Here is a 57,671-nt window from a genome sequence, read left to right as displayed (position 1 = left end):
GCAATCGGCACCCCATCATCTACTAAATTAGCTTCTAATCCGTAAATGATTTTCACGCCATGTTTCTGCCCGGCAGCATGAGCTTCAGGATATGCTTGAGCTACTGCGTGATCGGTAATAGCGATCGCTTCGTGCCCCCAATCGGAAGCCTGAGCTACCAATCGGGACACAGAGACAGGCGCATCCATCTGACTCATTGTAGTATGGGCATGAAGCTCAATTCTTTTTTCTCCCTCTGGCGCCTCATCTTTTCGGACTACCGGGGTGATTTCATTGATGTCGTTAGCCATCATCGTCAGTTCACTGGTGAAGTTATCCGTTTGAATACTACCTCTCGCTTTGACCCACATGCCTTTTTGTACATGCTTGAACATCTCGGCATGATCATCACCGCGCGAGAACATTTTAATAGAGAAAGAATCTGTATAATCTGTAGCTTTCAGTAATAATAAATGGCGTCCTGAACGAAGTTCTTTTACTTCTACATCAAATACATAACCTTGCACGGTCTTTCTCCGCTCTTCTTCAAGAATCGAATCCATCGGTTCGGGTTCATCTTGTATTTTATACCCTACTTCTAACGGTCCTTTAGGTTTAGTATCCTCTTTCACTTTTGCACGTTCTTCCTGGTCTTTCACTGCTTGCTGGACTACGAGTTTATCTTCCTTTTGACGTTCTTCTTTGAATTTCTTGATTTCTTCCTGTTCCTCTTTGACACGGGTTTGAAGCATGTAAGGAGGAATTCCTGATCTTGTGCAGAACATTTGCAATGGAGCTTCCAAGTTCTTCTTCACTGCGTGGCTTTCTGCCAGATTTCTGCAAGTTAACATAATCTTATTCCCGTTAACTTCAGGGAGTTGTTCAAGAAGCAAATCTTTATATCCAGGTGTAATATTCGTAATCGTTTGAATGAAGCCTTGCCAGTATTCTATAACATCCTCTTCAGACAGGTTTTTTTCTTTCGCTTCCACGGTCCAATCTATAGCAGCCAGAGAGCGGAATGCGGCCTGCAATTTACTTGTGAACAATTGATAGACCGAAGGCGGCAATGGTTTTTCCAAAATGAAATGGAAATGCCACTTTTTATCAGCTTTGAATACTGTCAGCTTTTCAAGTGAGCTGTTATCAAAATGAGGTTGTATTAGTTCTTGAGGAAATTGGATTTGTTCCAATAGATAGTGCATCTTCTCCCGGTTGCTCACACTCAATGTGATTCCTCCCTATGCGGGTATTTCTAAAATTAATAATCAGTTCACTGGCGATATAAATATACCCTTGCTGAATATCATAAGCAAGGGTATATTATATTTTCTATTTTGAATTATACCATGTTTGAACATGGTCGATGACTTCATTTTGATTCAGGTCAGCTTGTTCTCCGCTGGTACGCTCTTTTACCTCAACTACCCCTTCAGAAGCGCGTTTACCAACTGTTATTCTGATTGGAATACCGAATAAATCACTGTCTGCAAATTTAACACCCGCACGCTCTTTTCGATCGTCATACAGAACTTCAATGCCTGCCGCTTGTAATTGCTCGTATAGTTGATCGGCCAATTCTTTTTGTTCCTCTTTTTTCGGGTTAAGAGACAAAAGATGAACCTGGTAGGGAGCAATATTAGCCGGCCAGGTAATCCCGCGTTCATCATTGTATTGCTCAACAATTGCTGCCAGAGTTCTAGACACTCCAATGCCATAAGAACCCATGACCATCGTTTGCGATTTACCTTGATCGTCTAAAAACGTTGCATTCATGTTTTCTGCATAGAACCTGCCCAACTTAAATACGTGTCCTACTTCTATTCCACGAGCGAACTTTATTTGACCATTACCATCTGGAGATGGGTCGCCTTCCTTTATGAAACGTAAATCAGCATACTCTTTCACATGAAAATCTCTGTCTGGGTTGACATTTGTGTAATGAAAGCCTGCTTCATTTGCCCCGCAGGTCACATTTACGAGCGGTTCGACTGCAAAATCCGCGATGACGTCGACACTATCCGGCGCGTTGACTGGTCCTAAGGAGCCGAAACCAGCTCCCATTAATGAATGAGTATCCTCTTCTGTTGCTAAATCTACGATATCAGCGTCATAAAGGTTCTTGAGTTTAATATCATTCACTTCATGGTCTCCGCGGGTCACCACTAATACAAACTGATCGTCTACCTTGAACATGATAGACTTCAAACCTTCAGCCAGGCTATGACCTAGAAAATCAGCTACCTCCTGCATCGTTTTTTGATCGGGAGTCGCGACTTTTTCCAGCTCTTCAGGTTCTTCATCAGAAGGCGGAGACTGAGTGATAACAGGTGCCATTTCTACATTTGCTGCATAATCAGAAGTATCAGAGTAAGCAATGACGTCTTCGCCGACTTCTGATAACACCATAAATTCATGCGTATCTTTACCGCCCATTTGTCCTGAATCGGCGATCACAGCACGGAAATCAAGACCACAGCGGGTAAAGACATTCGAATAAGCGGTAAACATTTTCTCATAGCTTTCATTCAGGCTTTCAAATGATTCATTAAATGAATAAGCATCCTTCATTAAAAATTCGCGTCCTCTGAGCAGGCCGAAACGAGGACGCTTCTCATCACGAAATTTATTTTGAATTTGATACACCATGAGAGGAAGTCGTTTGTAGCTTTTGATAGAGTCACGGACAAGACTTGTAATTACTTCCTCATGGGTGGCACCCAGGGCAAACTCGCGTTCATGACGGTCATGCAATCGCATCAACTCTGCTCCATATGTATTCCACCGGCCGCTTTCCTGCCAAAGTTCAGCAGGCTGCAGCGCAGACATCAGCATTTCATGTGCTCCTGCTTTATCCATTTCTTCTCGGACGATTTCTTCAACTTTACGTAACACTCTTTTTCCTAAAGGTAAAAAGCTGTACACTCCTGAAGCAATCTGTCTAATATATCCAGCTCTTACGAGGAGCTGATGACTTTTGATTTCTGCATCTGCAGGGTTTTCTTTTAACGTATGGACAAGCATTTGGCTTTGTTTCATTATTTCCACCTCTAATTTCTATTGAATTAGCTATTCTATCCATCAAGATTAGAAACGCACGGGGGGCCGCCTCCATTGGAGATCCAGCAAATCAATTGCTTTTTTGGGGTCTGAAAAGCGAGTAGTTTCCCAGTCACTATTGACTCTCATTGCGGCAACGAGACCACATTATCTTGAAGTTAAGTCTTCAACCACCATGACATATCGACAAATCACTTTTTATGAAAAGTCAATTTACATAGTTTTTAAATTAAAAAGGAGCCAGAAGCAAGTGTGAGAGCTACCGTCCCACACTGCTCCCCGCTCAAAGTTTATAGGAATAACCTTTGAATATCATTCCAAGTAACGACTAACATGAGTAGCATCAGCAAAGCGAAGCCGATAAAATGAACAATTCCTTCTTTTTGCGGATCTATTGGTTTTCCACGTAATCCTTCTAAGCCTACAAACAATAGACGTCCACCATCCAAAGCAGGAAGCGGAAGCAGGTTGACGATCCCTAAGTTTACACTTAAAATCGCTGTCCACATCATAAAGTTGGTGAAGCCTGTTTGTACAACCTGGTCGGTAGCATCATAAATACCGACTGGACCAGAAAGCATATCCAGTGAGAATTGACCGGTAACAAGCATGCTTAAGTTCGTTAAAATCAGTGTACCCCACTCATACGTCTGAGTAAAACCGAATGTCAACTTTTTAACGAATGAATCCTCGAACGCACGAGCTACCCCGACCTGTCCAATCTCCATGTCGCCTTCTTGTAATAATTTTGGAGTGACATTCAATTCCTCGGTCTGACCATCACGCTGCACAGTAAGACTTACTTCTTCTTCAGGGTATTCTCTAACAATCGTTGTAAACTCTTCCCACGTATCAACTGGTTCCCCGTTTACTGCGGATACCCGATCCCCGTTTTGAAGTCCTGCTTCCTCAGCAGGGGAATCCTGCTGAACCTCACCGATCAAGGCTTCATCAGCGGGAACACCTTGTATGAAACCGAGAATCATGAACAAGATGACTGCCAACACAAAATTCATCAACGGTCCCGCAAATAATTGCATAGCACGTTGAGGAACGGATTTCGATGCGAACTGACGATCATAAGGAGCAATCTGCGTTTCCTTCTCATCTAACACGAACATTGCTTTTGGATCGACTTCAAAATATAACTTCTCATCTTCATCGATTTCGTAACCTTCGATAATCAAACGGTGGTCCAAGTCAGCTCTTTCGACTTCAATCACGCGTGCATGAGGGTGTTTAGACTTATTATTCACAATGATGCGATTCACTTTACCAGACTCATTGAATTCAAGTCCAATATGATGACCTGCTTTCAATTCAATGATTTCAGGGTCCTCTCCAGCTACTCTCACATAGCCGCCAATAGGCAATAACCTAATGGTATAGAGGGTTTCGTTTCTAGTAAAAGCGAATATTTTCGGACCGAAACCAATCGCGAATTCTCGAGCGAGCATGCCGGCTCTTTTAGCAAAAATGAGATGCCCCCACTCATGCACAAACACTAATAATCCGAACATGAGTATAAATGCAATCACTGTAGTCAAATGAAGCACCTTCCTTTATTTTAAATGGCTGCGGACTTGTTCTCTTGTCCTCTTATCTATAGATAATATGGTTGATAAGTCAGGGCTATGAATAACTTGATGCTTAGAGAGCTCTTTTTCAATCAAGTACTCGATATCCAAGAAATCAATGCAGCCTTCTAGAAACAGCTGAACCGCTTCTTCGTTCGCTGCGTTCAAGACAGTCGTCATTGATCCCCCCTCCCGTCCGGCTTCATAAGCCATCCGAAGACAAGGGAACCTTTCAAAATCCATTTTTTCAAAATGTAGAGCAGCTATGTGTTCCAGGTTGAGCTGTTCAGTAATTGGAAGCTCCATCCGATCCGGATATGTGAGCGCATACTGGATAGGGACTTTCATGTCTGGGGTCCCAAGCTGAGCCATGACACTGCGGTCTACAAATTCAACCATGGAGTGAATGACGCTTTCCCTATGAAGAATAACATGTATTTGGTCATATGGTATACCAAAGAGCCAGTGGGCTTCTATGACTTCCAGACCTTTATTCATCATGGAAGCTGAATCTATGGTGATTTTCGCTCCCATACTCCAGTTTGGGTGGTTCAAGGCGTCTTCGACCGTAACTCCTTTTAATTGATCTCTCGTTTTATCACGAAAGCTGCCTCCAGAGGCCGTAATCAACAGCTTACTAATATCTTTGCTGCTTTCCCCATTTAAAGATTGGTAGATGGCAGAATGCTCACTGTCCACCGGTAATAGTTCAACATCATGCTTACGCGCGGCATCCATGACTAGATGCCCGGCTGTTACTAATGTCTCCTTATTCGCGATCGCGATGGATTTCTTAGCCTCGATTGCTTTTAAAGTAGCTGGAAGCCCTATACTTCCCATCACAGCATTTACAACTACATCTACAGAATCGGCAACACTTGCTTCAATTAAACCTCCACTTCCAGAGAAAATTCTAGAGTGGTTCACTTCTTTTTCAAGTTTATCTTTCGTCATTTCATCCTGTACGACAATAATGGCAGGGTTGAACTCTTCTATCAAAGGCAGAGCCTTGTCAATATTTTTTCCGAAAGCCATAGCATATAGTGAAAATTCATCTTTATGCAGGCGTAACACTTCTATTGTCTGCAACCCGATAGAGCCGGTAGCTCCTAACAATGAAACTTGTTTCATACTCCATCCCCCTTGACTACACCTGTATAAACCCGATCAAATGTAAAATCGGCAGCATAAAAATTAAACTATCAAAACGGTCCAGTACACCGCCGTGACCAGGTAAAATCTTTCCGGAATCTTTCACTGCGTAATGGCGTTTGAACGCGGACTCCACTAAATCACCGATTTGACCAGCCATGGAAATGAGGATCGTAACTAGCAGGACGACGATCATGGAAGGGTGTACCGGCTCAACCAGTTGAAAGACGAATGCAACGACACAAGCTAGTAATATGCCTCCAACTGATCCCTCTATTGTTTTCTTAGGACTTATCTGCGGCCAAAGTTTATGCTTGCCAAATGCTCTTCCAAATATATAAGCACCTGTATCTGTAGCCCACACTACGAACAAAGCATAAAATATATACTCTAAATCGTGGGCTCTCGTTTCAATCAAATAATAGAAACCCATCCCTACATAAATTGCCGAAATGATAAGAAAACCTGCATCATCAAATGTAAAGCGGTTTTTAACTAGTACCGTATAGCTCAACAATAATAACACGGCTAAAAGCGTTATTTCAGATTTTGTGATGGGTAATTCATAACCTCCGAACATATCCTGTTTGTACATTAAAGACCACATCAGTAACATCGTGATCCCTGATGCGATAGAATATCTGGCTATTTTTTTCATTCGCATAAGTTCAAAAATACCTATACTCGCAATTAAATATACAAAAAGTTGAAAGGGTAAGCCACCCAGCATCACAATCGGCAGAAAAATTAATGCTGCGACTATTGCTGTAATTGTTCTTTGTTTCATTATACATCCACACCTTATATCCCGCCGTATCGACGCTTCCTATTTTGATAATCGTAGAGAGCCTTTTCAAACAAAGCTTCATCAAAATCCGGCCAATATACTTCTGTGAACCAAAATTCTGAATAAGCGAGCTGCCATAACAAAAAGTTGCTCAGCCTTTGTTCACCACTCGTACGAATAAGCAGATCTGGCTCTAACAAATCCGAAGTATAAAGATGGGAAGAAAACATCTCTTCCGTAACTTCTGAAGCTGAGATTTCTCCAGTTTCGACTTTTGCGGCAATCTCTTTGACCGCATTCACCATTTCATAACGACTTCCATAATTCAATGCAAAATTTAGTATGAGCCCATCATTCTCAGACGTTCGTTCGATCGCTTCTTCTATAGCATTTCTTGTATGAGGAGGAAGCAGACTTACATCCCCTATCGTTTGAACCTGGACATTTCTTTCGATTAGCTCTGGAAGATATGTACCTAGGAAATCTACAGGAAGCTTCATAAGAAACTCTACTTCGTTTTTTGGCCGTTTCCAATTTTCAGTAGAGAACGCATAAAGAGTAAGTGCCTGCACCCCTAAATCTGAGGCATGCCTCACAATTTTTTTCACGACACCCATACCTTCTTTATGACCGGCTATCCTGGGCATCCCTCTATTTTTAGCCCAACGGCCATTTCCATCCATAATGATGGCTACATGCTTTGGAATATGGTCGTAATCTAACCCCGGGGGTCTATTTATAGTTTGTACTTTACTTTTAGTAAATGGAATCTTGATTTGCATCGTAAATCCTCCAGTTATATGGCTCCACTATATTATTATATACTATTATCCTACAACATGCCGCCATTCACTTAAAGAGGATAACGTGAGAAAAGCAGAAAGGGGGCTTGATGTACGAGAGAAGACTTTAATACAACAGAAGTCAAAGATACATTCAAGCTTATTACATTACGAGCGGCAAAACAAAAGCCGCACTGCCATACAGCAACAGTGCGGCTTAATCCTCATAAGGAATATTAAATAAAAGGCTGTTTTAATAAACGATTTTAAACTTCCATCATTTCCGCTTCTTTGGCTTTGGCGAGCTTGTCCACTTCAGCGATGTTTTGGTCCGTCACTTTTTGTACATCTTCTTGTGAAGAACGAAGATCATCCTCTGTAAGTTCTCCGTCTTTTTGAAGTTTTTTCAGTTGATCGTTAGATTCTCTGCGAATGTTACGAACTTGAACTTTAGCTTCTTCTGCATATTTCCCGACAACTTTCACAAGATCCTTGCGTCGTTCTTCTGTAAGTGAAGGAATATTGATTCTGACAATATTTCCATCACTTGATGGAGACAAACCAAGGTCAGCCTTTTGGATAGCTTTTTCAATTTCAGAAATAGCTGATTTATCATACGGTGTAATAACAAGCATGCGCGGCTCCGGAGCAGACACCTGAGCCAGCTGGTTCAACGGAGTTGCTGCACCGTAATAATCGACGTACACACTATCTAGTAGTGATGGGTTTGCTCTACCTGCTCTAACTGTTGCTAATTGACGTGAAAAAGCTTGAACGGCTTGTTCCATTTGCTGCTTTGTTTCGTTGATAATTGAATCTGACATGTTTATTTCCCCCTTACGATTGTTCCGATGTTTTCGCCCATAACAGCCTTCTTAATATTACCTTCTTCTGTAATAGAGAATACCAGTAAATCAATATCGTTGTCCATACATAATGATGAGGCAGTTGAATCCATGACTCCAAGACCCTCGTTAAGAACTTCCATGTAGGAAACTTTATCATACTTTTTAGCATCTTCATTCAATTTAGGATCATCACTGTAAACACCATCTACATTGTTCTTCGCCATCAGTATGACATCAGCTTCTATCTCAGCAGCTCTTAATGCTGCAGTAGTATCCGTTGAGAAGTAAGGATTCCCTGTACCTGCTGCGAAAATAACGACGCGCTTCTTCTCAAGATGGCGGATGGCTTTTCTTCTAATATAAGGTTCCGCTACCTGCCTCATTTCAATTGAAGTCTGGACGCGTGTCGGAATGCCGATATTTTCAAGGCTGTCCTGAAGAGCTAATGAATTCATGACAGTGGCAAGCATGCCCATATAGTCAGCATTGGCTCGGTCCATTCCCATTTCACTGCCTACTTTTCCACGCCAAATGTTTCCACCGCCTACAACTACGGCGATTTCCACTCCAAGCTCTGCAACTTCCTTCACCTGTTTAGTGATCGATTGAATGACACGAGGTTCGATTCCATATCCATTGGTCCCGCTGAGAGCTTCCCCGCTTAGTTTTAAAACAATACGTCGATAGTGTGCTGTAGTCATAGAAACCTCCATTTATTCCCTGTTTTAATACGAAAGCTACCCATTTTATGAATTATCTATGTAGCTTATCTTTGCAATATCATTGTTTTAAAATAGGGAACACTACGTGTCCCCTACGTTATTCTCTATTATTTTTTAACCTGGCTCATGACTTCATCAGCAAAGTTTTCTTCGCGTTTTTGCATACCTTCGCCTACTTCAAAGCGAACGAAACCATTCACTTCACCGCCAGCGGAAGCTACATATTGTTTTACTTTTTGATCCGGGTCTTTAACAAAGCTTTGTTCAAGCAGGCAAATTTCTTCAAAGAATTTGTTAAGACGGCCTTCTACCATTTTCTCAACGATATTCTCAGGCTTACCTTCATTCAATGCTTGTGTTTTAAGCGTTTCACGCTCAGTATTCACTTCTTCTTCAGGAATTTCATTGCGGGATACATAACGTGGATTGACTGCAGCTACGTGCATAGCTACATCTTTAGCAGCAGCTTCATCTGTAGAACCTTCAAGTACAGTCAATACGCCGATGCGTCCGCCCATGTGAGTATATGCACCGAATGCATCCTTATCCGTTTTCTCTTTAATGACAAAACGGCGAAGTGAGATCTTCTCTCCAATTTTTGCTACAACGTCTGTGATATATTCATTTAGAGTATTTCCTTCTCCGTGAAGCTTTTGCTCAAGTGCTTCTTCAACAGTAGCAGGTTTTTGACTCACTAAGTGCTTACCAAGTTCCTGAAGCAAGTTCTTGAACTGATCGTTTTTTGTTACGAAGTCAGTTTCACAGTTCACTTCAAACAGCACAGCGGCATTTCCTTCCACTACGATGTGAGCAGAACCTTCCGCTGCAATACGGTCAGCTTTTTTCTGAGCCTTGGAAATACCTTTTTCACGTAGCCATTCAAGAGCTTTTTCCATATCTCCATCAGTTTCTGTAAGTGCTTTTTTACAATCCATCATACCAGCACCGGTCTTTTCACGAAGTTCTTTTACCATCTTTGCATTAATAGCCATTGTATTGCCTCCTTATTAATCAAACATTCATATCATAGCTTTAAAAAAGGTGATAAAAGGTATACCCCCTTATCACCTCTTGACACGATAATTACTCTTCGACAGCTTCTGCTTCTGCTTCTTCTGCCACTTCTGTTTCTTCACCTTGTTTTGATTCTAAAACAGCGTCAGCCATTTTAGCAGTCAACAATTTAACGGCACGAATAGCGTCATCGTTTGCTGGGATGACATAATCGATTTCATCCGGGTCACAGTTTGTATCAACAATACCGACAACCGGGATATTTAATTTATGAGCTTCTGCAATAGCAATGCGCTCTTTACGAGGGTCAATGACAAACATTGCGTCAGGAATTGAAGTCATTTCTTTGATTCCGCCCAGGAATTTAACTAGACGATCTTTTTCTTTAAGCAGGTCAACTACTTCTTTTTTAGGAAGTACGTCGAACGTTCCGTCTTCTTCCATGCGCTCGATGTCTTTTAGACGGTTAACACGCTTACGGATTGTTTGGAAGTTAGTCAACGTTCCACCTAACCAGCGTTGGTTGATATAGTACATTCCACAGCGGACTGCTTCATCACGTACAGTATCTTGTGCTTGTTTTTTCGTACCTACGAAAAGAATGTTTCCGCCGTCAGCAGCTACCTCTTTCACATAGTTATACGCTTCATCCACCTTTTTAACGGTTTTCTGAAGGTCGATGATATAGATCCCGTTACGCTCTGTGAAGATGTATTTCTTCATCTTCGGGTTCCAGCGACGAGTTTGGTGTCCGAAATGAACACCAGCTTCTAAAAGCTGTTTCATAGAAATTACAGACATTTAAATTTCCTCCTGTTGTGGTTTTATTAGTATCCTCCACCTTCATCATCTTTCCATCTCAACTCTATTTAACTAGAGCAACCTGAGTGGAAATTAAAAGGTGTGTGTATTGACACCGTCAGTAAATATACCACAATCCCTCTCCTCAATCAAGTAGTGACCCTAATTTTTTTCCTGGAACTTAAGGATTAATTGAGCTTCTGTTTTTCCTATATTTAATTCTTTTGCGATAAGCTCGATAGGAACACCCCTATTGTACCTTGAGATCACTTGAGAGGAACGGGAAGGCCTATATAATTCTTCTGTTTCCATCGGTTCTGGCGGATGATAGTCTTCCCTTTCATAAGCAGTTTCATGTTCACGAAATACAGTCTCTGTTTTCACAGGTTGGACCAGCTTTCCTTCCAGCCTTTTATTTTCTTCTTTTAACTCTAGTAAATAGGAGGAAAACAAGTCTTCGATCTCTGCAGCAACTTCTTTCTGCCTTAACTCCAGTTCTTCCGTCTTTTTCATTTTAGTGAAAAGAGTCATCAGCCCGAGGACGATAACGCCATCAATGATAAACCCAATAATCAATAGAAAATAGATCATTTGTCACCCCACATGGTCTAATTCATTCTTTTGTAACAATAGCTCTTCATTCAGCTGACCGTCTCCATTAACGAATTACGCAGTTTAAAGATAGCTTTCGCATGTATTTGTGAAATCCGGGAAGTTGTAAGTTCCATGATTTCCCCAATTTCAGTAAGTGTCAGTTCTTCTGTATAAAACAAACTTACTACTAACTGTTCTTTTTCATTCAATTGTTTGATTTGATCGGTTAACTCCTGGTAATTCTCTTGATTCACTATATTATCAGCGGGGGAAATCGTCTCCTGGTCAGGTATGGAATAACCGATCCCCTCTTTATGATCGCTTTTACCTTCTTTCGGTTTTTCTTCCATAGATAAGACATTAGCGAATAGGGAGTCTTTCATAACTTCTTCGACCTCGGATGGACTCATCCTTAATTCTTTTGCAATCTCTTCGGAAGTAGGTGGACGCTGAAGCTGCTGCTCCAGAATTTCAGCTGCACCATCGATTTTTTTTGATTTATCTCGTACTGATCTCGGCAGCCAATCCTCTTTCCTTAACCCATCAATTATAGATCCTCTTATTCTAAAAGAAGCATATGTATCAAACTTCAAGTCCCGTGACATGTCAAATTTCCGCAAAGCATCATACAATCCGAGCAATCCTAAACTCCTGACGTCCTCTTTGCTTACACTTTTAGGTAAATGAGCAGAAATTCTTTGCACGTGGAAGCTCACTAAGTAATCGTACATCCGCACTAATTCATTAGCTGCCTCGCTGTCTTTCTCATTTGCCCATTTGTTCCATAGCTCTAGTTGTTCTGAAGATAGAGAGCCACTCATCGAATTCCTCCTCTTCTTGTAATCAACCAATTTATTCCTGTTCATTTAACAGCGTACGGACTTTTTCTGTCGTCTCTTTTATTGAATCCTTTTTTACCTGTTGCTTAACCTGATCAGCTCGGTTTATTTCATTTTTTCCAATGTTCTGCTTTTTCGGTTTCTTAACGATGAAATAACCGATCAGCCTAAATGCGTAAGCGATAAGGAAAAAAATGATGAAGTAGATCCCGCCCCTGAATAGAGACGTATCCCATGGATTAGCCGTTGTAGATAGTAGAAAAGTCAAAATAAAAGCTAGAGTTCCGCTGCTTACGTTCCACTTATGAGAGCCGATCATATCTTCTTTTCACCTTTATGTACGGTTCGTATATGCAAAAAATCGGTAAGTGGATCGAATTCAACCGTTCTGCCGTTATTACCACCTGTATCTTCAGCAGCAAGAGGAATCCCCATACTTTGTAATTTCTCTTTGACAGCTGTGACATTACGATCGCCTATACTCATCGTTCTGATAGCATTGTTAAACTGAAACATCTGCGCTCCTCCTGCAATTTTGGCTTTTAGACGAGCTAATTGGCTTCCTTTATCCAGCATTACTCTTACTAAGAGCTCAATAGCAGTATCTGCATATTTCGCCGGAAGGTTTTCGCCGCTTTTAGCAAATCTGGAGTTCGGAAGCATAATGTGGGCCATGGCTGCAATTGATTGCGAAGAGTCAATAAGTACGACCGCTACACAAGATCCTAAACCGGAAGTTCTCAATACACAGGGACCTTCCACAATCTTCAACTCAGCTATACCTACTTTTACGATGCCTGCTGTCTTACTCATAAAATACAACTGCAGAGGAAGCTATGAATAAACGAGATGCAGATGGTTTCTTGAAAAAGTCGAAATACATCCACTGAAGATGTTCAGGAAACAACTTTAACATGACCGTTCCTCCTCCATATGTGCCATATGATTACTGCGGCTATCATCCTTCCATGTCGTAAAGTTCTCTTACCTCACTAGAAGAAAGCACCCTGGATAAATTCAATAGAATTAATAGACGCTTATCAAGCTTTGCAACTCCGCTCACATATTCATCTTCCACAGCTCCTATAACTTGAGGTGGAGGTTCTATTGATTCCTCTTCAATATCAAGTACGTCATTAGCTGAATCTACTATTAGTCCGACATCCATTTCGTCAATGATTGTAATGATTATGCGAGTACTTTCTTCCATTTCATAGTTTTTCTGGGAGAATCTTTTTCTAAGGTCAAGAATCGGCGTAACTACACCTCGTAGATTAATGACCCCTTCCACAAATTCAGCAGTTCCGGGGACTCTCGTAATTGGCATGATCCGTTCTATGGATCCCACTTGATGCACAGGAATGGCATACTCTTCATTTTCCAACTGGAAAACGATCACCTTTATCGTCTTATCAGGTTCTTGAGTCATTACTTTACCTCCTTCTATAAATATAGAACGCGATTACTTGATCAAAGCATTAGAATCTAAAATTAAAGCAACTTGTCCATCTCCTAAAATTGTCGCCCCTGAAATAGCGAAAACGCCCGACAGATAACCTCCAAGGGACTTTAGAACGACTTCTTGCTGGCCTATGAACGAATCTACGACAAAACCCGCCATTTTATCGCCTTTCCTCGCAATTACAAGTGAATAGTAATCTCGATCTTCTAACTCAAGAGGAACGTTGAAGATGTCTTTCAAAAAAACAAGCGGAACTAATTTCCCTCGAAAATCTATGACTTCTTTATTATGTGCTCTAAGGATCTCCTCTTTTTTTACGATCGCTGTCTCTATAATTGATGATAAAGGAATGGCATACTTCTCTTTTTGAATTTCCACCAACATGACTGAGATGATGGATAAAGTCAGCGGGAGCTGAATTGAGAACATACTGCCTTTCCCTAATTCAGAGTCTATCGCTATATTTCCTCCTAAAGATTCAATTGTGTTCTTCACGACATCTAAACCAACCCCTCGACCAGAAACGTCAGAAATAATGTCTGCTGTTGAAAAACCACTAGCCATTATTAATTCGTACACTTCTTTGTCGGTCAGTTTTTCAGCCTGTTCCCTAGTAACTACCTGGTTCGATAAAGCTTTTCCCAAAACTTTTTCGCGGTCAATCCCCGCTCCGTCGTCTACTATTTCTATAAACACGTGATTTCCATTATGGTACGCTCTTAATTCGATATTCCCCTTAGCTTCTTTTCCTCGTGCTAACCTTTCTTCCGGGCGTTCTATACCATGATCGATGGCATTTCGTATTAAGTGGACGAGCGGGTCACCTATTTCATCAATGACGGTCCTATCAAGCTCCGTTTCTTCACCTATGATTCTTAAATCTATATTTTTGTTTAAATCCTTTGAAAGCTGTCGTACCATCCTCGGGAATCTATTGAACACTTGTTCGATTGGTACCATGCGCATATTCAGGATAATATTCTGCAAATCCCCCGAGACCCTGGTCATTCTTTCCACGGTATCATTCAATTCTAAATGATTAATCTCAGCAGCAATTTGCTCCAACCGCCCACGATCAATCACGAGTTCCTCAAATAGATTCATGAGAACATCTAGTCTGTCTATATTGACTCTGATCGTTTTATTGGCAGTCTGCTTTCCTTTATATCCTTTGTCTGCAATCTCTTGTTTTTCGTCTTCATTTATATTTTGTTTTTGTTCAATTTCAGGTTCTGAGTGAGATTCGTCTTTATCTATAGAATAGGTCGATACCTTCACCTGTTTGATTTCAGAAATTTTATTTATTCTTCCCGCAATTTCTTCCTCATCTTCTTCGGTAACAAAAAGTACTTTGAAGCTATGATCGAACTCTTCGTTTTCGAGTGTTTCTGCTGAAGGCTGGGATTTGACTACTTCTCCTATTTGTTCCAAAACGTCAAAAACCATATAGACACGTGCAGCTTTTAGAAGACAATCTTCATTTAAATAGACTTCCACTTGAAAATTGTTTAATCCCTGCTCTGCGGATTGCTCTAATACCGCTCTTGTAAATTCATCCAGCTGAATGTCATCAGAATTCCCACTATGATCTTCTTGCTCTTCACGGTCTTTAAGGACGTGACCAAGCTCAACTGCTTGCAGAAGATCGACTACACGACTAACATCACGAGCCCCGTTTCCTCCTTTGGAGATATCCAGTACCATGGCTTCTAGATCATCGACTGAGTCAAAAACAATGTCGAGCATATCAGAATCCACTTGAATCTGATCATTTCGAACGCCATCGAGTACGTTTTCCATCTTATGAGTAAGATTGGAAAGATCTTGATAACCCATCGTCGCGGACATGCCTTTCAACGTATGTGCTGACCTGAAAATCTCACCAACTATAGCAAGATCGTTCGGATTTTTTTCTAATTCCAACAGCTGATCATTTATGGATTGTAAATGTTCATTACTTTCATCAATGAAAATCTCTAAATATTGATTCGTGTCCATGATGCACCCTCCTGCCTGGAAATAGCTTGCATAATACTTTCACTTATTTTATTTACGGGCGCTACTTCATTAGCAAGTTTAGATTTGATTACAGCCTTAGGCATGCCAAATACAATAGAAGTTTCTTCTGATTCTGCAATGACATAGCATGAAGAATTTCGTTTTTTCATTTTAATTAAACCCTCTGTCCCATCCGCTCCCATTCCGGTCATCACTGCGGCAACGGTATGAAGATCTAAATGAGAGAGGGATTCAAAAAGGTGATTCACAGAAGGCCGATGCCCTATAATAGGGTCACTATTTTCAAGATGGACTTTATAAGTGCCTGCTTCATAGATGACTCCCATATGAAAATCGCCTGGAGCGATATATACAACACCATTCTCTAAGACTTCTGCATGAACTGCTTCTTTTACAATAGCCGATGAAATCCCGTTCAGCCTTTTTGCCAGAGAGCTTGTGAAGCGTGCCGGCATATGCTGGACAACCAATACCGGTACATTCAAATCTGCGGGTAATCCACCTATAACCTTTTGTAACGCACGCGGACCGCCAGTCGATGTTCCTATAGCTATAATCGAATCCTTATTATTCTTAATTTTAGTTGTTAACAAGGGGGGACAAGCTGGTGTGACAGTCGCAGTCATTTTTGATTTACTGACGGCAATCACTTTTCTTACAATCGAATGTTCAACTTTATGTATATCCAGTGAAATCGAACCAGACGGTTTAAGTACAAAATCGACGGCACCAAGTTCCATAGCTTTTATTGTGCTGTCTGCTCCCTTCGCCGTTAAACTGGAAACCATCACAACTGGAAGAGGGTTTTCTCTCATCAATATTTTCAAAGCTTCTAAGCCGTCCATTTTAGGCATCTCAATATCTAACGTCATAACATCCGGTTTTAGAGCTTCAGCTTTTGAAATCCCATCAGAACCATCCCTCGCTGTCCCTACTACTTCAATACGTATATCTGCGTTCAGAATCTCTGACAGCATTTTTCGCATGAAAGCTGAATCGTCTACAACCAAAACTTTAATTTTATGCATGAGTTCATTCACCTCTCTTGAACCAAACGCCTAAGCTTCTCCAAGAAGGATTCATTTTTTCTGGAGGGGATTTTCAAATATTGATTGACCAACTCATCCATAGACTTACTAGCCTTGCATTTAGGACTTTCAAGGGTAAAAGGAACTTGTTTCAGTACACTATCGAATACGTGCCGATCCTCTGGAATAGCTCCCAGAAGGTTTATTTTTTTGCCTAAAAATTTATTTGCTGCATTTTCCAGCCGTTCATATGTATGAATAGCTGACTGTTCATTCATAGCTCTGTTGGTGAGTACCTGCACTTCAACATCTGGATCTTCGCGCACTAAATGCTTAAGCAAGGAATAGGCATCCGTCAACGAAGTAGGTTCAGGAGTGGTCACAAGAATAACTTCCTCAGCAGCTATCATATGTTTGAGACTGTCAGGGGTCACACCGGCTCCCATATCAAAAAGAATGTAGTCAAAAGCTTTGGCTAATTGCTGGTACTCACTTTGAAAATAAGAAAATTTCTCATCGCCCATACTAAAAATACTGGCTAAACCTGACCCTCCGGCTATATAGGACACCGACAGTGGCCCTCTTTCAATAATGTCAAAGATTGTCATATGACTTTCGAACAAGTCTGTAAACGAGTATTTGGGCGTAACACCAAGCAGGATATCTATATTTCCCATTCCGATGTCTAAATCTATAATTAATACATTGTTTCCTTGCTTGATCAGTTTTAATGCGAAATTAATTGTGAGAGTCGACTTACCTACGCCTCCCTTACCGCTGGCGACGGCAATAGTTTTAGCTTCAGCCTTAACGGTTTGATGTTTTAAACGTCTCCTGAGACTGGCAGCTTGATCATTCATGAGGCAGACCTTCTGTTACCGATGCAATCAGCTGGCTGACATCCGCCTGAGAAATATCATCAGGTACGTCCTGACCGTAGGTTACATACGCAATTCCTATCTGGTTGTTAATCGACAGGCTGAGGGCTGCACCCACTTTAGCTGTTTCATCTTTTTTCGTAAAAATAAACTGGTGAATTGGTATTTTGTTGAACTGAAGGAATATTTCTTTCATGTCCTCATATTTTGACGCAAGAGAGAGAACTAAGTAGGTTTCCGTATCTTCATTGAACTGTAAAACCCTTTCAAGTTCTTGGATATAATGGGCCTCTCTAAAGTTTCTGCCTGCTGTATCGATCAATACGAGATCATACCTTGCGAATTTCTCCCGTGCACTCATATAATCCTCAAAATTATATGCGACCTCTAAAGGAATATTTAATAGTTTAGCGTACGTTCTCAATTGATCGATAGCAGCGATCCGGTAAGTATCAGTCGTTATGAATGCTACTTTTTGATTTCTATTCAATACAGCGTCTGCAGCTAGTTTAGCCAAAGTAGTGGTTTTCCCTACGCCTGTGGGGCCGACTAAGTGGACATACTTTTTAACAAAAGCCGGGCTTCCGACCGGTAGATGTGCAACTTTATTCTCAAAGTACTCCTTAATATTTAACTCAAGACTAGAAGCATCCAATCCTTCAGTCTCTTGTAAGCCTTCACCTTTTAAAGTACTTACGAGATCATCTACTATCTGACTGTCTATCTCTTGACTAATCAAATGAGCAGCCAGCTTATCCAGTATCGTTAAATCGTTCACTGACTGTTGCTGTATCATCGTTTTCAACTGTTTAAGCTCTCGCATAACTTCACTATCATTATGTGAAGGAACTTCTTTCTTTTTTATATCGATGGCTGGTTTTCGCTCGGAATCTGAAGTTACCGGCTGAACGGAGTCAATAGCAGCAATGACCTCAATATTCCGCTTTTTAAACATCCCAAGAAAGCCGCCCACTTTAATTTCTTTACTATTTAATATCACGGCATCCTGCCCTAGACTTTTCTTCACTTTTTTCACAGCCTCCGGCATCGTTGAAGCCTGGAATTTTTTAACCTTCATTAACCGTTCACCACCCCTACACTTTCTACTTCGACGTTTGGATCGAGCTCGTTATATGATAAAACAATGACCTGTGGAAAAAATCTTTCCACCAGTTGTTTTAGATACATTCTCACGGCTGGTGAGCAAAGCAGAATGGCATGTTCTTCTTGAAGAGATACTTGATCTACTTGTTCAGAAACGGCCTTTAAGATGGTTTGTTGTGAATCGGGATCCAAAGATAAGTAATTGCCATGTTCTGTTTGCTGAATATGATCTGCAATTAACTTTTCAACTTTACCTGATATCGTTATGACCCTCATGCTTTGGTCTTCCTTCTGATATTGGTTCGTAATTTGCGAAGCCAATGCCTGCCTGGCATATTCAGCCAGAAGATCCGAATCGTTTGTCATTTTCCCGAAGTCTGCGAGTGTCTCGAAAATTACGGGTAAATTTTTAATGGAGACATTTTCTTTTAGTAATTTCGCTAAAACTTTTTGCACATCACCGATAGAAAGCTGTTCAGGAGTGACTTCATCTACGAGAATCGGATAGGATTGCTTAAGGTGATCGATCAATTGCTGTGTTTCCTGGCGCCCTAAGAGTTTATGAGCGTTCCTCTTAATCACTTCTGTAATATGTGTGGAAACAACGGAAGGAGGATCAACTACCGTATATCCTGACAGTTCGGCTTCATCTTTAAGATCTTCTGTAATCCATTTAGCCGGTAACCCAAAAGCAGGTTCTGTCGTCTCGATCCCTTCAATTTCTCCATCATCCATTCCAGGACTCATCGTTAAATATTGATCGAGGAGCAGTTCTCCTTTTGCCACTTGCTCCCCTTTTATTTTTAATCGGTATTCGTTAGGCCCCAATTGTATGTTGTCTCGAATTCTCACAACAGGAATCACTATTCCGAGCTCTATCGCCAGCTGACGACGGATCATGACAATACGGTCAAGCAAGTCGCCTCCTTGACTAGTATCAGCTATGGGAATCAAAGCATAGCCGAATTCAAATTCTACCGGGTCCATACTGATTAGATTAACTACATTTTCAGGAGACTTCATTTGATCGCTTTGAGCTTCATCCTCTTCCTCCGGTTCTTCATGTTCTGGCTCTTGACTTTCTCTAGATAACCAGAACCCTCCGAATATAAGAACAGAAGCTATTAAAGTGGTTAAGAAAAACGGAATAGGTGTAAGGCCGAGTAGAAATATCGTACCGCCCGCTATATAAAGTAACTTAGGGTATCTTAACAGCTGGCTTGTCACATCTGAACCAAGGTTTCCTTGTGAAGCAACTCTAGTGACAACTATCCCTGTAGCAGTTGAAATAAGCAGTGCCGGAATCTGACTGACAAGTCCGTCCCCTACCGTCAGCCTCATATATGTATCAATAGCTTCATTAAAAGACATTCCCATCTGAGCCATACCGATGATCAGTCCAAAAATGATATTCATAAGAACGATAATGATGCCGGCGATCGCATCACCTTTAACAAACTTACTTGCGCCATCCATCGCACCATAAAAATCCGCTTCATTTTCAATTTTTTCTCTTCTGTCTTTTGCCTGGTGCTCATTTATCATACCAGCGTTCAAATCTGCATCTATGCTCATTTGCTTCCCGGGCATAGCATCAAGAGTAAAACGAGCGGCGACTTCCGACACCCTTTCGGCTCCTTTTGTAATCACTAGAAACTGAATAATGACAAGAATTATGAATACAACAAAACCGACTAGAGGATTTCCGCCGATTACAAAAGTACCGAAAGTTTCTACTACTCCTCCTGCGTCAGCTTCAGATAATATCGATCTTGTGGTCGACACATTCAATCCAAGACGGAACAAAGTCAACAACAATAATAATGTAGGGAAAACAGCAAATTGTAACGCTTCTTCCATATTCATAGATACTAATATGACGATAAGAGCTAAAGTAATGTTGATTAAAATTAAAAAGCTAAGAAGCCACCCAGGAAGTGGTATAACAAGCATAATGATAATTAATATTACGCCTAATAATACGGATAAATCTCTTGCTGACATTTGGGTCACTCCTTGAGTACTACACTTTTTTCTCCAGTCGATACACGTAAGCTAATATTTCAGCTACCGCTTTAAAAAATTGTTCATCTATCGGTCGATCTAATTCTGAACTCTGATACAGAGCTCGTGCCAATGGGCGGTTTTCAACCATCATCACTTCGTTAGCTTTTGCTACCTCTTTGATCTTTTGAGCGACAAAATCCACGCCTTTTGCTACGACGATAGGCGCGTCCGACACCTTCTCATCGTATTTGACCGCAATGGCAAAGTGAGTGGGGTTCGTAATGACGACATCTGCGTCTGGAACTTCACTCATCATTCTGGCTGCGGACATTTGACGCTGCTTCTCTTTGATTTTTGATTTAATTAACGGGTCACCCTCGATGTTTTTATGCTCATCTTTCAAATCTTTTTTGGACATCCTGATATTTTTCTCGTGATCATATCGTTGATAGACATAATCCAATGTGGAAAGCATCAGGAGAGCTAAACCCGATGCCAGACCCATGATAATTGTTATGTTTCCAAAAAACACGAGAGCATCTTCAACAGATTTCTGAGACATAAGCATCATCTGGTCTTTATTGACCCAAATGATCGCAAATGTGATCAAACCTACAATTGAGATCTTCAATAATGATTTAATAAGCTCAACGATCGCTCTTGCCGAAAAGATTCTTTTGGCCCCTTTGATCGGATCCATTTTTTTTAAGTCGAACTTCATAGGCTCTCCAGTGAATAAAATCCCGATTTGAACCAGGTTTGAGGCAATACCGGCAACGATCGCTATCCCCATGATGGGAGCAAGAATTTTTGCCATTTCTACGGTTATTTCCAGGAAGACGGCAGCTGTACTTTCTGTTGTAAGCTCCCAGTGAATGTACTCCTGAAAGGTTTTACTGTACATCTCTGTTAACGACACCTGCATCTGACCGCCAAATAAATATAATCCGCCAAAAACCATTAAGAGTAAAAAACCTGTGTTAACATCCTGACTTTTAGGAACTTGACCTTTTTTCCTGGAATCGCCACGTTTCTTAGGGGTAGCTTTTTCTGTTTTTTCATCGGCCGCAAAAAATTGCAGATCCAGTTTCATGTAACTCACGGTTCGTCTCCTCCAAACAGCTGCATCAGCCCCTGCATCGTTTCTAACATCAATTCAAATAGATTTTGGATAAGCATGATATAAAACGTCATGGCAATTACTAGTACAAACAATGCTACAAAGATTTTCAAAGGCAGCCCTACTACAAATACGTTAAGCTGCGGGACCGTCCGAGCGATAATCCCTAAAGCGACATCGACCAGAAACAGACATCCGACTATAGGAACAGCCATTAAAAAAGCGATGACAAACATTTGGTTGAATGAATCCACGACGTAGAGAATCCACGACTCTTCCTGCAGGGGGATGAGCCTGTCCAAAGGGATCAATTCATAACTGTAGAAGATACCGTCCAGCATGAGATGATGGCCGTTAACAGCTAGTATGAAAAGCAGAGTGATAATGTACATATATTGACCGATCAAAGGGCTCTGTGCTCCGGTTTGAGGATCGATCACGTTCGCTATGGCAAAACCCATCTGGAAATCTATCAGCCCTCCAGCAATTTGAATCGCTGCTAAAATAATATAAGCTAATAAACCAACGGAAATTCCTACAGCCGCTTCTTTGAATAGGAGTAAAAAGTAATTCTCATCCACTGCCAAGTCTGGAATATCAACTGTAAAGTACATTAACGCCGCTAAGAAAAAGCTGAATCCAACCTTGTGCTGGGTAGGAAGATTACGATATGAAAAGATCGGCAGTGTAACGAAAAATGAAGTGACCCTTACGAATATAAGTAAAAATGCTGGAAGATTTATTGCACTTATGTAATCGAGCATCTCTATCCGACCAGCATGTTCAAGTTTTCAAAAACATTGGCTGTAAACTGCACCATAATTGTCAACATCCATGGGCCGAAAAAAATCATTCCTATTAGAACGGCAACGATTTTTGGAATGAACGCTAATGTTTGCTCTTGAATCTGTGTCGTAGCCTGAAAAATACTGACCAATAAACCGACCGCTAAAGCTAATATCAGCAAGGGACCTGAAATCAGCAGAACAGTATATATACCTTCTTTGGCGAACTCCAGGACTAATTCAGTTGTCATTTATGTAACCTCCTTCACCCATTTAGAAGCCTTCCAATAATGATTTTGAAATTAAATACCATCCATCAACTAAAACAAACAGCAATATTTTAAATGGTAATGAAATCATCACCGGAGGGAGCATCATCATCCCCATCGACATCAATACACTTGCAACTGCCATATCAATGACGAGAAAAGGAACAAAAATCATGAATCCCATTTGAAAGGCTGTTTTCAATTCGCTGATCGCAAAGGCTGGTACAAGGGTTGTCATCGGGACATCCTGTATAGTTTCAGGCTGGTCCATTTCGGAATACCCCATGAACAAAGCCAAATCTTTCTGCCTTGTATGCTTAGCCATGAAATCTTTCATTGGGATACTCGCTTCTTCATAAGCCTCATCTAACGTGATTTCCTCATTAAATAAAGGAGTCAGCGCTTGATCGTTGACCTCCTGAAATGTAGGAGCCATGATGAAAAAGGTCATAAATAAAGCGATACCTATGAGCACTTGATTAGGCGGCATTTGCTGAGTAGCCAGTGATGTCCTTACGAACGAAAGAACGATAAGTATTCTTGTAAAGCTCGTCATAAGAATCAAAATACCAGGAGCAAGCGATAAAACAGTTAATAAAAGCAAAAGGCGGACAGACGTTGCTACGTCTTCAGGATCTGAACCGGAAAAGATATCAACAAATTCACTCATGATTGATCATCCTTCCTATTCATCGATTTCCGCCTATTCTCTTTCATTTCATTCAGCTGCTTTTCAAATAATTGCTGGAACTGAACGGTAGATGATTTCCCGCTTTGGTTTTGGTTAGATTTCGCTCTATTTTTCAGAAATTCTCCGAACCCTTTTTGAATGATATCCGGATGTTCCTCCTGCTTTACGAGGGTATCCTTCGTCGCTTGATCTGTGATCTCTGTAATCAGATTGATAGAATCACCAACACCGACTACGTAAATTTCGTTTCCGATACGTACGGCTTGCAGAGATCTGTTAGGTGCAAGGGTAACTCCTCCCAATGTTTCCATCGTTCGATTTTTTTGGAACATTTTACTTCGTTTGTTGAAAAACTTTAGTAAACCATAAATAAGTGCTAGTACTAAAAGTAAAGCAAAAATTAATTTAATGATATTCCAAATCATAGAGGGGTTCTCTTCTGAGTCAGCTGAAGGTATCTCTTGCCCAGGCGATTCCACTCCACTTTCATCAGAACCACATCCCTGCATCTCAGGGTTCTCGGCACAATCAGTAACTGACGGACTTGCTGACACAATAGACCCGAAAGATAAAATGATTGCCCCGGCCATAAATAACAGTGCTGTACTTTGAATCGTTCTTCGCATCATTTAAATCCCTACTCTTTAGTTTAGTGCTTTTTGTATTGCTTCAATGACTCGCTCTGCTTGAAACGGTTTGACGATAAAATCTTTAGCTCCTGCTTGAATCGCATCTACAACCATAGCTTGCTGTCCCATTGCCGAGCACATGATGACCTTCGCGTTAGGGTTGACCGCTTTGATTTCTTTTAATGCTGTAATTCCATCCATTTCAGGCATAGTTATATCCATTGTGACTAAATCAGGATTTTGTTCCTTATACATTTCCACAGCTTTTTGACCATCTTCCGCTTCCCCTGCAATTTCATACCCGTTTTTTGTCAAAATATCCTTAACCATCATTCTCATGAATGCTGCATCATCAACAATCAGAATTCTTTCTCCCATTCCAATCTCCTCCTTAAGCTCTATCTAAGTTTTTTCAATCTATCTTTCTTACTTAATATATCCGTCACGCGAACTCCGAAGTTCTCATCAATTACGACAACTTCCCCTTTAGCCATTAGCTTCTCATTGACATGGATATCTACAGGTTCACCAGCTAATTTGTCTAATTCAACGACAGAGCCTGATGTCAATTCTAAAATTTCTTTAATTGTCCGTTTCGTGCGGCCTAATTCAACCGTGACTTTTAATGGAATATCCATGAGCATGTCCAAATTATGCTGTTCATTTGTATTCAACTGCACATGTTCGAAATCGGAAAATTGAGCATTCTGAACGTTTGAATTGTTCAATCCCTGGCCGCCGGCACCACCTAACAGCTCTGGCTCTTTTTCAAGCTTGTCTTTTTCCTGTTCATTTGAATTTATCGGTTCCTCAACCTCCGGCTCAGCAACTTTCTCCTCTAGGGACGGCATTGGATCATCTTCTGGAGGATTTAGCAGTTCATCCACTAGACATCTGGCAAAAGGGATCGATAGCAGCTGCATAATATTCGAGTCTATCAATGAGCCTACTCTCAACTTGAATGAAACCTTTATTAACACTTCATCTTCAGGGATTTGTTCAGTACCCTTGTTTTCTACTAAATTCAATACATTAATCGTCGGAGGTGTGATATCGATTTTTTTGTTAAATACTGTGGATAAGCTTGTGGCAGCAGAACCCATCATTTGGTTCATCGCTTCCTGTACAGCACTTAAGTGGATATCATTCAATTCCTCTATGGGCGATTGACCATCCCCGCCCAGCATGAGATCTGCGATAACAGCAGCATCATTACTTTTTATAACTAACAGGTTTTCCCCTGAAAAACCGTCCGTGTAGTTTACATTTACGGCCACATGCGGCTTAGGAAATTCATCGGTTAACTGGGAGCGTTTGATAGTTGATATGGACGGAGTCGTAATTTCAACCTTTTGATTCAGTAAAGAGGACAAGGCAGTTGCTGAACTTCCAAACGAAATATTCCCGATTTCGCCTAAAGCATCTTCTTCTAGTGTAGAAATATATTTTTCTACTTCAGAGGATTCTGCACTATTTTCTTTTTTTTCATCTTCTCCACCGCCGTTAAGCAGTGCATCTATTTCATCTTGCGAAAGCATGTCGTCACTCATCATAGTCTGAACCCCCTTGATACTCACTTAATACTTGAACAGCCAGCTTATTTTTGATTTTTCCTGGCTGAATCTGGAACTTTTCTTCTTCATCAACCCGAAGGCTCATCGGCTCATCAATCAATTGATCCAGTCTAATAACGTCACCTTCATTAAGCCTCAGAAACTCTTCGATCGACATATCAGCTTCACCTAGAACCGCACTGACATCAACTTCCGCCAGTTTCAACGTATTTGACAAAGCTTTGTACTCCTCAGGGTCACTTTCCTTTTGCTGCTGGTTCTGCATCCAATAATGAACAGACAGTTTAGGGATGATAGGCTCCAACACCACATGAGGGATACAAATGTTGATCATTCCACTGGCTTCCCCTATCGACGTATTTAATGATACGACAACGACAGTTTCATTCGGGGAAACCATTTGCAGAAACTGAGGATTCACTTCCATTTCTTCTAAAATCGGTTCAATTTCAACAATTGAACCCCAGGCTTCCTGATAATTTCCTAGTGAGTTCTCAAAAATCTGTGTCAATATCGTAGTTTCAATTTCTGTCAGATTCTGAACCTTGTTGACGCCGCTTCCTCTTCCTCCTAAAACGCGATCCATCATGGCGTAAGCAATCTGCGGATTAGTCTCCATGAGAATACGTCCCTCTAGAGGAGGTACTTTGAATATATTTAAAATAGTCATTGTCGGTATGGACCGGATGAATTCCTCATATGGTAATTGATCGACAGATGCGACAGTTATGTTCACGTAAGTTCTTAACTGGGCTGAAAAATAAGTAGTCAATAACCTGGCGAAGTTTTCATGAATTCTAGATAAGCTGCGTATTTGATCTTTCGAGAACCTTAAAGCCCTCTTAAAGTCATACACTTTCACTTTTTTCTCTTTTTCTTCTATTTTTAACTCCTCTGCATCCATTTCTCCCGTGGACAGTGCGGATAGCAAGGAGTCGATTTCTGATTGTGATAATACCTCTTCTGCCAAAATCTCACCTCCACCTCATCAAGACCACTCTTATTATTGAAGTACTTTATCGATCGTGTACACATCTGTGACTTGTCCTTCCTTCATAAGCTCATTCAGCTTCACCTTCAGCTTTTCTTCAAGATCTGCAAGCCCAGATTTAAAGTCTTCTGTGTTCATTACAGCTAGTTCCTTCAACAGAATATTCTGCATTTGGAAATCTCTTTTCTCCAGTTCCTCAAGTGCTTCTTTACTGTCAGTTACTACTTGAAAACTGATACGGACAAAATCACCATTCTCAAGGTCTGTTGTAATCTCGTCCGTCACAAGCGAAGCCTCTACCATTTCATCAATCGACCGCTCCCCATCAGCCTCGGATTCTTTTATATTCATGACAAGAACAAGAGCTACAACACCAAGCACACTGATCGTTCCCAGCACAATAAGCATGGTTCGAAATACATTACTTTTCATTTTCCTCACCTGCCTTGTTTACGATTCTGACCAATCCGACCTCTCTATAAAACCGCTTCATATCTTTCATAACCTTCTCATGATCGTCTTTCACAACGAAGCTTTTTCCTTGTATTGTCGTAATTGTCGTATCAGGATTGCACTGGATCTTTTCTATGTAAATAGGATTAAACCAAAAAGTCTCTCCATTCAGCCTCGTTAATGAAATCATATAGGTTTTGGGGGCTGAAAAAGCCCCCTCCCTCCTTTATTATCGTTTTAGATTCACAAGCTCTTGTAAAATTTCATCTGAGGTCGTGATAATACGGGTGTTTGCCTGAAATCCTCGCTGCGCTGAAATCATTTCTGTAAATGCTTCCGCCAGGTCAACGTTTGACATCTCTAAGGAGCCGGAAACCATTTGGCCTGTGCCGTTCTCACCAGCGGCAGATAAATCATCAAGTCCATTCAGACCGGCCTCGTCATCGCCGAATAAACCAGCATTATCGGTATTTCTATACGTGCTTCCGCCAACTTTCTCGAGTCCTTCCGGGTTAGAGAAATTAGCTAGCAGTATTTGCCCGGCTTGTTGCGGGTTCCCGTTCCCGTCTACGTAACCTACTGTTCCGTCCGACTGAACATTAAAGCTTTGAGCATCTTCAGGTATTGTGATAAGTCCCGCTTGTCCACTAGGAGAAGAATCTTCTCCATCAGGCGTATTATAGGATTCTCCTACTAAATATTTACCATCACCGTTAACGATGGCACCATCACCATCCAAGTAAAAATTACCTGCTCTAGTGAACGTCGTATCTATGGCTCCGAGGTCATCAAATGTTTTAGCTTCTGGATCAATTGCAGCATCGTCCGTCCCTTCTGCTAAAACAAACATTCCGTCTCCTTCAATAGAAATATCCAGAGGACGATCCGTTGTTTGGCGATTTCCCTGAGTGTGTATGCTGTCAATCGAACCCATCTGAGAACCAAGACCTACTTGAGCAGCGTTGACCCCTCCGCGCAGATTTTCTATAGAGCCCTGAGCACCTGAAACAGACTGGCTCATCATATCTTGAAATGAAACACGGCCTTTTTTGAACCCACTAGTGTTTACATTTGCGATGTTATTTCCAATCGTATCTAAAGATGTCTGAAAACCTTTCATACCTGAAATACCTGAATACATTGAACGTAGCATAGCGCTATCATTCCTTCCATTTTTTGTTTAGCTTACTTCATTCAGTCCATAAGCTTTCAAGGCTTCCCTCGCTCGGGTCCAGCCTAGTCATTCAAAATAATCGTGCCGTTAATGTTCGTAAAAATATGAGAATCCGTATCCTCTTTATTCATGGCGGTGACTACTGTATTGTTTTTAGTACTGACCACAAGTGCAGCATCCTTGAGAACGACTAAGGAGTCGGTAACACCTTTAGATTTTGCTTCAGACATCCTTTTGGAAATCCTTTGCCACTGAGAGTCATCAATTTTAATGTTTCGGTCCTCCAGCCTTTGCCGCGCATGCTTGCTGACATTTAAACCACTTGCTTCCTGCAAGGCATCCTTGAAAGAAGATTGAGAATTTTTATGTACCTTTTTATAAGTGGGTACAGGCATTGATTGATGCAGTTGATGAATACGAGGGTCCATCATGGATCACTTCTTTCTAAACATTTGCTTCTGCAACTTTGTTTATGTCTTCTATTGCCACTTCTGCTCCGTTATCCAGTGTCAGAAAAGCTTCTCCATCCGCCTGGCTGACTGACTGAACTTTGCCGGCATTATACTTGGAAACTGCTCCAGTTTCTTGATCGTACTCCGGATAAGTCACTTCTTTCCCAATAAGTCCGCTGTACTGAATAACCGGCATAGGGCTTTGGTTATTTGTGAATTTTTCCATCATTTGAGACATATTCGTCATTTGTTCCAGACTTGAAAACTGAGCCATCTGAGAAACAAATTCCTTATCTTCCATCGGATCAAGCGGATTCTGGTTCTGTAATTGAGCCATTAAAATCTTTAGAAAGTCGTCCTTTCCTAAATCACTGCTTCCTGTACTTTTCCGCGGCTGATTATTCAAGTAATAAGACGGATCGATACTCGTCATAACTAATCACCTACACTTTCTCATTCATAAGTACTTCATGGAAGGATATTCCTTCTCCTTCAGCATGTGGTTCATTTGAAGATTCTTGTTCCTCCTGACTGGTATCTTTTTGATGTCCAAAATCTCCAGCCTCTTTGTCATCTTCCGCCAAAAACTGCTCCCCTGAAGTCATATCCGTTTTTTCAACCACTACCTGCTGTGGTGAGAACATATGCCTTAATTGATTCATGTTGCTATCGAGCATATCTTTGGCTGCCTGTGAAGTTACTAGAATCTTCACCGTCATTTCCCCATTCATCTGCATGAGTCGTACCGTCATATCTCCTAGTTGCTGGGGGTTAAGACGAATGTTCATTTCTGTCATACCAGAAGAATTCGAAAACATACGAGAAGACTTCATCATTTGGTTAAACTGTTCCATGAACTGGCTTTGCATCATAGGTTGAGATTGGCTTGAATTCAAGTGGATTACATGCTGCTCTACTTTTGACATATTCATTGAGAGATGAGCAGAAGATAAATGAGGAGCGGGCGCCTGTTCAGACTGAGTGAGTTTAGTTATTGACTGTGAAAGCCACTTAGCCATATCTTTTGATGTCACTTGAGCTTGTTGAGCATAATTAACAACCATTGATTTCCGGTCAGCATAATTCTTCACTAAATCAGAAAAAAGCTGTTGCTGCTCTTGGCTGCTGGCTTTACTTGCTCTAGACAAGGTTTCAGTAAAAACGCCTGAATCCTTAGAAGCTGCTGCCAATTTTGTAACCTGTTCGACAATTTGCTTCAATTCAATGATCGTTTTCTGATCTATTGGCACATTTTTCGTTTGCGGCACTGCATCCCCTTGTGAAAACAGCTTCCCCGTCAACTGTTCAAATTTACCCCATAGTGACTGGAGTTGCTTCTTCGATGATCCATCACTATTTCCAGATAGTGGTTTACCGGAGTCCCATTCCATAGGAGGCTGTATAAAAGACATCATGACGCTTTTATTGTCAAATATGGAGGCCGAAGCTATTTCGTTATGAAGGTCTTTCAGGAATTCCGATAGCTTAACTTGCTCCCTTTCATTTAATGAAGAAAGTTCTTTGCTAGTCATATTGAATAACTGTACAAATTCTCCTGGCATACCATCACCTTTCCAGAGGGCTGCTTTAGATAAGTCCGTATTCTCAATTTTTTCAAACAACCTCTTCCGATTTAAATCACCTGAAGCACCGCTCATAGTAATCCCGAAACCCTTCAACTCTTTCTTAACCATTTCGATTAAACTTTCAATGTTTTCTTCCCCTACTAATTCTCCCTGCAGTAAATCCTCAAAAGCTGTCATCAGGTCGGATTGCTCACCTTTACGCTGGACGTTGTTTAAGGATGAGAGAAACTGACCTGGCATTGCATTAAATAACTGCATCATTTCCAATATTTCACCTCCTTTCAAAGCATTCTATTTACTGCTCTTCCGTCATTAAACTCGTTAATTGTGCAGCAGCTTCGGGAGACATTTCTCCTAATACAGCTCCACGCACATCGCTTTGCATTTCGGATAGAAGGGAGACAGCAAGAGCACCTTCCATATTTTCCAGGATAGGTGCAGCAGCTTCCTCGTCCATCTCCTGGAAAGATTTGGCCATTTCAGAAATATCATCGGTTCCAGTCTCTTCATCAGAAGTCTCTGCTGCATCAGAAGCTGATTCTAAATTAGCTTCCAACTTTATGATGGTCTGATTCAATTCATCTATTGTGGCGTCTTTACTACTGTTATCACCTTCCAGCTGTTCGATTTCTGCTTGATAATCCGCAATGGCCGATTCATAGTGGTCTGTGGTCCTCTGTTCATTCTCTTCTGACTGAGTCGTAACCAGGCTTGATACACCTGGTATTTTATTGGCAAACTCCTCACCTTTATCCAAAACATTGATTCCCATCATGCTCATTACAATTAACATAATAGTCAGCGCAAATATTGTCGGTACTACAATGACCAAGAAAAACCATTGAAAACGATTTTGGCTTTTCTCCCTGCTTTTTTCCATTTAATCACCTGTTCTTATAATTTAGATATTGTCTTGTCGATACCTCATCCATAGCTTTGCTTTCTTCTGCTTTTAGCCAATCCTCATGCTGAGTCAATTTTTTTTGAATCAAATTTTCAAATTTTTTCACTTCAATATGCGCTGACGACAGGTTGTCATGTGCTGTTTCCATAACTGACCTTGCCTGCTGTACTCTGGGCTGGAGATTTGAGATTTTTTTATTCAACTGATCAATATATTGTTCATGAAGTATGAAGTTTTGCGCTCGAATCTTCGTCTTCCTCAATTCTTCATGAAACTTTTCTTCGGCATTTTCTTTTTCTTTTAGGACTTCATAAAGTTCAGTAGCCACAGACTCAAAACGGTCTACTTGTTCTTGGTACATTTTCTGCTTAGCTATCTTATCTCGGTCTTGTAAATCTTTAATCTTATGAAAAGCTTGTAAACTTGTCATTCAAAAACTCCTTAAGAAAATAACTGTGAAAGAATGTCGGTCGACTTCTCAATTGTTGAAGGCTCATGTACATCCTGCTTTAAAAAGTCAATGATCGAAGGATGGTATTTAATCGCTTCATCAATGTCACGGCTGCTCCCTCTTTTATATGCACCAATTTGTATTAATTCACTATTCTCTTCATATGTAGCTAATAATGAACGTAAACGAGAAGCTGATTGCTTGTGTTTGTTCTCGGTCACCTGGTTCATTACTCGGCTTATAGATTTCAATATGTTAATGGCAGGAAAATGATTTTGTTCTGCTAATCTTCTGTCTAAAACAAAATGCCCGTCCAGAATTCCCCTTACCGTATCAGATATCGGCTCATTCAAATCATCGCCATCTACTAAAACCGTATAAAATGCGGTAATCGACCCATTTTTGCTCGTACCTGTCCTTTCGAGAAGTTTAGGTAAAGTAGCAAAAACTGAAGGTGTATACCCTTTAGTAGTTGGTGGTTCACCTGTCGCCAAGCCGATCTCCCGCTGTGCCATAGCAAACCTGGTGACTGAATCCATTAGGAGATTTACGTCATAGCCCTTTTCTCGAAAATATTCACTGATAGCCGTTGCTGTATAGGCTCCTTTCATTCTCATTAATGCCGGCTGATCAGAAGTAGCTACTATGACTATCGAGCGCTTTAGCCCCTGAGGCCCTAAATCGTTTTCGATAAATTCTCTTACTTCCCGTCCTCTCTCTCCAATTAAAGCAATCACGTTGATATCAGCCGAACTATTCCTCGAAATCATACCTAACAGCGTACTCTTCCCTACCCCGCTTCCAGCGAATATCCCTACGCGTTGTCCCCTCCCTACGGTCAGTAAGGAGTCTATGGCTCTTACTCCAACTTGAATAGGTGATTTTATCGTCGGTCTTTCTAGCGGGTTAGGAGGGTTCTGGTCGGTGGGGAATGCCTTTAAGCCTTTTGGAAGCTTTTGATTATTCATCGGACGGCCTAAAGAGTCTAACACTTGACCGATCAATCCAAGACCCGCTTTAATTTTCAATGGACCATTTGTCGCTTCAACTAAACTGCCCGGTCCGATTTCTTTAATCTCATGGTATGGCATGAGCAGCAGGTTTTCATCGTGGAAGCCAACAACTTCAGCTTCGATTTTTTTTGCTGTACCTGAAGGCGTATGGATGTAGCATAAATCACCAATCGATGCTTCCGGACCTTTCGATTCAATCATTAATCCTATAACCCGGTGCACCTTACCAAATCGTTTATATGTATCCGCCCTCTCGATGCTATCCATGTATAGCTGTTTATTCATCAGATTTCTCCTCATGCACGATTTGGAACAGCTTCTGCCTTATTTCCTGTAACTGAGGGTCAACACCCGCAATTATTTGCCCGAAGGACGACTCGATTATACATCCAGAGCGCTCCACACTGTCCTTTATATAAATACTTAACGTAGAATTGAATTCTGTGATCGAATCAAGTTCTTCCCTTTGCGAATGCAAAATCGGATAATCATCAGGATGGACATACACGATAATTTCCGTCTGACTCTTCACTTCCTCCAGAGCTCTTTTTACAATTTCCACAAAAATCGAAGGATGCTCTTTCAGCTCGCAATTTATTATTTTCTCTGCGCTTTTCATAGCAATGTCCATGATCGTCTCCTCACTAGATCCCACCGTCAAAAGATAATCTTTTTTAGCAAGTTCGATCAGCTGGTTAGCTTGAGAGATTTTGTTCAAGTATTCGTCATAGCCTTCTTTGTTTCCTTGTTCAAAACCCTTTCTAAACCCTTCATTTTCTGCGTTTTTTATAAGGTTTGTTCTTTGTTTTTCCCAGTCTTGTTTCTGTCTCTGAATTTCCTCTTCTGCTTCCTTCATTAAAAGTGTAGATTGAGCTTCAGCTTTACGAACCTTTTCTTCTGCTTGGTCAACCAATTCATTAGCTTTGATGTCGTTATCATCAGAGAGTGTCGTTTTCTCTTTATTCAACCGAATCTTCTTTATTCCAATGACCCGATTTTCAGAATAAGAACTATGGCTAGACAATGATGTCATCTCCTCCACCTCTGGCTATGACAATTTCTCCTACTTCTTCTAGTCTTCTTATCGTGGAAACTACTCTTGTTTGTGCCTCTTCTACGTCTCTTAAGCGGACAGGTCCCATGACTTCCATTTCTTCTTTGAATGCCTCAGACATGCGCTCTGACATATTGCTGAAGACTAGATCTTTCACCTCGTCGCTAGAGACTTTAAGCGATAACCGCAAGTCATCATTTTCAACTTCACGAATGACACGTTGAATGGCTCGATTGTCCAATGAAACAATATCTTCAAAGACGAACATCCTTTTTTTAATTTCTTCAGCAAGTTCAGGATCCTGTATTTCTAAAGCATCAAGAATAGTTCTCTCTGTACTGCGGTCTACTCCGTTAAGCACCTCGACTACTGCAGGAATCCCTCCGGTTTCTGTATAGTCGTGCGTGACAGTAGCAGAAAGTTTTTTTTCTAATATGTTTTCCACCTGACTGATAACCTCAGGAGAAGTAGAGTCCATCGTTGCTATCCGTCTTGCTACATCTGCCTGCAGTTCCTGGGGGAGTTCAGATAGAATTTGACCTGATTGCGATGCATCTAAATACGATAATACTAATGCAATTGTTTGAGGGTGTTCATTTTGTATAAAGCTAAGAATCTGACTGGGATCTGCTTTCCTTGCAAAATCGAAAGGTTTTACTTGCAGGGAGGAAGTCAGCCTCCCGATAATGTTAGAAGCTTCCTCATCACCTACAGCTTTCTCAAGAATGGTCCTGGCATAGCCAATACCACCCTGTGAAATATAATCTTGTGCTATAGCGATTTGATGAAATTGCTCTAATATTTCCTCTTTTTGCTTCGAATCTACTTTTTGAACGGAGGAAATCTCTAAGGTGAGTCGTTCCATTTCTTCTTCTGTCAGATGTTTGTATACCTGAGCTGCAACATCCGGACCAAGAGAGATAAGCAGAAGAGCTGCCTTCTGCTTGCCTGTTAACCCGTTCTTTTGATAGGCCATATTGGTCCCTCCTTAATCTTCTGCAATCCATGAACGAAGTAGTTTCGCAAAGTCTTCTGGTTTTTCTTTGGCCATTCGTTCTAGCTGCTTACGTCTTACAGTTGCATCTGTTTCTTTCTCTTCTAAATCTGGAATTGAAATCGGCTGTGGTTCAGCTGACTCTTCGAAAACCTCTTCTTCTTCGTAATCTTCGCTTCTTCTTAGAAGTCTCCATATTAGGAAAATCACTACTAACAGCAAAAGACCTCCTGCGATATAGGCCCATAACGGAATACCAGCTGGTTCTTCATTAAATTGTGGCTGAGCGTCGAATTCCTGAAATACAATCGAAGCTTTCTCCTCAGCATCTACTTCTCCATAACTGCCATCGATTGAAGTGGTGATCATTGAATCCAAAATAGATTGGATGCTTTCTTCCACCGTCAGCTGTTCTTGCTCATTGAGAGTCTGTACTTCGCCTTGTTCATTTTCACCTTTCGTATTATCAACAGCTACTTGGATACCTAAATCACGAACTTTGAATGGGCTTTCTTCAATATTCCTTTGAATGCGATTAAATTCATTATTGATAGTCTCCTTAGACATTTCATAATCGCCATTTCCTTCACCTTCTTCTGCTTCATAACCAGGTACGTCCTCTTCTCCTGTCCCAGCTACTCCACCAGCCGGAGTTCCGCCTTCATAAGTCTCTTCAATTCGTTCTATACTTACGGGCAGCCCTTCCAACGCTTCTTCATCAAAAGGTTCCACTAATTCCTCTGTGCGCTGTTCTTGGGTGAAATCAATATCAGCAGTGACTGTGGCTACAACCTTATTCGGCCCCATCATCGTCCCCAGCATCTTTTGAACGCGCTGCTGAACATCTTTCTCAATGTCCTCTTTTACTCCTTGTTGATATGTATAAGCATCCGTATTATTAGCATTTTCTGAATTATTTTTATCATAATAATTAAAGTTCTGGTCCATGATGACGATATTATCTGTAGGAAGATTAGGAACTGACTTTGATGCTAGATTATAAAGTGTTTCCACTTCCTCATTTTGGATATCATGACCAGGTTCAACATTTAATACGATCGAAGCGGATGCTTCTTGATTTGTTTCAGACATGAAAACTTCTTCTTCAGGAACATTGATCATAACCTGCGCGTTCGCAATCCCTGAAATGCCGGACATTAAGCTGGCAAGTTCTGACTGCATAGCGTCGAGCTTTATGACATCAAATTCATTATCTGTCATGCCCCAGGAAACATTTCCGCTAAAAAATCCGTAGTCTATATTCCCACTATCAGGTAATCCTGCTGCGGCAAGGTCGACGAGTAATATTTCAGCTTGTTCTTCAGGTACGCGGATAGTCGTTCCCCCACTATCCAACTCATAAGAAACTCCTCTGACATCAAGTTCTTCTTTGACCTGCCCCACTTCTTGAAGTGATAAATCACTGTACAGGGGAACCATTTTGGAACTTGCAGCAAAAAAACTAACTAAAGATAATAGAATCACAAACCCAATGATTGAACCTAGTAAAAGTCCTTTTTGCTTTGCGCTTCGTTCCTTCCAGAACGTTGAAGTTTTTTTCGTTAATACATTTAATTTTTCTTTCATGATTGCCCCCAAAAAAAGCACAATTTAAGAGAATAAGTATGGTACCTTAATTAAATTGAACTGTAGTTATACTTGCATACGCATAATTTCTTTGTAGGCCTCGACTACCTTATTACGCATTTCTACGGTGGTTTGCATTGTGACACTAGCTTTTTCTGATGCGATCATGACTTCATGAAGATCATCAATTTCTCCATTCGCCAAAGCCTTCGTCATATCATTTGAGACCCCCTGAGTTTGATTGACATTCTCAATCGCCAACTTTAAATTGTCAGCGAATTTTGAATGGGCTTCTCCAGGTGAAATGTCCTTGGCGTTCTGTGCCATTGGCACTTGAATTTGATCATTGGAAATTGGTGTGATGTTCATAGTAAGATGCCTCCTTATTTTCCGATTTCTAATGCTTTCATAAGCATGCCTTTTGAAGCGTTCATCGCAGTAACGTTCGCTTCATAGGAGCGGGTGGCACTCATCATATCCACTGTCTCCTTCAAAGGGTCTACGTTAGGCATTTCAACATATCCGTCTTCATTAGCGTCAGGGTGGCTTGGATTATAAGCTTGCTTGAACGGCTCATCATCTTCCTGAATTTCTACCGCCTTAACTCCTCCTTGACCAGACTCCGAATTTTGAGACTTCGCTTTCTGTAAAAAAGAGCTGAAAGATTGATCTTCAGGCTGCAGTTGCACCATTTTTCTGCGGTAGGGCTCCAACTCTCCATTTTCATTGACAGTGGCTCTCGTTGAGCTTGCATTTGCCATATTGGATGACGCTACATCCATTCGAAGCCTCTGAGCCGTCAGCCCACTGCCGCTTGCGTTCATAGCATTAAAAATACTCATTTTTAATTTCCTCCCCTAATGACACTTTTTAAACTATTGAACTTCCCGCTTAAACGATCAACCAGAGCTTGATATTGAATTTGATTTTTAGCCAGATCGTTCATTTCCTTGTCTATGTCAACGTTGTTGCCATTATGGTTATATGTAGTACCTTCTTTCCTTACTGTATGATGAGCAGTTGGCTGACCATTGCCAAAGTTGAGATGTCTTTCGTTCGTGCGCTTAGCGCTGACCCCCATCTCTTCGCTGAGAACATTCTTGAAGACGACGTCCTTGGCTTTGTACCCCGGCGTATCTACATTCGCAATATTTTCGGAAATTGCCCGATTTTTTTTACTGGAATGGTTTAAAGAGCTCTCTAAAGTGGTAAATGTATCATTAAACAGTTTCAAAGCGTAATACCTCCCTTATTTGACAAGAATCCACAAATAATAAATCTAATCTTAAATGAATTAGATGAATTACCTATTAAGGCAGTGATAATTTACTGTTATTTCGATAATCCGAAACTTTTAACCCGGTACTTTTCGATCATAAATAGAGCAATTTATACTTCTTTGTCGAAAACACTACTATAAAGAACATTATCACACAATTATGTAATAAAATAAATTATATTTTAAAACATATTAAAAAGACTACTAAAGAAGTGGTAATACCTACTTTTGAACATTAAATTTGTTAATAATATCCAATTAAGTAGGTCTAAAAACGTCAAAAAAACAGTTCTTAAAATAAGAACTTGAACTGTAACCCTAAAAATGGACAGTATAATAAAAAGCGCTAAGCTGCTATGAGATGACCTCGGTATTGAGCCGGGGTCATTTTTTGTAGGGACCACTGGTATCGATGGTTATTGTAATATTCCATATAGGCTTCAATCGCTTGCTTGACTTCAAATATAGATGAGCACGCTTTGAAGTCAATTCCGTCTTTCATATGTCCAAAGAAAGATTCCATTGGGGCATTGTCCCAACAATTCCCTCTCCTAGACATCGACTGATCCAAGCCCAGGTCCCTCACTTTTTTCTGGAAATCCGGGTGGGTGTAGTGCACGCCCTGGTCCGAGTGAATCCAACATTCGGGGTGAGGGAGAAAGTCCTCGCGTTCCATTAACTTATCAAGTGTGGTGTACACGATATCCATCTTTAAAGAGGTCGAGAGATAGTAAGCCAGTATTTCTCGGGTCGCTCCATCTTTAATGGCGGACAGATAAGCTTTCTGTCCCTTCGCATAATAGATATACGTGATATCTGTTAAGAGGACTCTGTGTGGTTCTTGTTGATCGAACTGACGCTCCAGCTTATTTTCACATGTTTTATGTTCTTGCGTCGCTTGAGCGATTTGTTTATAAGGGTTCGCTCTGCGAATCTTACACATCAGGTTATATTTTTTCATGATACGCCGAATACGCTTATGGTTCATGACGATATGTTCATCGTTCTCTACCATCATTTTGATCTGAAGAGCTCCTACTTTACCGTGACGTTGATCATATACTTTCTTGATGATTTCATAGTCTGCCTCATCTTTTCGTTCTCTCTTTTGGCGGGTGTTTTCTGCTTTCAACCAGTTGTAATACCCCGAACGGCTTACGTTGGCCAACTCACAAAAATACTGAATCAAATGGGGGAAGCCATGAGTCCTTACCACTTGTTCAATGAGTTGAAATTTCTCTGATGTCGTTATTTCTTCTTCTTCGCCTGCCTTTCTTGTTCGTCGAGCTTTTTTACGAAGTCCAATTCTGCCTCCAGGTACGCAATATGTGCTTCTGCTTTTTTCAATTTTTCCTCGGAAGACAGGTCTTTCGTCGAAGGTCTTCCTGTGGCGCCTTTTCCTCTTCGCTCTGTATAGAACCCGTCTTCTCCGTATTTTTGAAATATCTCGCGCCATCGTTTCACACACTGTTTCGGTTTCTTGGAACCAATCACAGACAGATCAAATCCATGGTCAACAAAGATATGATAAGGACTTTTGCCTTCACCGTTTTCTTTTACAGCCTTCAGTTTGAATGCCGGTGCATAAGTGATAGAACGATCAGATACCTTGATAACGTTTGGGTTGGATTCTAATTCTTTCCTTTGTGTTTCCGTAAACATAATTTTAGACATGTCTCTAACCTCGCTCTTCATAGTTAATTTGATTATAAAGGGATATTCGTGGTCGTGAAACACAAAAACCCCGAATAAGGGGCACTTTTTTAATCGTGTCCATTATTCGGGGGATAGATCAACTGTTTTTTAGCTGCAACTTTTTTATACCCTTTTGAATCCTACAGAAGAAAAACTCACTGTTCAGAGTGAGAGCCGGACACATTTTAAGACTTGTTTCCACTCCTCCTTCATTCTTTTTCTCATATCTTGCACACAAAAAAAGAAAGTTAGCGGAACACTCTCCAGCTTTCGTTGGAAGCTATTAGACTTGTTTAATTCTCTACGATCGCTTAATGAAGATTCACTTACACTCTTTACATTCCTTTAATTTTCCAAAACTCAATCCATCCAAATACAAGGCGCCTGCTGGACGATCTGGTCACTTCCCTCCCAAAAAAAATCAGGCTGTTGAGCTCATTCTCAACAGCCTGACGTGTTTCTAGTAAAAAAGTATCTTTCAATGAACATTACTTTGATTAATTAGATCGAAGTTTTTGTAATTCAACTAAGAAATTATTGTTAAGGACTTTAATATACGTCCCTTTCATGCCTAATGAACGTGATTCAATAACGCCGGCACTTTCAAGTTTACGAAGTGCATTGACGATCACTGAACGCGTAATTCCTACTCTATCTGCAATTTTACTTGCAACTAGCAGTCCTTCATTACCTTCCAGTTCTTCAAAGATGTGTTCGATGGCTTCTAATTCACTATATGATAAAGAACTGATTGCCATTTGTACTACCGCTTTGTTACGAGCCTCTTGTTCAATTTCTTCAGTCTTCTCATGAAGGATTTCCATTCCGACTACGGTGGCCCCGTACTCTGCAAGTAATAGATCATCTTCATTGAAACTTTCATTTAAGCGGCTAAGGATTAAGGTTCCTAGACGCTGTCCTCCACCGATAATAGGGACGATGGTAGTCAATCCTTCTTCAAACAACTCTTTGTTTTCTACAGGAAACGCTGTATATTCACTCTCGATATCCAGGTTCGGAGTAGTTTCTTGAATGTTGAATAAATTCTGAGTGTACTCCTGAGGGAATTGACGTTCAGAAAGCATGTCTTTCATACGTTCGTTTTCAATTTCCTGTTTAATGGCAAAACCTAATAATTTACCTCTTCTGCTTAAAATAAAAGTATTGGCTCCGATGACATCTCTTAAAGTGGCAGACATGTCGTTAAAATCCACCGATTTTCCAGTAGTTTTTTGCAGCATTGCGTTGATTCTTCTTGCACGGTTTAATAATTCCATTGTTGTTCCTCCTTGCGAGTACGTTATAGTATGAATCTGCTTAAGTCTTTATTTTTAACAATAGTAGCAAGCTTGCTCTCTACGTATTGAGGGGTTATTTCAATTGTTTCCAGTGTAACATCCGGAGCTTCGAACGATAGATCCTCCAAAAGCTTTTCAAGGATCGTATGAAGTCTTCGGGCGCCAATGTTATCCGTTTCCTGGTTCACTTCATAAGCGATTTCCGCAATCCTAGTAATAGCATCGTCAGAAAATTCCACCTTTATACCTTCTGTTTCAAGAAGGGCTTTATATTGTTTGATTAGAGCATTGGAAGGCTCGATCAAAATACTTCTGAAGTCCTCCACAGTCAATTTATTTAACTCTACCCGAATCGGAAATCGTCCTTGCAATTCCGGGATCAAGTCGGAAGGTTTAGCCATATGGAAGGCTCCTGCAGCGATGAACAAAATATGATCGGTGGAAACCGGCCCATATTTTGTGACGATGGTCGACCCTTCGATGATTGGAAGTATATCACGCTGGACACCTTCTCTTGAAACGTTGCCCTGATTTTCTCCCTTGGCAGCTACTTTATCGATTTCGTCGATAAAGATCATGCCTGATTGTTCGACCTTTTCTACCGCTTCCTGGCCAATTTCATCCATATCCACGAGTTTTTGAGCTTCTTCCTGAGTCAGGACTTTACGAGCTTCATTGACAGGGAGTCTGCGCTTTTTCTTTTTCTTTGGCATGAATTGGCTGAAGGCATCCTGCATATTCATACCCATCTGCTCCATTCCCGATCCTTGCATCATATCAAACATGGAAGATTGTGACTCCTCTATCTCTACAGTAACCATATGGTCCTCAAGTTCACCTAAATCCAGCTGCTGTTTGATACGTTTTCTTTTCGATTCTACTTCCGTTTCCTCATCCGCATTTTCCTTCTGTGTTGACTCGTTTTCGTTTTGCTGGAAAAGCATTTCAAAAGGGTTTTTCATTGTGTTGCCCTGCTTTTTCTTAGAAGGAACAAGCAATTTGACTAATCGCTTATTCGCCTGCTCTTCAGCTTTGCCCTTCACAGATTCCATTTTCTGTTCCTTTACCATTCTTACAGCCATTTCAACGAGATCACGCACCATTGATTCAACATCACGGCCGACGTACCCGACTTCGGTAAATTTAGTAGCTTCCACTTTTACAAAAGGAGCTCCTACCAGCTTGGCCAGTCTCCTTGCTACTTCCGTTTTACCTACTCCTGTAGGACCCATCATCAAAATGTTTTTAGGAACGACTTCGTTCTTCAAATCATCCGTCAACTTCATACGACGATACCTGTTTCGCAAAGCTACAGCAACGGATTTCTTCGCATCTGTCTGACCTATTATATATTTGTCCAACCGCTCGACTATTTGTTTTGGAGTTAAATCAATAGACACGATACAAACCTCCTCATTCCAGGACCTCTAAAGTGATCTGGTCGTTAGTAAACACACATATTTCCCCAGCTATTTCAAGCGCAGCATGGGCGATTTGTCTGGCCGACTTCTCTGGTGAGTATCTTTTCAATGCACGGCCCGCGCTCAGCGCATAGTTACCGCCAGAGCCAATGGCTAATATGCCGTCATCCGGTTCTATAACTTCCCCAGTTCCTGAGACTAGAAACATTTTTTCCTTATTCATGACAATTAACATCGCTTCAAGTTTTCTTAAGACTTGATCACTCCGCCATTCTTTAGCTAATTCTACAGATGCGCGAGCTAAATTACCGTCATAAGCTTCAAGTTTAGCTTCAAATTTTTCAAAGAGTGTAAAGGCATCAGCTACAGAGCCGGCAAATCCAGCGAGAACTTGCTCGTTGTATAGTCTGCGGACTTTGACCGCTTTATGCTTCATGACCACTTGATTTCCTAAAGTTACTTGCCCGTCACCGCTCATCGCTGATTGGCCGTTATGCTGTACAGCAAAGATCGTTGTAGCATGAAACTGTTGATCCATATGATCACCTCATTACTTATTTGCGCGCGGATGGCTGTTCATGTATACGTCTTTCAGCCGGTCCTTCGTTACGTGAGTATATATTTGAGTCGAAGATAGGTGCTCATGTCCTAATAGTTCCTGAACCGAACGAAGATCAGCCCCCCCGTTTAACAGGTGAGTAGCAAACGAATGCCTTAATTTATGAGGGTGAATGTCTATCGTTAATGCGGCATCCTTAACCATCTTATCCAATATCGTCCGGATTCCTCGTGCTGTTAATGGACCGCCTCTATTGTTCAAGAATAAACGGGATGAAGCACTTTCCTCTTTTATAAGAGTGTTGCGTCCGTCTTTTAAGTAGCGTTTCAATGCTTCTTCTGCAAAACTTCCAAAAGGGATGAACCTCTCTTTGCGGCCTTTACCTCGAACGAGTAAAGTAGTTAATGAAAAGTCGACATCTTTTATTTCAAGCTGCTCACACTCACTTACTCGCATACCCGTTCCATAAAGCAGTTCAAGAATGGCTTGATTTCGTTGACCTAGAGGAGATGATAAGTCACTTACTTCAAATAGATGTTCAAGCTCCTCCTCGTAAAAAAACTCAGGAATAGGATTTTCACTTTTCGGCATCCGAACATTCAAAAATGGATTATTGGTTACGTACCTCTCTCTTTCAAGAAACCTATAAAAACTACGCAAACATGAAAGCTTTCTTGAGATACTTCTTCTTGACAGCTCCTTATCATGAAGAGTGGATAGATAGACTCTGATGAAGGAAAAATCTACGTCTGTCAGGGAATGTATATTCTCTGCTGTCATGAAACCGAAAAATCCTTCAATATCGTTCTTATACTGTTCAATGGTTAACGATGATGCATTTTTTTCTATTTGCAAATATTCCACAAACAATTCTTTTTGATGAAGAAGCGTTGTCATAGTTCACCTCTTAAAGCGTTTAAATTCTATCACACTATTCACTATTATAACAATGAATTTAAACCAATTGTAATAAAATTCTGAATTGTTTTATATTCACCTAACCTATTATACGGCTGAGTCAATGGAAAATAAACATATCTTTTTGAAATAACTGTCAAGTAAATACTCTTACCAAACGGTAATTATAGCCGTCATGTCGAACGGTGTCAATTATTTTAAATGAAGGTTTGTTAAATTTCCGTGTTGTTCATATGGCTCGCTTACCATGGGCATGGGGTGAGCTTCCTAGGTACTCGCCTGCTGAGGTACTCACCTCTTTCTTAGACGGGCCAGGCTAATGCCTTGTGGGATCTCAGCATATACTCTCTTTCCAAAGGATCCTTCTGTGTTCTCTTAGGTTTGGGAAGATAACTTACGAATTCTTCAGAAAAAAGCTTAAAGAAACCTCCCACTACAAACCCTTTTCATTCCAATCCAGGTATGTTTACTGCGGTCTTCCGGAAAGCGAGCTATTCCCATCCACACCGATCTACCCGCCAAATGTTTCGAAATCGAGTATTTAATAATCCTGACGTATCATTAAATAATAATTTTATGTAAATTAGACACCTATTATTACCATAGGTTAAATGAAAAAACCTATGGTATATTGCTTACCATAGGTTTGCGTTTTGGTCTTTACGATTGTTGTTCTTCTTTATAATCACAATTTGTACATTGAATTTGTGTTCCTTTTTTCGCTTTCTTCTCTACCAACAATTGCTCACATTTAGGACACGGTCTTGAGATCGGTTTATCCCATGAAATAAAGTCACACTCAGGATATCTTTCACATCCGTAGAACTTACGGTTTTTCTTACTTTTTCTCTCAACGACTTCACCCTCGTTACATTTAGGACAAGTGACGTCGATTTTTTTCAAAATAGGTTTCGTGTTTCTGCACTCAGGAAAATTAGAACAAGCTAAGAATTTTCCGTAACGCCCCATTTTGTATACCAATTCATGCCCGCATTTCTCACATTCGATGCCTGCAGGTTCATCTTTGATTTCAACTTCTTCCATTTCTTTTTCAGCTTTTTCAAGTCTTGGCTGAAAACCCTGGTAAAATTCAGAGATAATCGAGACCCAGTCTTGTTTTCCTTCTTCCACCGAGTCTAAGTCATCTTCCATGTCTTTCGTAAAACCAGCATCAATGATCTCAGGGAAGTACTCCTTCAGCTGCTCCAAAACGATTTCTCCAAGTTCAGTTGGTACAAAACGTTTGTTATCTAATGCTACGTATCCCCGTCGCTGAATGGTGTCAAGCGTAGGCGCATATGTCGAAGGCCGGCCAATCCCTAATTCTTCGAGAGTTCTTACAAGACGTGCCTCCGTATACCTTGGTGGCGGCTGGGTGAAATGCTGATTGGGTTTAATCGCTTGAGCCTTGACGATCATTCCCTCTTCTAAATCAGGCAGCAACTTATCTTTTTCTTTCTTATCATCGTCTGTTCCCTCGATGTACACTTTCATAAAACCTTTAAACTTCACTTTAGATCCAGTGGCTCTGAACTCTACACCCTGGTTATACAAGTGTACGGTCATGGTGTCTAATATAGCTGGAGCCATCTGGCTTGCTATGAATCGGTCCCAAATCAATTTATACAAACGATATTGATCTCGTGAAAGAAGGCTTTTCATAGCTTTCGGATCTCTATCCGCGCCAGTAGGTCGAATTGCTTCGTGAGCATCCTGGGCCCCGCCCTGCTTTTTGCCACCACTTGGATTTGCTAGAAATTCATTACCGAAGTTATTTTCAATATATTGTTTTGCATCCTCTTTAGCAGTGTTGGAAAGTCTGGTGGAATCAGTTCTCATGTAAGTGATCAGGCCTGTAATTCCCTGCTTTCCTTTCAAATCGATTCCTTCATAAAGTTGTTGGGCAACCATCATCGTTTTCTTAGCCCTGAAATTTAATTTACGTGCGGCTTCTTGTTGTAAGGAGGACGTCGTAAAGGGTTGTGATGGGTTACGCTTTCTTTCTCTTTTATTGACTTTATCAACAGAAAAATCGTCACCCTTCATTTGACTTTGAATTTTCTTGACGTCCTCTTCCGTTTTCAATTCTTTTTTCTTGCCGTCGATCCCATAAAAAAACCCTTCAAAAAGCTCCTGATCCTTTAAAAACTCAGCATCAATGGACCAATATTCTTCCGGCTGAAAATTTTTAATTTCATTCTCACGGTCGATTATGATTTTTACAGCTACAGATTGAACCCGTCCGGCACTCAATCCTTTTTTCACCTTTTTCCATAAAATCGGACTTATATTATATCCGACCAGCCGATCTAGTATCCGCCTGGCTTGCTGAGCATCGACCAAATCAGAATCTATCGTTCTAGGCTGTTTAAATGAATCTTTAATTGCCTCTTTTGTAATTTCATTAAATACGACTCTGCATTTGGATTTATCATCTATATCCAAGCTGTGTGCCAAATGCCAGGCAATAGCTTCCCCTTCGCGGTCGGGGTCAGCTGCGAGGTAGACGCGTTTTGCTTTTTTCGCTGCGGTTTTCAATTCTTTTAAAACGGGACCTTTCCCGCGTATGGTTATATATTTCGGTTCAAATTCATTTTCAACGTCGACTCCCATTTGACTTCTTGGTAAGTCCCTTACGTGTCCTAATGATGCTTTCACTTTATATTTTTTTCCAAGGTAACGTTCAATCGTTTTAGCTTTGGCTGGTGATTCAACGATTACAAGATAATCTGCCATGTAGTTTCCTCCCATAGAGGTTTCTCTGTTTATATATATCACAAATCTTCCCTATTATTAAATACAATGAAACCGTTTGTCAAACTGACTACCCCATTTTTGTATAGAATAAGCTGCTCTGCACCTAATCATACGTACTATTTTAGGAAAATTTTAATTTTTCTCACAGTATCCTTTTATAATGTCAGCGCAGCTATGAACTAACTGTGCACCTTGCTTTATAATTTGATGGCATCCTTCACTCGTAGGTGATCCGATCGGCCCTGGTAAAGCATAAACATCTTTTCCCTGTTCCAGCGCCTGATCGACGGTAATTAAAGAACCGCTTTTTAACCTCGCTTCAATTACTAACACGGCTTCCGAAAGGCCAGAAATGATACGGTTCCTCTCAGGAAAATGGTGCTTGCGGGCTGGACGGTCAGGCGGGTATTCGCTTAGTAAAAGCTGTTCTGATGCAATCTTATCAAATAAATTCATATCATTTCTCGGATATAAGTGATGGAAACCTGAACCGATGACAGCGATTGTCGTCCCTTTATTCATTATGGCGATTTTGTGTGCAAATTGATCGATACCCATCGCCATTCCACTGACTATATTAAATTTTGATTGGACTAGCGGATCAATGATCTTTCTCATGGAAGGGTAAGCGTATTGAGAGGGTGTTCGAGTACCGACTACACTTAAATTTAATGGAATCTGAAGGTGGTCTATGCGGCCTGAAGCATAAAGAACAAGAGGGGGATCGGGGATATTTCTCAAAACAGCTGGATATTCTTTATCAAATAGTGTAATAAACTTATATTGGGATCGATTTATGTCGAGTTTCTTCATTATATTGGGATTCTCGATGTATTTGAAAATAGCCGCAGAACGTTCCAGGGGGAGAGATGTCTCTTTTGTGATTTCAGCAGGAGTCAAGCTGGGGAGAGATGTAAGAAGTCCTTCAATTTTCATCATTCTTTTAAGCATAGATCTGGTGACGTATGGGCAATCGTGCAATGTAATTAATGCTTCTTTTTGCAAGTTCATGTACCATCCTCATTTCCATAAATTATAAGGAAAACCGTGCCTGATTAGACACGGTTTTCAAGCTATTAATGAGTTTTACATTTTTCATATAAGTTTTCTTTTTTCAAAACATCGATTAACGTCTCTCCCATAACGGAAGGAGTTTCAGCCACTTCAATTCCACACTCATTCATGACACGGATTTTCTCATCAGCTGTTCCTTTACCACCGGAAATAATAGCGCCTGCATGGCCCATACGCTTTCCTGGAGGCGCAGTGCGTCCGCCGATAAACCCTACGACAGGCTTAGACATATTGGCTTTCACCCACTCTGCAGCTTCTTCTTCAGCTGTTCCGCCAATCTCACCGATCATAATGACAGCTTCAGTATCACTATCTTCATTGAATGCCTTTAAGACATCGATGAAATCTGTACCGTTAACTGGATCTCCGCCGATACCAACAGCCGTAGACTGTCCAAGACCTGCTTCTGACAACTGATGTACAGCTTCATAAGTCAAAGTACCAGAACGGGAAACTACGCCTACGTGGCCTTTTTTGTGGATGTAGCCAGGCATAATTCCAATCTTACATTCATCAGGAGTAATGACACCCGGACAGTTCGGTCCTACAAGTCTAGTTTTCTTACCTTCCATAAACCGTTTCACTTTCACCATGTCAAGTACCGGAATATGTTCAGTAATACAGATTGCCAAATCAAGCTCCGCATCTGTCGCTTCCATAATGGCATCAGCAGCGAATGGTGCTGGAACGTAAATAACGGAAGCGTTGGCACCTGTTTTTTCTACGGCTTCAGAAACTGTATTAAACACAGGAATCCCTTCTACTTCTGTACCGCCTTTACCAGGTGTTACCCCACCTACGATTTGTGTACCATATTCGACCATTTGTTTCGTGTGAAAAAGGGCTGTTGAGCCAGTAATCCCTTGCACAATTACTTTTGTATCTTTATTAATATATACACTCATTCCATTCCCCGCCTTTCTACTTTACTAGTTCTACGATTTTTTGAGCACCGTTTGCCATGGAGTCTGCTGAAGTAATGTTCAATCCGGATTCATCGAGAATTTTCTTCCCGGCTTCAACATTCGTACCTTCTAATCTAACGACCAGCGGCAGTGTTAAGCCAATTTGTTTTGTCGCTTCAACTACACCTTCCGCAATGATGTCACATTTCATAATTCCTCCGAAAATGTTCACAAAAATTCCTTTAACATTATCGTCAGAAAGAATGATTTTAAAGGCTTCTGTAACCTTTTCAGTAGTTGCTCCACCACCGACATCCAAGAAGTTTGCCGGATCACCGCTATAGTGCTTGATCGTATCCATCGTAGCCATAGCAAGTCCTGCACCGTTGACCATACACCCGATGTTTCCATCTAGAGCAATGTAGCTCAAGTCAAAATTAGAAGCCTCCACTTCTTTTGGATCTTCTTCATCAAAGTCACGAAGGTCTGCAATATCTTTTTGACGATATAGAGCATTATCATCGAAATTCAATTTAGAATCTAATGCCAATACATTTCCGTCACCAGTAGTTACCAGCGGGTTGATTTCCGCAATGGAACAATCCTTTTGAACGAAAACATCGTATAGGCCAAGCATAAATTTAACCGCTTTACCTACTGCTTCCTTTGGAATATTAATGTTGAAAGCTAGACGACGTGCCTGGTAAGGAGTCATTCCGGTGACTGGATCAATGACTTCTCTAAAGATTTTTTCTGGAGTTTTCTCAGCGACTTCTTCGATTTCTGTACCGCCTTCTTCAGAAGCCATCATTGTCACTTTACTAGTTGCACGGTCTAATACTAAGCCGACATAGTACTCACTTTTAATGTCACAGCCTTCTTCGATTAGTAAGCGCTTAACTTCTTTACCTTCAGGACCGGTCTGATGGGTTACAAGCGTTTTACCCAGTATTTCATCAGCGTATGTACGCACTTCGTCAAGATTTTTAGCAATCTTAACTCCACCAGCCTTGCCTCGTCCGCCTGCGTGGATTTGCGCTTTCACTACAGTGACACTGCTATCCAGCTTCTTAGCCGCTTCTACAGCTTCATCTACAGAATATGCCACAAAGCCTTTTGGCACTGGTACACCAAAATCGCTCATAATTTGCTTACCTTGATACTCATGAATATTCATGTTTCATCCTCCCATCAAATTTCACTGCATTTTCATTGTATAAAAAAATGTCATCAATTGTCCACAGTAAGCTGTTCATCTGTCGAAAAATTCAAACTAGTTCACTTACACAACATTATGTAAACAAACCATTAATTTTTTCCTGCTTTTTGATCTGCTTGATATATGAAGGCGAAAACTTCTGCCACCACATGGTAAAGTTCTTCGGGAATCTGCTCGTTAATATTAAGCTGGGACAGTAATTCAACCATAGTTGGGTCCTCCTGTACGGGAACCCCTTCTTCTTTAGCTTTCTCTAATATTTTTTCAGCGACAAACCCTTTTCCTTTTGCCTTGATTTTAGGTGCCGTATGTTTAGTTGAATCGTATCCTAGTGCTATCGCTTCTTTTCTCTTCTGATTCATATCCGGAAATCCACTCCTGTGTGTTCTGAATTCACAAAACTCGCTGCTTGATTTAATGGATGTCCCCCTTTTACATTAATGGAGAGCAACGAATATCCCAGCTTTTCCAATCCTATTTCCAACTTCCCTTTATGTTCCTTGGTCAGGATAGGTGTCATTTCGTTTTCATTATAAACCGTCAAAGTAACTTGCCGCTTCACAATCATTAAATCAATGACAGTTTCTTTTAAATGCTTTAAATCTAAATAGAAAAGTATGTGACAGGAGTCAGGATCGATTATTCCTTCATTGTTCTTTTTTCCTTCAATATTTACGTATGCATCCTGAGAAATTGAAGGAATATGAAAAGCCAGCTGCAGCATTTGCCCATGATCTTGCTGGGAAGTCAATTGCATTCCATTCAAGATGTTCAGCAACTGCTTTAGAACTTCAGGTTTTGTGTTCACCACAGAGTCATCTTGTAAGCTTTGTACAACTAAGGATTTTAAAGTCGATTCTCTTTGAACGCTTGCATTTTGTTGAACATCTCTATGTATGATGGCCTCATCGTTGATTCCTGACAGGTGCAGCATTGCTTTTATTTTCAATAGAAAAGCTTCCTTCGTAAATTCTGAAGCAGTAGGTTGAGCTTTGAACGCCCATTCTACCAATTGCGGTCGGACACTCTCTGGCATTTGTTTATCTAAAAGGGTTTGAAGCTTGCCGACTATTTCTCTTGATAACTCAACAGGCCTTGACCCGTTATGTAAAAGAAGCTGATCGAGTTGCTTTCGTAGAATTGTAAAATCTTGACCAATGTGATGATCCAATTTCTTAAATACTAGAGTATCTGCAAGGTTTTGATGTAAAGCTTGAAATCGATTTACAAAATCGGAAGAGAGGTTTGCCGAAGAAAGGTTCATCGCTTTCTCAGCTTGAGTCAGCCAATCTTTCAATGAAAACATTTCTCTGCTTGAAATAGGGAGCTGCTCTTTAAATACATTGTTTACCATTGTAGGTAGTAATCGTGGTGATGGCAAAGCAGGAAATGGAGACTCACTACCCTTTTTGATAGACTGTAAAGCTTCATCCAATGTTAAGGCACCGTTGGACTGTCCTCTCCACTTGGCAACCTCTTGTTGGAACTTTTCAAAACTGAGTTCAGGGGAGATTATCTCAGCTTTTTGCAAAAAAAGGAATGTGTTTCGCTTATTGATACTTGTTTCATGAAGAAGTCGACTACTCAGCGATTGCAGCAAAGTGACCGGAGAGGATTTCCCTCCGAGGATTCCTATTATTTCTTTAAGGCGTTGATCTCCGGTGTTTACTAAATTCCTATCTTGAGAAAGTGCCGAAGATAGGCTTTCACGTGAGGACAATGCTAGAAAAACACTTTCTTTCATAGGCATTTGGTTTCGAAGTATGTGAGTGAGGACATCTTTAGTTTGCGATCGTCCTCCAAATTTCCTGAATAAATTTAAAGCTTGAAAAACCTCATCTTTTGTTAAAGAAGCGCCATTTTGAAACAAATGACGAAGCAGCTCCACATTCTTTTCAGAGGGTTTTGCCCCTGCTTCTTTAATTAGAGAGCGTATCCATTCAATTGAAAAAGGCTTTTGTGATACTAAGCTAAGATGAGGTAGTTCATTCGTCTCCTTTACTTGCAGCACGTAGCGCTCTCCTTTAATCAATGGCATTTCCAATTGAGCTTTCACTTGTGTACCACCCATGTTTAGAATCGCTTGATTTTCGGGCAAAATCTTACTGATTTTCGCAGAAATCAATTGTCCTTTTTTCATCGAAGGTGTTTTTCCAGCATTGGGCAATTGATGTAAAGATTTGAAAAGTGCACTCACTGTTGGATTCATATACATTTCCTCCTAAGAAGACATGCTTGCCTTTACAGGAGAAAAGCTTCTCCTGTGATGAGGGGTAGGCCCATGCTTTTTCAACGCATCAAGATGGTTTTTTGTACCATATCCTTGATTCGAATGGAAATCATAAGATGGATATGTCTCGGCTAATTCCTGCATCATACGATCACGGGTTACTTTAGCGATAATGCTTGCAGCAGCGATAGAGACACTCTTTTCATCCCCTTTTATTAGAGACTGCTGAGTACAGCCTGCATCACTTAAACTCATGGCGTCTATTAACAAATGATCAGGGCGGTGGGTAAGATTCTCTACTGCTCTATTCATCGCCAGTTTTGTTGCATTATGAATATTGATTTCATCAATTTCCTGACTTGATACAATACCCACTCCTACCTCCGCATGCTGATTGATATGGATAAAATATTCTTCTCTTTTAGATAGGGATAATTGTTTGGAATCGTTAATTCCAGGCAGGTAAAAATTATCTGGCAGGACTACTGCGGAGGCAACTACAGGTCCTGCAAGAGGACCTCTTCCAGCTTCATCAATTCCAGCAATACACAATTTCCCTTGTTGTTTACTTACGTTTTCGTGATGCATCATCTCTTGAAATTTTCGCTTCAGCAATTGCTGCTGCTCCGCTTTTTTATCGTATTGGGCAATTAGTTTTTGCACACCTTTTCTTTCATCTTCCCGAAAAGTCTTCAACTCTTCTTCACTAAGAGATTCATTTTCAAATTTATTCTTAAGATCCTTGATGGTATATGTAAATTCCACAGTATCACTCCACGTTAGTTATATCGGTCTTTCAATAACATATGTAAATAAGAAAAAACGCAAGAGGATATTTTCCACATTGCGTTTTCCAGCTTAATCTGGTCTTTCAAAGCTAATCAATCCAATTTTACCGGACCGCAAGTCCTGGAGAATGACATCAGAGGTCTGTTCAAAATTGATCACTCCACCTGATTCAAGACACCCTCGTTTTTTTCCGATTTGTTCAAAAGCGAACATAATGTCATCATATGATTGAAATCCATACCTTTGTTCCAGCAATTCAGGGTAATGGCTGCTCACGTAATCTAAAATATAGGCAGCCACATCTTCTTTAGGAAGTATGGTGTCTTTGATTGTACCGATCGCAGCTAAACGATAGCCAATTTCCTCTTCCTCGAACTTAGGCCACAAAATACCTGGTGTATCCAGTAACTCAAAGTCTTTTTTCACTTTGATCCACTGCTGTTTCTTAGTTACTCCTGGCTTATCTCCGGTGATTGCTGTCTTCTTGTTCGCTAGACGATTGATTAAAGTGGATTTCCCTACATTAGGAATACCTAATATCATAGCACGGAGGGCACGGGGTCTTACCCCTCTAGCTTGCAGCTTTTCCATTTTAGATTTACCTAATTCCTTTGCAAGATGAATCACTCGCTGAATATCTTTTTTATTGTTAGCTTCAATAGCTAATGCTGCTATATTTTGTTCATTATAATATTGAATCCATTGTTCAGTAATCCGCGCATCTGCCAAATCCTTTTTCATCAGAACGACCATTTTCGGTTTATTCTGAAGCAGCTGATGAAGCACTGGATTCTCTGAAGAATGAGGAGCCCTTGCATCAACTAGTTCAATCACAAAATCAACCAGTTTCAGCTTTTCCTCAGCTTCTCTTCTTGCTTTGGCCATGTGGCCTGGATACCATTGAATCGCCATACTTTTCCTCCTTAGTTCACGAGGCCGATTCTGTTGAAAGGCCAATAAGTAAACAACCCGACTCCTACCAACTGATCGTAAGACACCATTCCGATTGCGCGACTGTCAGTGGAATTATCACGGTTATCTCCTAATACGAGAACATGGTCTTCAGGGACTTCAGAGTGTCCTCCGGGAAGCTCGTCTATTGTGAAATCTTCAGTTACTAATTCACCCTCAGCGGCTTCTTCTTTACTATCTTCCAAGTAAGGCTCTTCAACTACCTCACCATTAATATAAAGCTCATCACCCTGCATTGCCACCTCGTCACCAGGCAGCCCTATCACACGCTTTATAAAATCCTGCTGATCACTGGCGTGGAAAACAGTCACATCAAACCGATCAGGTTTCCCTAAAGAATAATTGATTTTACTAACAATTAAATGATCACCATCATGCAAATTAGGCGACATCGAAGGACCTTCTACAATAACAGGCGCAAATAAAAATACACGAATAACAATAGCCAATAACGCAGCTATCGCTAAAGCCTTCACCCATTCTAACCATTGTTTCTTCATACAAGTAGCTCCTTTAAAAGAAATGCGGAGAGGGGCGGTCAGGCCTGACATGCATAAGCAAGCTCACGGAGTGAAGCGCTCTTCCTTCACGCAGGGAGATCGCTTATGTCACGAAGGCCTGCCCCTCGCAGCTGGACAATCGAAATGCGGAGGCGTCTTGACGGCCAAGACACGCTTTACAGTGAGAAATATGTATATTTTAAATTAGAAATTTAGAAAAAAGGAGCTTGACGAATGCAAGCTCCTTTCTGCTAAATTAGATAATTTCTTTAATACGTGCAGCTTTACCGCGTAGATTACGCAAGTAGTATAGCTTCGCTTGACGTACTTTACCACGACGGGAACGTTCAATTTTAGCGATTCTTGGTGAATGTACTGGGAATGTACGCTCAACACCAACGCCGTAAGAAATCTTACGTACTGTAAATGTTTCACTGATTCCCCCGTTTTGACGCTTGATAACAACACCTTCGAATACCTGAATACGTTCACGGTTACCCTCGACAACCTTCACGTGTACTTTAACAGTGTCACCTGGTCGGAAGTTCGGGTGGTCTGTACGAAGCTGTTCCTTCGTAATGTCATGAATTAATTGTTGCATTTTCTTCACTCCTTCTTAACTAATGCTCATATCTTCTATGAGAAAGCGGAACATCGTTCTAGGCACAAACCGTACGTTTGAGCACAACTGATAATATATCATAGAAAGCTAAATTCTGCAACAGGTTGCAGATCATTTCCAATCGTCCAGCCACTTTCTTTCCTTAGAGGTCAATTCCCGATCCCTAAGCAAATCAGGACGCCTGAGGAATGTTCTTTTTAGAGACTGATAATGACGCCATTCATCTATTTTGGCATGATTGCCAGAAAGAAGTACGTCGGGGACTTTATGTCCTCTGAATTCCCGCGGCCTCGTGTAATGCGGATGCTCCAGCAATCCGTTTGAGAAAGAGTCTTGTGGTGCTGATTGCTCATTTCCTAATACATCGGGCAATAACCTGACAACTGAATCAATCACTACCATGGCTCCTAATTCGCCGCCTGTTAATACATAGTCACCAATAGAAATCTCATCAGTTACAAGCTCTTGTCTAACCCTTTCGTCATAACCTTCATAATGACCGCACAAAAAGATAAGATGATCTTCTTTTGAAAGCTCCTCAGCTTTTTTCTGGGAGTAAGGCTCGCCTTGAGGGCACATGAGCACAACTCTCGGGTTTGATTGCTGCTTAGACTTTGTCTGCTCAACTGCATCAAAAATCGGCTGTGGCGTTAACACCAGTCCTGCTCCACCGCCATAAGGGTAATCATCCACTTTTTGATGCTTATTGTCTGTGTACTCCCTGAAATTGACTGTGTTGTAAGTGAAGGCACCTTTTTCTTTGGCACGCTTCATAATCGACTCATCCATCACCCCAGAAAACATTTCAGGAAATAACGTTAGGATATCGATATGCATCAGTCTAGCAGCCCTTCTATTGGATCGATTGTAATTTCCTTAGATTCAGTGTCTATATCTTTGACGACATCCTCTATATAAGGAATGAGAAGATCTTTAGCACCTTCACGCTGCACGACCCATACATCATTAGCACCCGGGGTTAATATTTCTTTTACTACTCCAAGCTTTTCTCCTGAAGTCAAATAAACCGTAGAACCTATAATTTCATGAAAGTAAAACTCATGTTCGTCCAGTTCCTCATGAACACTAGAAGACACTTTCAAATAGCCATTACGATAACCCTCTACATCATTTATAGAATGATGATTTTCGAAGGTTACCAAATCGAATCCTTTATGGACCCTATGGCTTTTTACTACAAGTTCTACCAGCGGCTTGTCCTCGCTTACCCAATATAACTGCTGTCCGGGCCGGAAGCGCTCATCGAAATCTGTGATACGACGAACCTTCACTTCCCCTTTAATACCATGAGTATTAATGATTTGTCCTACATTATACAATGGATCATTCATTTTAAATCTACCTCGCTCGTATGACAATTCCATCTTTAATTACAATTTGACGATCTTTTAACAGTTCATCGTAATGATCGCCTTCTTCTATATTTACAACGGTTTCTACTTCGTCAACTTTTAATTCCTGGCCATCTTGCAATGTCTCTAGCTGAGACGTCTGATATTGCAATCTCTTCATTCTTTCCTTACGGAGATGGATTTCTTTATTAAATTTTTGACGAATTTCCGTTAAGTTATACTCTTTGTTACGTTCTACCTTTTTCTGTTCAAACATCAATTGCTGGCATTCATTCTCTAGTTGTTCATACTTCTTATTAAAACGATCCTTCAATGCTTGTCTGCTCGTTTCCGTTAAGATCTGCTTGACGGGTATTCGTTTGATAATTTGCATGGAATTCCTGCCTCATATTAATTTTATTTAAAAACAGACTCAGATCAGTCTCTGTTGAGTAACTTATTTAAAATTTAAGGTGTAATATAGATTAAAAAAAGGGAAAGGTTAGCCCTCTCCCTCTCTCTTCACATGATATCCAAATAGATTCTTTTTTTTGAATCAGAGCCTGCTGCATAAACTACCGTCCGAATAGCCTTTGCTATTCGACCGTTCTTTCCAATCACCTTACCAACATCTTCGTTGTGAACTGTTAAGTGGTAAACAATCTTATGATCTTCTTCCTTAACGTTAACTTTGATCTCTTCTGGATGATCTACAAGCGGTGTAACGATCGTTTGAATCAAGGCTTCCATGGTATCACACTACTTTACTTATTGTTTTTTTTGTCGTGGAACTGCTTCATGATTCCTTCGTTTGAAAACAGGTTACGAACAGTGTCACTTGGCTTTGCACCATTAGACATCCAATCCATAGCTTTTTCAGCATCGATATCAACATGTACTGGGTTAGCTACAGGATTATAAGTTCCAATTTGTTCAATAAAACGTCCATCACGAGGTGCACGTGAATCAGCTACTACTACACGATAAAATGGGTTACGTTTTGACCCCATACGCTTCAGGCGAATTTTAACTGCCATATTTAACAACCTCCATTATAATTCATAAATGTTTCACACAAGTTTAGATTCTAGCAGATGTTTCGATGTGTGTAAAGGGTTTTTACATTACATAAAAGGAAATTTCATTCCTTTACCCTTTTTCCCTTTGGTGTTACTCATCTGTTTCATCATTTTTTTCATATCCTCAAACTGTTTAAGCAGCCTGTTCACTTCTGATACGGAACGGCCGGAACCTTTAGCTATCCGTTTCTTACGGCTTGCGTTCATAAGAGAAGGGTCTTGACGTTCCTTTTTAGTCATCGATTGAATAATGGCTTCGACGTGTACGATCTGTTTGTCATCAAAAGATGCGTTCTGCAGCCCCTTCATTTTATTAGCTCCTGGGATCATATTGATCAGCTCGTCTAAAGGCCCCATGTTTTTAACTTGGTCCATCTGCTCAAGAAAATCTTCGAACGTAAAGGTGGCATTGCGCATCTTTGACTCCATGTCTTTCGCTTGCTTTTCATCCACCTGCGTCTGAGCTTTTTCTATAAGCGTCAGCATATCACCCATACCTAAAATCCGGGAAGCCATTCTTTCAGGGTGAAACGGCTCCAGCTGATCCAGCTTTTCGCCCATACCAGCAAATTTAATTGGTTTACCAGTCACTGCTTTAATTGATAAAGCTGCGCCGCCTCTC

At 40.8% G+C, this 57,671-nt stretch carries 64 protein-coding genes (2 of these 64 running past the window's edge); all 64 read right to left on the bottom strand.

Annotation, left to right across the window (positions count from 1 at the left end; translation table 11 throughout):
• Window positions 1-1,208, bottom strand: partial view of a PolC-type DNA polymerase III gene (locus LF817_RS07690; RefSeq protein WP_253935211.1) — the beginning only. The gene continues 3,085 nt to the left of window position 1, outside the view; only the first 1,208 of its 4,293 coding nucleotides appear in the window; the start codon lies at window positions 1,206-1,208; the stop codon falls past the left edge of the window.
• 103 nt (window positions 1,209-1,311) lie between these two features.
• Window positions 1,312-3,018 (bottom strand): proline--tRNA ligase, encoded by a 1,707-nt coding sequence (locus tag LF817_RS07685; RefSeq protein ID WP_253935210.1) that lies wholly within the window; start codon window positions 3,016-3,018, stop codon window positions 1,312-1,314.
• Window positions 3,019-3,329: 311 nt separating this feature from the next.
• Window positions 3,330-4,586, bottom strand: coding sequence for an RIP metalloprotease RseP (gene rseP, locus LF817_RS07680; RefSeq protein ID WP_253935209.1), 1,257 nt, complete (start codon window positions 4,584-4,586; stop codon window positions 3,330-3,332).
• Window positions 4,587-4,601: 15 nt separating this feature from the next.
• Window positions 4,602-5,747, bottom strand: a complete 1,146-nt coding sequence (gene dxr, locus LF817_RS07675; RefSeq protein ID WP_253935208.1) for a 1-deoxy-D-xylulose-5-phosphate reductoisomerase — start codon at window positions 5,745-5,747, stop codon at window positions 4,602-4,604.
• Window positions 5,748-5,763: 16 nt separating this feature from the next.
• On the bottom strand, window positions 5,764-6,555 hold the full coding sequence (locus tag LF817_RS07670; protein WP_253935207.1) for a phosphatidate cytidylyltransferase: 792 nt from the start codon (window positions 6,553-6,555) through the stop codon (window positions 5,764-5,766).
• Window positions 6,556-6,569: 14 nt separating this feature from the next.
• A complete protein-coding gene (locus LF817_RS07665; protein WP_253935206.1) occupies window positions 6,570-7,337 on the bottom strand; it encodes an undecaprenyl pyrophosphate synthase in 768 nt (255 codons plus the stop codon).
• Between the two features lie 266 nt (window positions 7,338-7,603).
• Window positions 7,604-8,161: a ribosome recycling factor gene (gene frr / locus LF817_RS07660; protein WP_253935205.1), complete on the bottom strand. Its 558-nt coding sequence runs from the start codon at window positions 8,159-8,161 to the stop codon at window positions 7,604-7,606.
• Window positions 8,162-8,163: 2 nt separating this feature from the next.
• Window positions 8,164-8,886, bottom strand: coding sequence for a UMP kinase (gene pyrH / locus LF817_RS07655; protein ID WP_253935204.1), 723 nt, complete (start codon window positions 8,884-8,886; stop codon window positions 8,164-8,166).
• Window positions 8,887-9,014: 128 nt separating this feature from the next.
• Window positions 9,015-9,899 (bottom strand): translation elongation factor Ts, encoded by an 885-nt coding sequence (gene tsf / locus LF817_RS07650; RefSeq protein WP_253935203.1) that lies wholly within the window; start codon window positions 9,897-9,899, stop codon window positions 9,015-9,017.
• A 91-nt stretch (window positions 9,900-9,990) separates the two neighbouring features.
• A complete protein-coding gene (gene rpsB / locus LF817_RS07645) occupies window positions 9,991-10,722 on the bottom strand; it encodes a 30S ribosomal protein S2 (protein ID WP_253935202.1) in 732 nt (243 codons plus the stop codon).
• Window positions 10,723-10,884: 162 nt separating this feature from the next.
• Complete coding sequence (locus LF817_RS07640) at window positions 10,885-11,313, bottom strand: hypothetical protein (protein WP_253935201.1); 429 nt, start codon at window positions 11,311-11,313, stop codon at window positions 10,885-10,887.
• Window positions 11,314-11,363: 50 nt separating this feature from the next.
• Window positions 11,364-12,137, bottom strand: coding sequence for a FliA/WhiG family RNA polymerase sigma factor (locus LF817_RS07635; RefSeq protein ID WP_253935200.1), 774 nt, complete (start codon window positions 12,135-12,137; stop codon window positions 11,364-11,366).
• 31 nt (window positions 12,138-12,168) lie between these two features.
• Window positions 12,169-12,474, bottom strand: coding sequence for a hypothetical protein (locus LF817_RS07630; protein ID WP_253935199.1), 306 nt, complete (start codon window positions 12,472-12,474; stop codon window positions 12,169-12,171).
• Window positions 12,471-12,968 (bottom strand): chemotaxis protein CheD, encoded by a 498-nt coding sequence (locus LF817_RS07625; RefSeq protein WP_253935198.1) that lies wholly within the window; start codon window positions 12,966-12,968, stop codon window positions 12,471-12,473. The genes LF817_RS07630 and LF817_RS07625 overlap by 4 nt, the downstream gene beginning before the upstream one ends.
• A gap of 145 nt (window positions 12,969-13,113) precedes the next feature.
• Window positions 13,114-13,584, bottom strand: coding sequence for a chemotaxis protein CheW (locus LF817_RS07620; RefSeq protein ID WP_253935197.1), 471 nt, complete (start codon window positions 13,582-13,584; stop codon window positions 13,114-13,116).
• Between the two features lie 33 nt (window positions 13,585-13,617).
• A complete protein-coding gene (locus tag LF817_RS07615) occupies window positions 13,618-15,615 on the bottom strand; it encodes a chemotaxis protein CheA (RefSeq protein ID WP_253935196.1) in 1,998 nt (665 codons plus the stop codon).
• Window positions 15,594-16,664, bottom strand: a complete 1,071-nt coding sequence (locus LF817_RS07610) for a protein-glutamate methylesterase/protein-glutamine glutaminase (RefSeq protein WP_253935195.1) — start codon at window positions 16,662-16,664, stop codon at window positions 15,594-15,596. Before LF817_RS07610 ends, LF817_RS07615 begins: the two co-directional genes overlap by 22 nt.
• A gap of 8 nt (window positions 16,665-16,672) precedes the next feature.
• Window positions 16,673-17,524, bottom strand: a complete 852-nt coding sequence (locus tag LF817_RS07605; RefSeq protein WP_253935194.1) for a MinD/ParA family protein — start codon at window positions 17,522-17,524, stop codon at window positions 16,673-16,675.
• Entirely contained in the window at window positions 17,517-18,620 is a 1,104-nt protein-coding gene (gene flhF / locus LF817_RS07600) for a flagellar biosynthesis GTPase FlhF (RefSeq protein ID WP_253935193.1), read from the bottom strand. Before flhF ends, LF817_RS07605 begins: the two co-directional genes overlap by 8 nt.
• Window positions 18,620-20,650: a flagellar biosynthesis protein FlhA gene (gene flhA, locus LF817_RS07595; RefSeq protein WP_253935192.1), complete on the bottom strand. Its 2,031-nt coding sequence runs from the start codon at window positions 20,648-20,650 to the stop codon at window positions 18,620-18,622. The genes flhF and flhA overlap by 1 nt, the downstream gene beginning before the upstream one ends.
• Window positions 20,651-20,669: 19 nt before the next feature.
• Complete coding sequence (gene flhB / locus LF817_RS07590) at window positions 20,670-21,755, bottom strand: flagellar biosynthesis protein FlhB (protein WP_253935191.1); 1,086 nt, start codon at window positions 21,753-21,755, stop codon at window positions 20,670-20,672.
• Entirely contained in the window at window positions 21,752-22,537 is a 786-nt protein-coding gene (gene fliR / locus LF817_RS07585; RefSeq protein WP_253935190.1) for a flagellar biosynthetic protein FliR, read from the bottom strand. The genes flhB and fliR overlap by 4 nt, the downstream gene beginning before the upstream one ends.
• 2 nt (window positions 22,538-22,539) lie before the next feature.
• Complete coding sequence (fliQ, locus tag LF817_RS07580; protein WP_253935189.1) at window positions 22,540-22,809, bottom strand: flagellar biosynthesis protein FliQ; 270 nt, start codon at window positions 22,807-22,809, stop codon at window positions 22,540-22,542.
• Window positions 22,810-22,831: 22 nt separating this feature from the next.
• The gene (fliP, locus tag LF817_RS07575) at window positions 22,832-23,497 is read right to left on the bottom strand and encodes a flagellar type III secretion system pore protein FliP (RefSeq protein ID WP_253935188.1); all 666 of its coding nucleotides are present in this window, start codon (window positions 23,495-23,497) and stop codon (window positions 22,832-22,834) included.
• Entirely contained in the window at window positions 23,494-24,147 is a 654-nt protein-coding gene (locus LF817_RS07570) for a flagellar biosynthetic protein FliO (protein WP_253935187.1), read from the bottom strand. Before LF817_RS07570 ends, fliP begins: the two co-directional genes overlap by 4 nt.
• Before the next feature lie 15 nt (window positions 24,148-24,162).
• Window positions 24,163-24,525, bottom strand: a complete 363-nt coding sequence (locus LF817_RS07565) for a response regulator (RefSeq protein ID WP_253935186.1) — start codon at window positions 24,523-24,525, stop codon at window positions 24,163-24,165.
• A 20-nt stretch (window positions 24,526-24,545) separates the two neighbouring features.
• Complete coding sequence (gene fliY, locus LF817_RS07560; RefSeq protein WP_253935185.1) at window positions 24,546-25,700, bottom strand: flagellar motor switch phosphatase FliY; 1,155 nt, start codon at window positions 25,698-25,700, stop codon at window positions 24,546-24,548.
• The gene (gene fliM, locus LF817_RS07555) at window positions 25,690-26,691 is read right to left on the bottom strand and encodes a flagellar motor switch protein FliM (RefSeq protein ID WP_253935184.1); all 1,002 of its coding nucleotides are present in this window, start codon (window positions 26,689-26,691) and stop codon (window positions 25,690-25,692) included. The genes fliY and fliM overlap by 11 nt, the downstream gene beginning before the upstream one ends.
• Before the next feature lie 33 nt (window positions 26,692-26,724).
• Window positions 26,725-27,144, bottom strand: coding sequence for a flagellar basal body-associated protein FliL (fliL, locus tag LF817_RS07550; protein ID WP_253935183.1), 420 nt, complete (start codon window positions 27,142-27,144; stop codon window positions 26,725-26,727).
• Window positions 27,134-27,355 carry a flagellar FlbD family protein gene (locus LF817_RS07545; protein WP_253935182.1) on the bottom strand — a complete coding sequence of 74 codons (222 nt, stop codon included), beginning with the start codon at window positions 27,353-27,355 and terminating at the stop codon, window positions 27,134-27,136. The genes fliL and LF817_RS07545 overlap by 11 nt, the downstream gene beginning before the upstream one ends.
• Before the next feature lie 39 nt (window positions 27,356-27,394).
• On the bottom strand, window positions 27,395-28,318 hold the full coding sequence (gene flgG, locus LF817_RS07540) for a flagellar basal body rod protein FlgG (RefSeq protein WP_253935181.1): 924 nt from the start codon (window positions 28,316-28,318) through the stop codon (window positions 27,395-27,397).
• Between the two features lie 83 nt (window positions 28,319-28,401).
• A complete protein-coding gene (locus LF817_RS07535; RefSeq protein ID WP_253935180.1) occupies window positions 28,402-28,767 on the bottom strand; it encodes a TIGR02530 family flagellar biosynthesis protein in 366 nt (121 codons plus the stop codon).
• Window positions 28,768-28,783: 16 nt separating this feature from the next.
• Window positions 28,784-29,224 carry a flagellar hook assembly protein FlgD gene (gene flgD, locus LF817_RS07530; RefSeq protein WP_253935179.1) on the bottom strand — a complete coding sequence of 147 codons (441 nt, stop codon included), beginning with the start codon at window positions 29,222-29,224 and terminating at the stop codon, window positions 28,784-28,786.
• Between the two features lie 10 nt (window positions 29,225-29,234).
• Window positions 29,235-30,638, bottom strand: coding sequence for a flagellar hook-length control protein FliK (locus LF817_RS07525; RefSeq protein WP_253935287.1), 1,404 nt, complete (start codon window positions 30,636-30,638; stop codon window positions 29,235-29,237).
• A gap of 34 nt (window positions 30,639-30,672) precedes the next feature.
• Window positions 30,673-31,257 carry a MotE family protein gene (locus LF817_RS07520; RefSeq protein WP_253935178.1) on the bottom strand — a complete coding sequence of 195 codons (585 nt, stop codon included), beginning with the start codon at window positions 31,255-31,257 and terminating at the stop codon, window positions 30,673-30,675.
• 4 nt (window positions 31,258-31,261) lie between these two features.
• Entirely contained in the window at window positions 31,262-31,711 is a 450-nt protein-coding gene (gene fliJ, locus LF817_RS07515) for a flagellar export protein FliJ (RefSeq protein ID WP_253935177.1), read from the bottom strand.
• Between the two features lie 11 nt (window positions 31,712-31,722).
• Window positions 31,723-33,030, bottom strand: coding sequence for a flagellar protein export ATPase FliI (gene fliI, locus LF817_RS07510; protein WP_253935176.1), 1,308 nt, complete (start codon window positions 33,028-33,030; stop codon window positions 31,723-31,725).
• Window positions 33,023-33,769, bottom strand: coding sequence for a flagellar assembly protein FliH (fliH, locus tag LF817_RS07505; protein ID WP_253935175.1), 747 nt, complete (start codon window positions 33,767-33,769; stop codon window positions 33,023-33,025). Before fliH ends, fliI begins: the two co-directional genes overlap by 8 nt.
• Window positions 33,762-34,775 carry a flagellar motor switch protein FliG gene (gene fliG / locus LF817_RS07500; RefSeq protein ID WP_253935174.1) on the bottom strand — a complete coding sequence of 338 codons (1,014 nt, stop codon included), beginning with the start codon at window positions 34,773-34,775 and terminating at the stop codon, window positions 33,762-33,764. Before fliG ends, fliH begins: the two co-directional genes overlap by 8 nt.
• A 12-nt stretch (window positions 34,776-34,787) precedes the next feature.
• Window positions 34,788-36,380: a flagellar basal-body MS-ring/collar protein FliF gene (fliF, locus tag LF817_RS07495; RefSeq protein ID WP_253935173.1), complete on the bottom strand. Its 1,593-nt coding sequence runs from the start codon at window positions 36,378-36,380 to the stop codon at window positions 34,788-34,790.
• A gap of 66 nt (window positions 36,381-36,446) precedes the next feature.
• Window positions 36,447-36,707 (bottom strand): flagellar hook-basal body complex protein FliE, encoded by a 261-nt coding sequence (gene fliE / locus LF817_RS07490; protein ID WP_483867076.1) that lies wholly within the window; start codon window positions 36,705-36,707, stop codon window positions 36,447-36,449.
• Window positions 36,708-36,763: 56 nt separating this feature from the next.
• Window positions 36,764-37,222, bottom strand: a complete 459-nt coding sequence (gene flgC, locus LF817_RS07485) for a flagellar basal body rod protein FlgC (protein ID WP_253935171.1) — start codon at window positions 37,220-37,222, stop codon at window positions 36,764-36,766.
• 2 nt (window positions 37,223-37,224) lie between these two features.
• The gene (gene flgB / locus LF817_RS07480) at window positions 37,225-37,614 is read right to left on the bottom strand and encodes a flagellar basal body rod protein FlgB (protein WP_253935170.1); all 390 of its coding nucleotides are present in this window, start codon (window positions 37,612-37,614) and stop codon (window positions 37,225-37,227) included.
• 391 nt (window positions 37,615-38,005) lie between these two features.
• Window positions 38,006-39,333, bottom strand: a protein-coding gene (locus tag LF817_RS07475; protein WP_253935169.1) for an IS3 family transposase whose coding sequence is annotated in 2 segments (ribosomal slippage) — window positions 38,006-38,961 and window positions 38,961-39,333 — 1,329 coding nt in all. Because the reading frame shifts where the segments join, the coding sequence is not laid out codon by codon here.
• A 518-nt stretch (window positions 39,334-39,851) separates the two neighbouring features.
• Window positions 39,852-40,631, bottom strand: a complete 780-nt coding sequence (gene codY / locus LF817_RS07470; RefSeq protein ID WP_253935168.1) for a GTP-sensing pleiotropic transcriptional regulator CodY — start codon at window positions 40,629-40,631, stop codon at window positions 39,852-39,854.
• A gap of 23 nt (window positions 40,632-40,654) precedes the next feature.
• Window positions 40,655-42,052, bottom strand: coding sequence for an ATP-dependent protease ATPase subunit HslU (gene hslU, locus LF817_RS07465; protein WP_253935167.1), 1,398 nt, complete (start codon window positions 42,050-42,052; stop codon window positions 40,655-40,657).
• A 13-nt stretch (window positions 42,053-42,065) separates the two neighbouring features.
• Window positions 42,066-42,611, bottom strand: coding sequence for an ATP-dependent protease subunit HslV (gene hslV / locus LF817_RS07460; protein WP_253935166.1), 546 nt, complete (start codon window positions 42,609-42,611; stop codon window positions 42,066-42,068).
• A gap of 12 nt (window positions 42,612-42,623) precedes the next feature.
• Window positions 42,624-43,529: a tyrosine recombinase XerC gene (xerC, locus tag LF817_RS07455; protein ID WP_253935165.1), complete on the bottom strand. Its 906-nt coding sequence runs from the start codon at window positions 43,527-43,529 to the stop codon at window positions 42,624-42,626.
• Between the two features lie 681 nt (window positions 43,530-44,210).
• Window positions 44,211-46,286: a type I DNA topoisomerase gene (gene topA / locus LF817_RS07450; protein ID WP_253935164.1), complete on the bottom strand. Its 2,076-nt coding sequence runs from the start codon at window positions 46,284-46,286 to the stop codon at window positions 44,211-44,213.
• A gap of 153 nt (window positions 46,287-46,439) precedes the next feature.
• Complete coding sequence (dprA, locus tag LF817_RS07445; protein ID WP_253935163.1) at window positions 46,440-47,318, bottom strand: DNA-processing protein DprA; 879 nt, start codon at window positions 47,316-47,318, stop codon at window positions 46,440-46,442.
• 65 nt (window positions 47,319-47,383) lie between these two features.
• A complete protein-coding gene (gene sucD / locus LF817_RS07440) occupies window positions 47,384-48,286 on the bottom strand; it encodes a succinate--CoA ligase subunit alpha (RefSeq protein WP_253935162.1) in 903 nt (300 codons plus the stop codon).
• A 16-nt stretch (window positions 48,287-48,302) separates the two neighbouring features.
• Entirely contained in the window at window positions 48,303-49,463 is a 1,161-nt protein-coding gene (gene sucC, locus LF817_RS07435; RefSeq protein ID WP_253935161.1) for an ADP-forming succinate--CoA ligase subunit beta, read from the bottom strand.
• A 131-nt stretch (window positions 49,464-49,594) separates the two neighbouring features.
• On the bottom strand, window positions 49,595-49,867 hold the full coding sequence (locus LF817_RS07430) for an EscU/YscU/HrcU family type III secretion system export apparatus switch protein (RefSeq protein ID WP_253935160.1): 273 nt from the start codon (window positions 49,865-49,867) through the stop codon (window positions 49,595-49,597).
• On the bottom strand, window positions 49,864-51,714 hold the full coding sequence (locus LF817_RS07425) for a hypothetical protein (RefSeq protein ID WP_253935159.1): 1,851 nt from the start codon (window positions 51,712-51,714) through the stop codon (window positions 49,864-49,866). Before LF817_RS07425 ends, LF817_RS07430 begins: the two co-directional genes overlap by 4 nt.
• 12 nt (window positions 51,715-51,726) lie before the next feature.
• Window positions 51,727-52,500: a ribonuclease HII gene (locus LF817_RS07420; RefSeq protein ID WP_253935158.1), complete on the bottom strand. Its 774-nt coding sequence runs from the start codon at window positions 52,498-52,500 to the stop codon at window positions 51,727-51,729.
• 93 nt (window positions 52,501-52,593) lie between these two features.
• A complete protein-coding gene (ylqF, locus tag LF817_RS07415) occupies window positions 52,594-53,436 on the bottom strand; it encodes a ribosome biogenesis GTPase YlqF (RefSeq protein WP_253935157.1) in 843 nt (280 codons plus the stop codon).
• 11 nt (window positions 53,437-53,447) lie between these two features.
• Window positions 53,448-53,996, bottom strand: a complete 549-nt coding sequence (gene lepB / locus LF817_RS07410; protein WP_253935156.1) for a signal peptidase I — start codon at window positions 53,994-53,996, stop codon at window positions 53,448-53,450.
• A gap of 256 nt (window positions 53,997-54,252) precedes the next feature.
• Entirely contained in the window at window positions 54,253-54,597 is a 345-nt protein-coding gene (rplS, locus tag LF817_RS07405; protein ID WP_253935155.1) for a 50S ribosomal protein L19, read from the bottom strand.
• 132 nt (window positions 54,598-54,729) lie between these two features.
• Window positions 54,730-55,455, bottom strand: a complete 726-nt coding sequence (trmD, locus tag LF817_RS07400) for a tRNA (guanosine(37)-N1)-methyltransferase TrmD (RefSeq protein ID WP_253935154.1) — start codon at window positions 55,453-55,455, stop codon at window positions 54,730-54,732.
• Window positions 55,455-55,970, bottom strand: coding sequence for a ribosome maturation factor RimM (rimM, locus tag LF817_RS07395; RefSeq protein ID WP_253935153.1), 516 nt, complete (start codon window positions 55,968-55,970; stop codon window positions 55,455-55,457). Before rimM ends, trmD begins: the two co-directional genes overlap by 1 nt.
• A 7-nt stretch (window positions 55,971-55,977) precedes the next feature.
• Entirely contained in the window at window positions 55,978-56,364 is a 387-nt protein-coding gene (locus LF817_RS07390) for a YlqD family protein (protein ID WP_253935152.1), read from the bottom strand.
• A gap of 128 nt (window positions 56,365-56,492) precedes the next feature.
• Window positions 56,493-56,720 carry a KH domain-containing protein gene (locus LF817_RS07385; RefSeq protein ID WP_253935151.1) on the bottom strand — a complete coding sequence of 76 codons (228 nt, stop codon included), beginning with the start codon at window positions 56,718-56,720 and terminating at the stop codon, window positions 56,493-56,495.
• A gap of 14 nt (window positions 56,721-56,734) precedes the next feature.
• Window positions 56,735-57,007: a 30S ribosomal protein S16 gene (gene rpsP, locus LF817_RS07380; protein ID WP_253935150.1), complete on the bottom strand. Its 273-nt coding sequence runs from the start codon at window positions 57,005-57,007 to the stop codon at window positions 56,735-56,737.
• A gap of 87 nt (window positions 57,008-57,094) precedes the next feature.
• Window positions 57,095-57,671 carry the end of a signal recognition particle protein gene (gene ffh / locus LF817_RS07375; RefSeq protein WP_253935149.1) on the bottom strand. Its footprint extends 764 nt past the window's final position, so the window shows 577 of its 1,341 coding nt (coding positions 765-1,341); the start codon falls outside the window, past its right edge; it ends in the stop codon at window positions 57,095-57,097.

It is taken from the genome of Halobacillus sp. A1, from assembly GCF_024189295.1.
In the GTDB taxonomy this organism is placed as follows: Bacteria; Bacillota; Bacilli; order Bacillales; family Halobacillaceae; genus Halobacillus_A.
The sequence above is the reverse complement of the archived record's forward strand: the minus strand, read 5'-3'. Positions and strand labels throughout refer to the sequence as shown.

Coding starts and splice junctions, on each gene's coding strand:
- LF817_RS07685 (WP_253935210.1), bottom strand. CDS start 3,018: ATGAAACAAAGCCAAATGCTTGTCCATACGTTAAAAGAAAACCCTGCA.
- dxr (WP_253935208.1), bottom strand. CDS start 5,747: ATGAAACAAGTTTCATTGTTAGGAGCTACCGGCTCTATCGGGTTGCAG.
- LF817_RS07670 (WP_253935207.1), bottom strand. CDS start 6,555: ATGAAACAAAGAACAATTACAGCAATAGTCGCAGCATTAATTTTTCTG.
- LF817_RS07665 (WP_253935206.1), bottom strand. CDS start 7,337: ATGCAAATCAAGATTCCATTTACTAAAAGTAAAGTACAAACTATAAAT.
- frr (WP_253935205.1), bottom strand. CDS start 8,161: ATGTCAGATTCAATTATCAACGAAACAAAGCAGCAAATGGAACAAGCC.
- pyrH (WP_253935204.1), bottom strand. CDS start 8,886: ATGACTACAGCACACTATCGACGTATTGTTTTAAAACTAAGCGGGGAA.
- tsf (WP_253935203.1), bottom strand. CDS start 9,899: ATGGCTATTAATGCAAAGATGGTAAAAGAACTTCGTGAAAAGACCGGT.
- rpsB (WP_253935202.1), bottom strand. CDS start 10,722: ATGTCTGTAATTTCTATGAAACAGCTTTTAGAAGCTGGTGTTCATTTC.
- LF817_RS07640 (WP_253935201.1), bottom strand. CDS start 11,313: ATGATCTATTTTCTATTGATTATTGGGTTTATCATTGATGGCGTTATC.
- LF817_RS07635 (WP_253935200.1), bottom strand. CDS start 12,137: ATGAGTGGCTCTCTATCTTCAGAACAACTAGAGCTATGGAACAAATGG.
- LF817_RS07630 (WP_253935199.1), bottom strand. CDS start 12,474: ATGATCGGCTCTCATAAGTGGAACGTAAGCAGCGGAACTCTAGCTTTT.
- LF817_RS07625 (WP_253935198.1), bottom strand. CDS start 12,968: ATGAGTAAGACAGCAGGCATCGTAAAAGTAGGTATAGCTGAGTTGAAG.
- LF817_RS07620 (WP_253935197.1), bottom strand. CDS start 13,584: ATGACTCAAGAACCTGATAAGACGATAAAGGTGATCGTTTTCCAGTTG.
- LF817_RS07615 (WP_253935196.1), bottom strand. CDS start 15,615: ATGGACACGAATCAATATTTAGAGATTTTCATTGATGAAAGTAATGAA.
- LF817_RS07610 (WP_253935195.1), bottom strand. CDS start 16,664: ATGCATAAAATTAAAGTTTTGGTTGTAGACGATTCAGCTTTCATGCGA.
- LF817_RS07605 (WP_253935194.1), bottom strand. CDS start 17,524: ATGAATGATCAAGCTGCCAGTCTCAGGAGACGTTTAAAACATCAAACC.
- flhF (WP_253935193.1), bottom strand. CDS start 18,620: ATGAAGGTTAAAAAATTCCAGGCTTCAACGATGCCGGAGGCTGTGAAA.
- flhA (WP_253935192.1), bottom strand. CDS start 20,650: ATGTCAGCAAGAGATTTATCCGTATTATTAGGCGTAATATTAATTATC.
- fliR (WP_253935190.1), bottom strand. CDS start 22,537: ATGCTCGATTACATAAGTGCAATAAATCTTCCAGCATTTTTACTTATA.
- fliQ (WP_253935189.1), bottom strand. CDS start 22,809: ATGACAACTGAATTAGTCCTGGAGTTCGCCAAAGAAGGTATATATACT.
- fliP (WP_253935188.1), bottom strand. CDS start 23,497: ATGAGTGAATTTGTTGATATCTTTTCCGGTTCAGATCCTGAAGACGTA.
- LF817_RS07570 (WP_253935187.1), bottom strand. CDS start 24,147: ATGATGCGAAGAACGATTCAAAGTACAGCACTGTTATTTATGGCCGGG.
- LF817_RS07565 (WP_253935186.1), bottom strand. CDS start 24,525: ATGGGAGAAAGAATTCTGATTGTTGATGATGCAGCATTCATGAGAATG.
- fliY (WP_253935185.1), bottom strand. CDS start 25,700: ATGATGAGTGACGACATGCTTTCGCAAGATGAAATAGATGCACTGCTT.
- fliL (WP_253935183.1), bottom strand. CDS start 27,144: ATGAAAAGTAATGTATTTCGAACCATGCTTATTGTGCTGGGAACGATC.
- LF817_RS07545 (WP_253935182.1), bottom strand. CDS start 27,355: ATGATTTCATTAACGAGGCTGAATGGAGAGACTTTTTGGTTTAATCCT.
- flgG (WP_253935181.1), bottom strand. CDS start 28,318: ATGCTACGTTCAATGTATTCAGGTATTTCAGGTATGAAAGGTTTTCAG.
- LF817_RS07535 (WP_253935180.1), bottom strand. CDS start 28,767: ATGGACCCTCGTATTCATCAACTGCATCAATCAATGCCTGTACCCACT.
- flgD (WP_253935179.1), bottom strand. CDS start 29,224: ATGACGAGTATCGATCCGTCTTATTACTTGAATAATCAGCCGCGGAAA.
- LF817_RS07525 (WP_253935287.1), bottom strand. CDS start 30,638: ATGATGCAGTTATTTAATGCAATGCCAGGTCAGTTTCTCTCATCCTTA.
- LF817_RS07520 (WP_253935178.1), bottom strand. CDS start 31,257: ATGGAAAAAAGCAGGGAGAAAAGCCAAAATCGTTTTCAATGGTTTTTC.
- fliJ (WP_253935177.1), bottom strand. CDS start 31,711: ATGACAAGTTTACAAGCTTTTCATAAGATTAAAGATTTACAAGACCGA.
- fliI (WP_253935176.1), bottom strand. CDS start 33,030: ATGAATAAACAGCTATACATGGATAGCATCGAGAGGGCGGATACATAT.
- fliG (WP_253935174.1), bottom strand. CDS start 34,775: ATGGCCTATCAAAAGAACGGGTTAACAGGCAAGCAGAAGGCAGCTCTT.
- fliF (WP_253935173.1), bottom strand. CDS start 36,380: ATGAAAGAAAAATTAAATGTATTAACGAAAAAAACTTCAACGTTCTGG.
- fliE (WP_483867076.1), bottom strand. CDS start 36,707: ATGGCACAGAACGCCAAGGACATTTCACCTGGAGAAGCCCATTCAAAA.
- flgC (WP_253935171.1), bottom strand. CDS start 37,222: ATGAGTATTTTTAATGCTATGAACGCAAGCGGCAGTGGGCTGACGGCT.
- codY (WP_253935168.1), bottom strand. CDS start 40,631: ATGGAATTATTAAACCGTGCAAGAAGAATCAACGCAATGCTGCAAAAA.
- hslV (WP_253935166.1), bottom strand. CDS start 42,611: ATGGATCAACAGTTTCATGCTACAACGATCTTTGCTGTACAGCATAAC.
- xerC (WP_253935165.1), bottom strand. CDS start 43,529: ATGACAACGCTTCTTCATCAAAAAGAATTGTTTGTGGAATATTTGCAA.
- topA (WP_253935164.1), bottom strand. CDS start 46,286: ATGGCAGATTATCTTGTAATCGTTGAATCACCAGCCAAAGCTAAAACG.
- dprA (WP_253935163.1), bottom strand. CDS start 47,318: ATGAACTTGCAAAAAGAAGCATTAATTACATTGCACGATTGCCCATAC.
- sucD (WP_253935162.1), bottom strand. CDS start 48,286: ATGAGTGTATATATTAATAAAGATACAAAAGTAATTGTGCAAGGGATT.
- sucC (WP_253935161.1), bottom strand. CDS start 49,463: ATGAATATTCATGAGTATCAAGGTAAGCAAATTATGAGCGATTTTGGT.
- LF817_RS07430 (WP_253935160.1), bottom strand. CDS start 49,867: ATGAATCAGAAGAGAAAAGAAGCGATAGCACTAGGATACGATTCAACT.
- LF817_RS07425 (WP_253935159.1), bottom strand. CDS start 51,714: ATGAATCCAACAGTGAGTGCACTTTTCAAATCTTTACATCAATTGCCC.
- ylqF (WP_253935157.1), bottom strand. CDS start 53,436: ATGGCGATTCAATGGTATCCAGGCCACATGGCCAAAGCAAGAAGAGAA.
- lepB (WP_253935156.1), bottom strand. CDS start 53,996: ATGAAGAAACAATGGTTAGAATGGGTGAAGGCTTTAGCGATAGCTGCG.
- rplS (WP_253935155.1), bottom strand. CDS start 54,597: ATGCAACAATTAATTCATGACATTACGAAGGAACAGCTTCGTACAGAC.
- trmD (WP_253935154.1), bottom strand. CDS start 55,455: ATGCATATCGATATCCTAACGTTATTTCCTGAAATGTTTTCTGGGGTG.
- rimM (WP_253935153.1), bottom strand. CDS start 55,970: ATGAATGATCCATTGTATAATGTAGGACAAATCATTAATACTCATGGT.
- LF817_RS07390 (WP_253935152.1), bottom strand. CDS start 56,364: ATGCAAATTATCAAACGAATACCCGTCAAGCAGATCTTAACGGAAACG.
- LF817_RS07385 (WP_253935151.1), bottom strand. CDS start 56,720: ATGGAAGCCTTGATTCAAACGATCGTTACACCGCTTGTAGATCATCCA.
- rpsP (WP_253935150.1), bottom strand. CDS start 57,007: ATGGCAGTTAAAATTCGCCTGAAGCGTATGGGGTCAAAACGTAACCCA.